Below are 57,671 nucleotides of genomic sequence, written 5' to 3'. Positions count from 1 at the left end.
GGATCAGATCATGTAGCCAATGGCGATCATTTTAAGATCATCACCGAAGCAGGCGGTACCCTAAACGGTTCAACTAACCGCGACCGTACCAACTATTATGAAACCGTACCCGCCAATCAACTGGAAAAAATGCTTTGGCTGGAGTCGGACAGGATGGGCTTCCTGCTCGATGCTGTCACCCAGCAAAAATTTGAGGTGCAGCGTGCAACCGTAAAAAACGAACGTGGGCAAAACTACGATAACCGCCCATACGGTTTAGTTAGCCAGTATGCTTCAAAAACACTTTATCCATACGGCCACCCCTATTCGTGGCTTACCATTGGCTATATTGAGGAGCTGAATAAAGTAGGCGTAAATGATCTTAAAAACTTTTTCCTGAGATGGTACGGCCCTAATAATGCCACGCTAACCATTGGCGGCGATCTTAACCCAAAACAAACCCTTGCCTGGGTGAGCAAATATTTTGGAGGGATCCCAAGAGGTCCTGTGGTAAAGAATATGTATTTACCTGCACCCGTATTAAAGGCCGACAGGTATGTATCCTACACGGATAATTACGCCAAGTTCCCCTTGTTGTCTGTAAGTTATCCCGGCGTAAAGATCTATGATAAAGACATGTCGCCTCTTGATGCTTTATCGGCCATCATCGGGCAGGGCCGTAACTCTATCTTTTACAAAAACTTTGTAAAAACCCGTAAGGCGGCACAGGCCACCATGAGTTCATCCAATACCGAACTGGCCGGTGAGATCAGCATGCGGGTTATACCTTTCCCGGGGCAAACTTTGGCTGATGCCAAGAAACTGGTAGACGAGTCATTAGCCGAGTTTGAGAAAAAAGGTGTAAGTGACGATGACTTGGCCCGCTTTAAAGCCACCGCCGAAGCCGATTACATCAACAGCTTATCGAGCGTAAGCGGTAAAGTATCTGAACTGGCACAGGCGCAAACTTTCACCGGTAACCCTAACCAGATCGGCCGCGAACTGGCTGCTATCCGGGCGGTAACCAAAGAGGATGTAATGCGCGTTTATAACCAGTACATTAAAGGTAAACCGGCGGTAATATTAAGCGTATTGCCTAAAGGCGGTAATCTGCAACCTGTAGCACCCGATAATTTTACTGTTGATACCACAGGCTACAAAGCCCCCGATTATGGTTATAATGGTTTAACCTATCACAAGCCTAAAGATAGTTTTGATCGTGCTGCAAAACCGGGCGTTGGCCCTAACCCGGCCATTAAAGTTCCGGCTATCTGGTCGGCCAATACATCAAATGGTATCAATATCATCGGCACGCAAAATAACGAGATCCCATCGGTATCCATGTCGATCTCTATTAAAGGCGGCGGCTTGTTTGCCATCAATGATCCATCAAAAGCAGGTTTGGCAGGTATTGTCGGCCGCATGATGAATGAAGAAACGCAGAAATACACTGCCGAAGATTTCAACTCCGAACTGGATAAACTGGGCAGCAGTATTACTTTTTATGCCAGTTTAGATCAGATTGATGCTGAGGTATCGTCGCTCACCAAAAACCTGGGCAAGACAATGTCCCTGCTCGAAGAAAGGTTATATCACCCTAAATTCACCCAGGATGCGCTCGACAGGATCAAGAAGCAAACTTTGGAAGGCTTTAAACAAGCTAAAACCCAACCTGCAGGCGTAGCCAGCACAGTTTACAGCAAAATCCTTTATGGTACCGATAACGTACGCACTTACGCTGCAGGCGGTAATGAAGAAACTGTTGCGGGTATAACGTTGCAGGATGTTCAGGACTATTACGATAAAAACTTTTCACCATCGTTAACCAAAATTGTTGTGGTAGGCGATGTTAGCGAGGCATCTGCAAAAAGCGCGCTCGCTTTCCTCAATACCTGGAAGGATAAAAAGGTGACCATCCCGGTTCCTGCTGAGGGTAAAACATTTGATAAAACCACTTTATACCTGGTTGATATCCCAGGCGCGGCACAGTCTGAGATCCGTATCGGGTATCTGGATAAACTAAACTATGATGCAACAGGCGATTATTATAAGCTGAACATAGCTAACTACATTTTAGGGGGCGCTTTCAACAGTCACATCAATCTTAACCTGCGTGAGAAAAAAGGCTGGACATATGGTGCCCGTTCATCTTTCAGTTCGGGTAAATATGGCGGCGACTTCACCGCTTCGGCCGGCGTATTGGCTACGGCTACCGATAGCTCGGTGGTTGAGTTTATGAAGGAGATCACCAACTACCAAAAAACCGGGATTACACCCGAAGAATTGAAGTTCACCCAAACTTCTATCGGCCAGAGTGATGCCCGCCGTTATGAAACCAACGCCCAAAAAGCGGCGTTTTTATCGCGCATCCAGGAGTACGGCCTTAAACCTACTTTTGTTGACGAGCAAAGCAAGATACTATCGACCATTACTCCCGCCGAGATCAATGGGCTTGCTTCAAAATACCTCAATCCCGACAACATGATCATTTTGGTTGTTGGCGATAAGGCAAGGATCTATCCGGGCCTGCAAAAACTGGGCTACCCGATTGTTGAGCTTGATGCTGATGGCAAGCCAAAGCAATAAATTAACTTAACAACAAGCGGATAAATCCCTTATACCCTAACCGGTATAAGGGATTTTTACTTAAAAAACCAATCCTTTACAGTTAAGCACCAACCCTGCCGGTGTTATTTATACCGCCGTTTTGCAACTGAAAAGTTACCATTCAAAACCTATTTACTAACATTGATTTAACCTAAATTGAATACACAAAGTTCAATTTTGAAAGGTTGATATAGTGCTTATGGCGACTGCCAAAGCCGGTGACAGTAATATTTAAATTTTAACTATTAGTGTGCAAACACTGCACCGGCCTTGTAAAGGCACAATAATATCCCAACAGGAGCATGTGAATGCGTATTCCTGTTTCTTTTAGTTCCCCTAAATCTTTCCGGTTTTAAAATTTACGCAGCGTAAACGCATTTGCTATGCATTGTATCTATCTATCATAAAAAACAACATTATGAAAATTAACAACCTACTTATTGGCCTGGGTTTAGCTTTAACCTTTGCCGGATGTTCCAAAGACCTTAAAAACTCGCCTACCCCGCCCAAAACCGGCGATACTACAGTAAACCCTCCTGCCCCGGTTCCTTATTCCATTACCGAAGGTTTTGAACAGGGAAGCAAAACCGCCTACGCGGCAGCCGATGTAACCCTAAGCACTGGAAGCTGGAATTTTAGCGATGCGCTGATAGGCAATCTCGCTGCCGACCTTAAAGATGGCAGTAAATCTGTAAGGCTCCGTACCGGGGATATCGCGATGAATTTTGATATCAAAGGTCTTACTACTTTATACATTAAACACGGTAAATATGGCAGCGATGCCACATCCACCTGGCAGTTGCTAATGTCGACAGACGGCGGGGCGAATTATACGCAGGTAGGTACCGATATTACTGAAACCAATACCACACTGGTAACCGACTCATTTAAAGTGAGCGTTACGGGTAAAGTTAGGTTTGAGATCAAAAAAGCAGGCACAACCCGCATCAATATTGATGATATTACCTTTAAGGGTACCGGCGATCCGGGCATTACCGTTGGCATACCAGATACGGGCGGCAGCGATACTACCGGCACATCAAATTCAGCAACACCGAGGGATGTTACTGCCGGCGCCGATGCGCCTCCTGTAAGCGGCGATAACAGCAACCTGCTTTTCGGTAACCCATCAAATGCCCTTTCAACACTGGCATCTAAGGATAACTACCTGATAGACCAGAAGTATTATGTAGAATCATACAACGCTACCAAAGGCGAACCAAACTGGGTAAGCTGGCACCTTGACGCGACCAATACCACCAATGCGACTGGCCGTTTGGATAATTTTGCCGGCTGGAGCGGGATCCCTGCCGGCTGGTACCAGGTGGAGAGCAACAGCTATTCGGGCAGCGGGTTCGACAGGGGGCATAACTGTCCCTCGGCCGATCGTACCAGTTCAGCCAACGCTAATTCCTCAACCTTCCTGATGACCAATATGATACCGCAGGCGCCTCAAAATAACCAGCAAACCTGGGCCAATCTTGAAAATTACCTGCGCGAACAAGTGGCGGCCGGCAATGAGGTTTACATAATTATGGGCAGCTATGGTACAGGGGGAACAGGCTCAAACGGGGCTGCCAGTACCATCAATAATGGCCACGTAAATGTACCGAGTAACGTTTGGAAAGTCGCCCTGATCATACCCAAAGGTGACGGCGACGTTGCGAGGGTTACCGCTTCAACCAGGGTTATCGCGATAAATACCCCTAATGTTAACACCATTAACTCCGACTGGACCAAGTACATAACAACTATCAAAGATATTGAAACAGCAACAGGTTATACCTTACTGTCGAACCTGCCAACTGCGGTTAGGACAGCGCTTGAAGTTAAGGTAGATACCGGAGCCTCGGGAACATAAGAAATTGGTAATTGAAAAAAGAAGCCGGGGGTATATAATATTTCCGGCTTTTTTATTGGCTTTTTCGCGGGTGTTCAATTTTTGAAAAAAGGGGTGTTCAACTTTCAGAAGCTCAATATCATAACACATTGACTATCAGCACCAAGATGTTCAAATTCCCTTATTGGGCGTTTCTTAATATTTATAAAACATTGATTATCAGTGGTTAAAATTTAGACAAAAACAACAAGTGTTCACACTTTTAAAAATTGAACACCTGGTGTTTGTCTTGCTAAATATTTAAATCCTGTGAACTCCAAAGGTGAAATGACAAAAGAGGCCTGTCAGTCTGAGCTTGTCGAAGACTCGCGCGCAGAAGCCGCGCCACCATGCTTCGACAAGCTACCCATGACATAATTAAATTAAGGATGCTCCCGTCAGCAGGTAAGCTTTGGGTGAAAGCGGGCAGAACAATGGTGGTCTTGAGCGCAGGAAGGGGCATAGCAAGTTTTTGCAGAAGCATTGGGAAAGCGCGAGCGTAGCGGGGCAAAATAATTGCAGCCCGTGGTTCTGCCCGTTTTGCAGGGCAAAGGCCCGCGCGACGGGCTGTGGAGTGGGTGAGCGCAAAGAAGCCTCCCTGCTGACTTGATTTTTTGGGTACTTTTGTATCAAGACAAAAGTACCTGGCCCCGCGCGGCCAAGAGCGCGACAATGCAAGTTCAATACCACTAAGCACCTTGTCTGCCGATAAAGGGATTGCTTCGTAACTCAGCAATGACGTGGAAGAGATGTCATTGCCTTCAGACTCCAGCGGATTTAAATCACTCAGGATGACCCTTACTTTATTTTGTCATGGGTATACTGATAGTACAGTGACCGGATCAATCCACTCCTTTTACATTCATTTTAAAGGTATAAACTGCCTTTGATGCGGTTATAAATAATACATCTTTGTTTTTTCCGCCAAAACAGATGTTGGCAGTCCATGGTTCATCGATATCGATGTGACCTATTTTTTCGCCTCTGGGATTAACAATGGTAACGCCTTTGCCGCACATATAAATATTGCCATGCTCATCTATCGTCATGCCATCGCAGCCCATAGCTATAAACAGGGTGCGGTTAGATAATGTACCATCTTTATTGATATCGTAACGATAGGTTTTGTTATCGCCGATATCGGCTACATACAAAGTCTTACCATCCGGTGTACCGATTATGCCATTAGGGCGTACAAACTTATCATCGACCATAACAGCCGGTGCTTTTCCTTTGGCCAGGAAGTATAATTTTTGTCCGTCAAGGTCGGGTTGTTTGCGGGTCCAGTAATCACGTTGATAGTAGGGATCGGTTATGTAGATGCCCCCGTCCGGGCGTACCCAAACATCATTGGGGCCGTTAAACTTATGCCCCTGATAATCTTTCAGCAAAATAGTAACCTTTCCTTTGGGGCTGATAGACCAAAGCTGATCATCGGCATCAGCACAGCTAATGAGGTTGCCTTTTTTATCAAAATACATCCCGTTTGAGCGGCCAGCACTATCCAGGAAAACAGAAAGCTTGCCATCGGTATGATATTTCCAGATCTTATTGTTGGGCTGATCGGTAAAAAACACATTGCCTTTTTTATCAACAGCGGGTCCTTCGGTAAAGGAGAATTGTTTGGCAACCAGTTGGGGTTTGGTATTGGGGTCGTACAAATTGGCATCGGTTTGTGCAAACACTTTAACAGAGAACGCCGATATCAATAAAATGAGGACAGAGACTTTTTTCATGGTTTACGGGATGTTATAATGGTTTTGCTAAAGTAATATGTTTTTGAGACCGATTATTTTAAAGGGGTAAAATATTTGATACAAGTGGTGGTTTTGTAGGATTGAAGAATAAACCCACCGGCTGCGCTTACCAATCACATTTTTGATTGGTGTGATAGCGTGATAACTTAAAAAACCTTACTTTTGCACCTTTATTAAAATACCGTTCATCACATGAGTATTGCATTATCCGAACAGGAGATCATTCGCCGCAAATCTTTACAGGAGCTACGTGCACTGGGTATTAACCCATACCCTGCCGAAGCTTTTAATGTTAACGCCTGGGCACAGGATATAGCCGATAATTTTAAGGATAAACCCGAGGCCTACCAGAATGTTGTAATTGCAGGCCGCATCATGACCCGCCGTATCATGGGCAGCGCTTCGTTTGCCGAATTACAGGATTCGACCGGTCGTGTACAGATCTATATAAAACGCGATGATATTTGCCCTGACGAGGATAAAACTTTATATAATACCGTATTCAAAAAACTACTGGACATTGGCGACTACGTTGGCGTAAAAGGCTATGTGTTTCTTACTCAAACAGGCGAGATCTCGGTTCACGTAAGTGAGCTGGTTGTGCTTTCAAAATCTCTGAAACCGCTACCAGTTGTTAAGCGCGAAGAAGACGGAACTATCCATGATGGTTTTACCGACCCTGAACTGCGTTACCGCCAGCGTTACGTGGATTTAACGGTTAACCCCGATTATAAACAAATTTTCATCAACCGCTCAAAAGTGATCAGCGCTATGCGCGGTTACTTTAATACCCAGGGATGGATGGAAGTGGAAACCCCTATTCTGCAGCCTGTGCATGGTGGTGCAGCGGCCCGTCCGTTTGCTACGCACCATAACACGCTGGATATGCCCTTGTTTTTACGTATTGCCAACGAGCTTTACTTAAAAAGGCTTATCGTTGCCGGCTTTGACGGTGTTTATGAGTTTGGCAAAATGTTCCGCAATGAGGGCATGGACCGCACCCACAACCCGGAGTTTACTGCCATGGAAATTTATGTAGCTTATAAAGACTATATATGGATGATGGCTATGGTTGAGGAATGCCTGGAAACTGTTGCCAAAGCAGTTCACGGAATCCCGGTTGTGCAGGTTGGCAGCAATGAGATCAACTTTGCAGGCCCGTACGAAAAATTATCGATGTATGACTCGATCCTGAAATACACCGGTATTGACGTATCTGCAATGGACGAAGCAGGCTTACGCGAGGTTTGCGAAGAACTAAAAATAGAAGTAAACCCAAGCATGGGCAAAGGCAAACTGATCGACGAGATTTTCAGCGCTAAAGTTGAGCATCACCTGATCCAGCCTACTTATATTACCGACTACCCTATCGAAATGACCCCTCTTGCCAAAAAGCACCGTACTAAAGAAGGTTTGGTTGAGCGTTTTGAGTTATTCGTAAATGGTAAAGAGATAGCAAATGCTTACTCGGAGCTGAATGACCCTATCGACCAGCGTGAGCGTTTGGAAGAGCAGCTGATCCTGGCCGGTCGCGGTGATGACGAAGCTATGGCCATGGATGACGATTTTTTACGTGCGCTTGAATATGGCATGCCGCCAACATCTGGTTTAGGTATCGGTATCGACAGGCTGGTAATGCTGATGACCAATCAAAGCACCATCCAGGAAGTATTGTTCTTCCCGCAAATGCGCCCGGAGAAAAAAGCTAAAGTAGCTACCGCCGATGATTTTATAAATATTGGCGTACGAGCCGAATGGGTACCGGTATTGAATAAAATGGGCTTTAATACCGTTGAAGAATTAAAAGCAGCTAACCCCAACAAGGTATTTAATGACCTTGGCGGGATGCGTAAAAAACTAAAACTCGATATTACCATGCCAACCAAAGAAGAGGTAATGGCTTGGTTTGAATAATTAAACCTTGATTTGTAGGATTTTCGGATTACCCTGATATTTAATAATGGCCTGCTTCGTGCAGGCCATTTTAGTTTATAATCAATCGTAAAATCTTTCAATCAAGAAAATCAACGCAATCAGCGTAATCCCTCCATTCAGCGGTTATAATTTCTTAACAAAAGCTTAAAAAAAATAATACTTTCATTTAAAAAGAGTTAGCTATTATTGTAATAAACATATATTACAAATATCATGACCAACTCAATATTAGAGATCACCGAAAACGAATACCTGATCAAACTTAACAGGAGCAATTTTAACCTGTCGTTCATCAGGAGTTTATTGAAACTTGTTGAAGTGGCCAATCCGTCTGAAGAATCTGAATATTCATCATACACAGACAGCTACGTTCAGCCTTATCAAAACCATTCAGCAACGCCTGATTATTTCAGCGCCATTGAAGAAAAATAAAAGGGACGCGGTTTTCGCGTCCCTTTTATTTTTATCCCTTTTTCTTACCTGTTCTTTTTCTTAGAACTGACGATATCCACCTCTTACTACTTGCTTATCCATTTGGGCTAATTGGCCTTTCATCATTTTAATTTGTTCGGTAAGCAATTTGTTCTTATCATCTTTTGAAGCTTCTGACAAATACATTTGCGCCTCGCGCTTGTTACGCTTAGCCATTGAAATGCCGGCCAGGCTCAACTTCGCCAAAGCTATATTGTGCGACATTTTCATACCCAGCGACAGAGCTTTCTTAAAGTATTTCTCTGATTTCATTGGCGCCTTGCGTGATTCGATCAAACCGATCAGCAAGTTGTAGTAACCGTGCTGGTTTTTGTGAAGCTGTTTTTCGTAATCGGTAATTTTCAACAACCATACTTCCGACTTTTCAGAATTTTCCTTACGTAAAAAATACTGGGCGATGATCATATTCTCGTTAAAGAAGAAGCTAAGCAGTATAACACCGCCCATTAACAGAACAAAAATACCCCATCCCCAAAAACCGAATGCACATAGCGCAACCGCCGCACCCATCACTACACAAGCAATAACTAACCGAACAATATTTGACATAATTTTGTGATACTAATATTAGCGCAAATATCTGTTTATTTGTACGCTTAATCAACTTCTATCTAAATATTTATGGCGATTGCATTACCACCATCATGGCTTGAGGTTTTACAACAGGAATTTGACAAACCTTACATGATAAAACTTAAACAATTTTTAAAAGAAGAGCAGCAATCAGGGCAAGTTGTTTATCCCAAAAACGGCGAAATTTTCAATGCTTTCAATACTACACCTTTTGATGATGTTAAAGTTGTTATATTAGGGCAGGACCCTTATCATGGCGCTCACCAGGCCCATGGTCTTTCCTTTTCAGTACAAAAGGGCATTGCTATTCCCCGATCATTGATAAACATTTACAAAGAGCTGCAAAACGATATTCCCGGATTTAAAATCCCCGCACATGGCAACCTCGAAGAATGGGCTAAACAAGGTGTATTGTTACTGAACGCTACATTAACCGTTAGGGCAGGCAATGCAGGTTCGCATCAAAAAAGAGGATGGGAAGAATTTACCGATGAGGTAATCAAAACCATTTCCGATAAAAAAGAAGGCATCGTGTTTATACTGTGGGGAGCCTTTGCCCAATCAAAAGCGGTTTTGATTGATGAGAAAAAACATTTCATTATTCGCTCTCCCCACCCCTCGCCTTTCTCAGCCGATCGCGGTTTTTTTGGCAGCAAACCATTTTCAAAAACTAACGAGATCCTGAAAAAAGAAGGTAAAAAAGAGATTGACTGGCAAATACATTAGGGGAAAGAATCAAGACGGCAAGAGTCAAGAAATCAAGATTTAAAAAAGTCTGAAACTAAAAAGAGTCAAGAAATGAAAGATATTTAATCCTTCTTCTTGACTCTTGATTCTTATAGTCTTGACTCTTATCTAATACTCCAGCGGCACTATAGGCTCTTTTTTACTGGTAGACATGATCATCATGGTTTGGAATGTTTTAACCACAGTAATGCGGCTGATCTTTTCCATGATGAGTTGCTCGTATGATTTGATGTCGCGTACGTATACCTTTAACAGAAAATCACACTGCCCGGTGACGTGATGACACTCAGTTACTTCTTTAATATTCTTGATCTCATCCAAAAAAGTTTGAATGGTATTTTTTTGATGAAAATCAAGGGAGATCTGGATAAAGGTTTTGATTCCTAATCCTAACTTCTCTTCATCTACCAGTGCATGATAACTTTTTATGTATTCGGCGTTCTCAAGTTTACGCACGCGTTCAAGAGTAGGTGCTGGCGAAAGCCCTATCTCGTTAGACAACTGGAGGTTGGTTATCCTTCCGTTTTCCTGTAAAATCTTGAGTATTTGTAGGTCTATTTTATCTAATTCGGCGGCCATAGTTGTATGCAAATATAGTATTTTCCTTGCTTCGCAAAATTTAATTTTTCGTTAAAGTACTTCAACGAAAACATATTTCCTAACGTTTATTTTTTTAGATTAGTCTAAATTTTTTATTAGATTTGTTTAAATGAACACTTTAGCCGAGGAAAACTACTTAAAATCCATCTATCATCTCTCTGTAAATGATGGAAATGCAAGTACAAATCAAATCGCATCCTCGCTAAATACCAAAGCGTCTTCGGTTACCGACATGCTAAAAAAACTTGCTGAGAAAGCGCTCATCAATTACACCCCTTACCAGGGAGTAAGCCTTACCCCTTCCGGCGAGAAAATAGCGATAAGCATTATCCGCAAACACCGGCTGTGGGAGTACTTTCTTGTAGAGAAACTCAATTTTAAATGGGACCAGGTTCATGACCTTGCCGAAGAGATGGAACATATCTCGTCTGAAGAGTTAATTGACCGCCTTGACAAGTTTATGGGTTATCCAACACATGACCCACACGGCGACCCTATACCTGACTGTAACGGCCGTTTTAACACGCACGAGTTAAAACCGGTTTCGGCAGTAACAGTTAATCAAAGCGGTATAATTTCAGGCGTACGCGACCATAGTTCATCCTTTTTACAATACCTCGATAAAAAACAGCTTACCATCGGCTGCAAAATAATGATCACTGATATTATTGAATATGACCATTCGGTAGTGGTACAAACCGGCAATAAAGAAGTGCATATCAGCCGCGAAGTAGCCAACAACTTGCTTATAGCCCTATGAACAATACACACAACGAATCTTTAGGCAATGTACACGGATCAGTAACCACCGAAAACAAAAACGGCTGGCGTAAGCTGATGGCTTTCCTGGGCCCGGCTTACCTGGTGAGCGTAGGGTATATGGATCCTGGAAATTGGGCAACGGATATCGCAGGCGGCAGTGCTTTTGGATATAAGCTGATCTGGGTGTTGTTTGTATCCAACATGATTGCCCTCCTGCTGCAATCACTGGCAGCCCGGTTGGGGATAGTGCGCGGGCTTGATCTTGCACAGGCTTCTAAAAATGCCTATCCTCGTTTTGTAAACTTTTGCCTGTATATACTGGCACAAATAGCCATTATAGCCTGTGACCTGGCCGAAATTATCGGCATGGCCATTGGTTTAAAACTACTGTTTCATCTTCCATTAATCTGGGGGGTATCGCTTACCATTACCGATACCGTGCTAATGCTCTACCTCATGAATAAGGGTATGCGCAAACTCGAAGGTTTTATTATTTCGATGATCTTTATAGTCGGGCTCTCTTTTTTGGTCGAAATGTTTATCGTTAGACCCGATGTAATAGAGGTAGCAAAAGGTTTCATTCCCGGCAACCTGTTTAAAGGTGATAAAATAAGCCAGCAAATGCTTTATATAGCTATAGGCATTATTGGCGCTACGGTAATGCCACACAACCTGTATCTGCATTCATCGCTGGTGCAAACCCGTCAAATAACACGTACCGAAGAAGGATTCAGGGCGGCGATTAAGTTTAATCTTTTTGATACGGTTATAGCCCTTAATCTTGCTTTTTTTGTAAATGCGGCTATTTTGATATTAGCAGCAAGCGCCTTTTTCAGAAACGGCTATTTTGAAGTAGCGGAGATTCAGGATGCATTCAAGCTGCTGGAGCATATTTTCGGTGCAATTGCGCCTACTTTATTTGCCATAGCGCTCATTGCCTCGGGGCAAAGCTCAACCATTACCGGTACGCTTGCCGGGCAAATCATTATGGAAGGGCACATTAACCTGCGGATAGAGCCCTGGTTACGCCGCCTGCTTACCCGTGTATTGGCTATTGTACCGGCAGTGTTCACCATACTTTTTTATGGCGAGGAAGGTTTAGGAAAACTCCTGATCTTAAGCCAGGTTGTATTAAGCCTTCAGTTGGGTTTTGCGGTAATCCCCCTCATCCATTTTACGTCCGACAGGAAAAGAATGGGCAAGTTTACTATCAATTTCCAAACAAGGGCATTGGCCTGGGCAAGCGCCGTGTTAATCGTTGCCTTAAACGCCAAACTGGTATACGAACAAATTGGTGATTGGGTAAATAGCACATCGTCACCAGTTTGGATCTATGCTATTGTGGTTCCGATTGTTATCGGCATAGCGATATTACTGATCTATGTGTTTATACGGCCATTATTATTTAAACATCACGACAGACCTGCTATTGTACCGCATGGTATAGCCAATGCCATTACCGAACTCGATGCGATAACTTACAGTCACATTGCCATAACTATAGATTTTTCAAAGAATGATACTGATTGCCTGCGCCATGCTATTATGCAGGGAGGTAAAAAGGCCGATTATACATTGATACACGTTGTTGAAACTGCCGGTGCGCGTTACTATGGCGGCCAGGTGCTGGATAATGAAACCCAAATTGATTTTAACAACCTTGACAAATACGTTTGCGCTTTAAAAAACCTTGGCTACAATGCCCAGGGACAAATTGGTTACGGCAACCCGGCCAGTGCTATTGCCGAAATTGTGAAAGACGAGAAAATTGATTTCATTGTCATGGGCTCGCACGGACACAAAGCTTTGAAAGATCTCATATTTGGCACCACTGTAAATTCTGTAAGGCACAAGGTTAACGTGCCTGTACTGGTGGTAAAGCCACAGTCAAACTAATTTTGTAAGTTTGCGGCTGAATAATTATGAGCCAGGATAACATCTATATAAAAAATAAAAAAGCCTACTTTGAGTATCACATACTTGATAAATATGTAGCAGGCATACAGTTGCTCGGTACCGAAATCAAGTCGATAAGGCAGGGTAAGGCTAACATTAATGACGCTTTTTGTACATTCATTAATAACCAGTTATATGTACGCAACCTGCATATCTCTGAATATTCATTCGGCTCGTTCTATAACCATGAGGCCAAGCGCGACCGCATCCTGCTGTTAAATAAAAAAGAACTCAAGAAACTCCAGACCCGTGGCGAAGAACGTGGATTAACTATAGTTCCGCTGGCACTATTTATCAGCGAGCGCGGCTTTGCCAAACTTGAAATTGGCCTTGCACAAGGCAAAAAGACATATGATAAACGCGAAACCATGAAGGAGCGTGATACCAAAATTGAACTGGACAGGGTGATGAAAAGATAGTCGCCCCCCAGCCCCCTAAAGGGGGAGGTTAAGTGCATAATTGATCAAATATTGAAATAATAACAAGGCCCGGGTTTAAAAATCCGGGCCTTGTTGCTAACATGCTGCTAATCAAAAGTTCCCCTTTTAGGGGGTTAGGGGGCGATTTACCAGGCTTTATCCCCTACCAATGGTACAAACCTAAAGGTGTCCAGCACAATCTTTTCATAATCGTTATCTCCCACTTTTAGTATTGTAACCATTTTTTGGGTTTCCTCATCACCAACCGGGATAACCAGGATACCGCCTATTTTTAATTGCTTTAACAGCACGTCGGGTACGGTAGGTGCTCCGGCGGTAACAATGATCTTATCATAAGGTGCGTGTTCGGATATCCCAACAGAGCCATCTCCCAGGAAAAAACGGGCATTGTAACCCATTTCATTGGGCAGCACATATTTGGTGCGGTGATAGAGCTTTTCCTGGCGTTCAATAGTGTAAACATTAGCTCCCAGTTCAAGCAGGATACAGGTTTGATACCCCGAGCCTGTGCCTATTTCAAGAACTTTATCCCCTTTACGGATATGCAGTAATTCGGTTTGATAGGCCACAGTATAGGGTTGCGATATCGTTTGCCCTTCGCCTATCGGGAACGCAATATCCCTGTAAGCCTGGTTCCAGAAAGTTTCATCAAAAAAACAATGACGTTTTACCTTACCAATAGCCTCTAAAACGTGTTCGTCGCCAATTCCCTTCTTTCTCAAAACATCCACCAGCCTTTTACGGGCACCCTGTTCGCGGTAATTATCAGTATACTTGTAAGCCATTTTCAAAGGCAAAGTTAATACGAATTTTCACACAATTTACCCAACAAGCATCATTTACGGGGTTTTGGACCCTGGTAGTTATTTATGTGCTTCATTAGTACAAATTTAAAATTCAATTTTATCAATAATGAAACGCATGGTCTAAAAACACGACACGCCGAACAGTTTGTCCGGCGTGTCATGTTTTTATGTAATTAAGAATTTATACCTCCCTGTTACTATCCCACTTCTCTAAATAATCGGCCACACGCCTTACAAACGAGCCACCCAAAGCTCCATCTACTACGCGGTGATCATATGATAATGACAGGAACATCATGTGGCGTATGGCAATCATATCGCCTTCTTTTGTTTCAATTACAGCCGGCTTTTTCTTAATAGCGCCAACAGCTAAAATGGCAACCTGCGGCTGATTAATTATAGGGGTACCCATTACGTTGCCAAATGAGCCAACGTTGGTAATAGTAAATGTACCCTCTTTCACATCATCGGGCAGTAACTTGCCGTTACGCGCCCGGTTTGCCAGGTCATTAACTGCCTTTGTTAAACCAACAAGGTTAAGCTCATCAGCTTTCTTTATTACCGGCACAATCAGGTTACCGTTAGGTAATGCTGTTGCCATACTGATATTGATCGCAGCTTTCTTTATGATCTGTGTGCCGTTAACCGATACATTGATCATCGGAAAATCCTTAATGGCTTTCGCCACCGCCTCAATAAATATAGGTGTAAAGGTTATTTTTTCGCCTTCGCGCTTTTCAAAGCTATTTTTTACTTTTTCGCGCCACAATACCAGGTTGGTTACATCGGCTTCAACAAATGAGGTAACATGTGGCGATGTTTGCTTGCTCATTACCATATGGTCGGCAATCAAACGGCGCATCCTGTCCATTTCTATGATCTCATCAGCACCAGATACCGAAGCGGCAGCAGGCTGCTGCTCAACAGGGGCAGCTTTTGGCGTTTCGGTTTTTGCAGGTTCCGGAGTTGCAGCAATTACCGGTTGCGGCGCAGGTTCAGCGGCCGGTCGTGCTTCCTTAGCAGGCTCAACTACTTTTACTGGTTGTTCGGCAGTTTGAGCAGTAAACGACTCAACCTGAGTTGACGAACGCGTATTTTGAACAGATGAAGTTTTTGCCTGCAGATAGTTCAGCAGGTCATCTTTGGTTAAACGACCATCCGAACCTGTTCCAGGGATGCTGTCCAACTCCTCAATACTGATACCTTCCTGTGTGGCAATATTTCTTACGAGAGGCGAATAAAAACGGCCTTCGGATTTAAATACCGGAGCAGCAGGCGAACTTTTTTGCTCAAGCTGATCAATACCAGGAATGCCAGATAAATTTTCCGGCTGAATTTCGCTCAGTTCCGGTTCAGGAGTTTTTTCAACTTCTTTAGACGGAACAGTTTCGTGATAAGTTGAGTCTGCTATTTTTGGTTCTTCAACAGGTTGAGAAGTTGGAGCTTCTTCCGGCTGAACGCTTACCGGGGCAGTTTCGGCTTCATCAGTTTCAATGATAGCTATAACCGCGCCTACCTGTACCACATCATTTTCCTGATACAGTTGTTCAACTAACTTACCGGCTACAGGCGAAGGCACATCAGAATCGACTTTATCGGTAGCGATTTCCATTACCGCGTCATCGGCATTTACCTTATCACCCGGATTTTTAACCCATTTGATAACGGTTGCCTCAGCAACGCTCTCCCCCATTTTTGGCAATAACAGCTGGTATCTGGCCATACAGTAGAATATAGTTTAACCCCAAAATTATGTATTTAAATCTTTACTTTTTAATTTCAGTAAGCAAAGTATTCAACATTGACAGCGCCATCACAGCACTTCGCTCAATGTTTTGCCTGCGTTTACTGCCAAATGTGTATTTCTTTATTAATGATTTCCCTTCTGCTGCAGCCGCAATCCACACAGTACCAACGGGTTTATCCTCCGTTCCTCCGCCCGGACCAGCTACACCGGTAATAGCGACAGCCAAATCCGACTTGAAATTTAACAGTGCGCCTTCTACCATTTCCGTTACCGTTTCTTCACTAACGGCTCCATGTTGCCACAAAGTTTCGTTCTTTACTCCTAAAATACTCTCCTTTAACTCATATGAGTAGGATACAGCGCCTCCTAAAAACACCTGTGATGAACCAGGATGCTGGGTAAACAAATGGGACAGATAGCCTCCGGTACAGCTCTCGGCTACTGATAAAGTGAGGCCGTTTGCTTCCATCCTGTCAAGTATGGCCTTTTCAAGCGGGATGTCCTGATCAATAACAAACGGTGAACCTATGCGTTCAATTAAACGGGAGGCAAATGCATCCACCTCTTTTTGCAAAGCAGTTTCATCATTGCCAAAAGCGCTTAAGCGTAAACGCACCTGGCCTAACTTGGGCAGGTAGGCCAGTTTAATATGCGATGGCAAGTCATTTTCGATATCCGCAATCCGTTCGGCCAAAAATGATTCACCCTCGCCAACGGTTAGCAACGTTTTATGAATGATCACCGGAAGCTTTAAGGTAGCCTTAATTTTAGGCAATACCTGCCCTTCCATCATGTACATCATCTCAAACGGCACACCCGGCATCGACATATAGATAACCCCATTATGATTAAACCACATGCCCGGAGCAGTGCCGTTTTCATTAAGCACAACTTCGCAATTGGCTGGTACAAGCGCCTGCTGTTTGTTGATCTCCAGTAACGGGCGATTATATTTGGCAAAAATGCGTTCTACATTAGCAAATGCATCCTTGTTTTCAACAAGTTCAACACCAAAGTATTCGGCTAATGTTTTTTTGGTAATATCATCTTTTGTAGGGCCAAGTCCACCGGTAATAAAAATGATACTGGCCCGGCTTGCTGCTTCGGCTAATGCCTTCAGGATATGTTCTTTATCGTCGCTTATTGATGAGATCTGCTTTACCCTTATCCCTATCTTGTTAAGTTCGGTAGCCATCCAGGCCGAATTGGTATCAACAATTTGTCCGATAAGTATCTCGTCGCCGATGGTAATTATTTCTGCCAGCATTATTATATTAATAAAAAGATGATTGTGGATTGTAATCGCTTTTCTTGCTTAGTTTCAAATCCTGCAAAATGGAAGCTTTAACCTTTAAAGTTACGTTATACATTTTGTATACACCGAAAGGAATCCATTGAAAGGCCAAATCCCAGCAATGCAAATCGCGGTATATTGAAAACGAGGTAGCACTTGCAAATTTCGCCGCCTTGATATCATACGTAGTAGAATATTGGATCTTCCACTTTTGCGTAAGGTTCACATCGCCCGAGATCTGGAGTGTATTACTGGTTGTTTTGTTGTTTAAGTAGTTTTGATAGCTAAAACTGTAATTGAGCGAGATATTCCACGGCACGTTAAAGTCAACGTATGCATTCGGATCGCTATTTACCAGGGCCAGTCTCTGAGCTTGGGTGGGATTCATGGTTGCGATAGTATTCAGGGCGGCATTTCCCGGAGTTGCTTTAGTTGAATTCAAACTCCCACCCATAGAGATGTTTAAACCTGATAAAGTTGGGAATTTGCCGTCCTGCCAGGCATACCTGTTTATATAACGGCTTGTTCTTACAATCTGATTATTAGAGATTGAATCGCTTACCTTGGTTACGTATGGGCTAAACACTCCCGAAAAACTGATACTTAATTTTTGATTGAAAATAGCGGTATGCCCCGAAAATGAAATATCAGAAAGTTTCATTGAGTCGGCTGCAAAATTATAAAAGGTGGAGAACGACAAACCTTGTAAAATCATGATTTTTCGGTCGGTGCCGGATGTGTCCGTGCTTTTAGCTTTTACCTTAGCTTCTATCGTGTTATCTACCGAAAAGTTTAAACCCGCCTGCTTACCTGCTGAGGGGCCGCCGTAAACTCCGTTCTGGAAAATAGAATATTTTTGATAGGTATACGGATAAGGAACCGTGGCTGTACTAACAGCTGTTTTGTAATAGCCAAAGCTTGGGTCGCTGAAGTCGGGACGATAGCTAAAACTTATTGACGGAGTTGCCACGTGCCTAATTGCTTTCAGGTTACCATGTTTAAAGTTTATGGTACCGTACAATTTAGTTGATATACCTGTACTGATGCTATACTCCCCGGCACGCTTAAACCCAGGTATAGTATCAATAATTAACTGATTTGAACCGGCAATGCTTCCCCTTTCAAATCTTTCATTAATGCTTTGAAAATACCAGCGTTCGGTATAGTTAACACTGTTATTAAACTGAAAGTACTTTAATACGTTTAAGCCCAAACTAACCGGGATGGTATGCTGAAAACCATTTTGTAACCGTTTTGATAAAGTTTCGCCTTTAAATAATTGGGACTCGGGTATATCGTTAAGCTTGTTGGTACCTACTAAATTATAGCTCACGGTAATTTTCTGATACCATTTTTGTTCGCCAACCCTGTTTTTAGAGTCGAATGGGTTTATCGACGACATACCGAAGGCAATAGTGGGCAACTCGATATTCACCGTTTTACGGGCTATATCCTGGCTATGCGAAATGCCTACACTTAAGTTAAACGGTGTACCTGCCCAGGTTTTACCATAAGCGATACTTGAGCGTAAACTACTTTGAGCAATGGAGTTAACATTATAGTTACTTGCCGATGGCGTGTTCCTAAAAAAACCGGAAGTACCTGCATCAACCGAAGCACTGAAAGTTGAACCGGGATTAGCATTGGCATCCTGCACGTGCGACCAATAAATATGCGCGTCTTTAGTGGCCGGGTCGCCCTCAAGGCCATAGTTATGCGAGCCGAAGCTTAGCGTAACGTTGCCTGTATATTTATAACGTTTAAGATATCGTGCCGTGCTGCTTAGTTCATACGAGCCTTTTGAGTAGATAGACCCGGTTGTAGTCAAATCTACATAATCACTTATGCCAATATAGTATCCAAGCCCTTTTAAATAGAAACCCAGGGTGTTGTCCTCACCAAAAGTTGGCAAAATAACACCTGATGTCCTGGTGTCCGGCTTAGGGAAAAAACCAAAAGGAATGGCAAGCGGTAAGGGGACCCCTTCAATCTCCAGGTAGGCGGGCCCGGATATAATGCGTTTCTTTTCGCCGATGCCACGTGTAATCACTATACCAAAGTGTGTATCTGGGTAAGGCAAATCGCAGGTACTGAAAATAACGTTACGGTATGCAACCTCATCGTCATTGAGTTTTTTTGCCTGCCCGCCCGAAATAAAGTTGCCTTCCTGCTCGGATGCAGGATTATATATCTTTACTTTTTTTGTTTGATAATTAAAAATCAGCGAATCGGATGCTACGGGCTTATCCGTTTTTTGCTTCATAATAGGCCTGCGGACATATTGGTGTGTACGCGGGTCAATGCTTCCCCGTGCAAATATGAGGTGGTTTTTATCATCAACCCTGATATAGTCTGCGTCAAGCTCAAAATCTTCATAGGTTACACGGGCCTTGCCGTAAAAATAGGTAACCTGGTGCTCCCGGTCTGAGTGGGTCGAGTCCTCGGCAGTTGCCTTTACTTCTGATTGCAGACCGCCTTTATTCTTTTTAGTGGTATCATTTGCAGGTAAAGAATTTACCGGCTTACCGTTTCTCAACGGCGTTATTGAGCCGGATTGTTTACCTTTAAGAAGTTTCTTATCACGAAGCGAATCAAGTTTGATAATAGTATCAGTTAAAGGCCTCCTGCCATGGCTGTTATTTAAAACAGTGCCGGCATTAGCAGCAAGTCCGTTTACTATTAATATAATTGCAAGCAGAAAAAAAAAGGTTATGAATTTCAAAATTGATTATGAATAGTATTTTTGCAGATATAGTTAACAGCGTTCAAAAATAATGAAAAATAAGGCATTGAAAAGATTGATTTATAGTTTGTGGGTGTTGCTGGTTCTCCTTTCATTTTTTCCCTTTAAATCATACAGTTCTATTTTAACCAATAGTCGTCCTCGTCAAACAGACACTGTTGTCAACAGTACCGGTTTTAAGATTAAAACCATTATTATCGACCCCGGGCATGGTGGTAAACCATCAGCCTCTACAGGTCATTATTCACACGGTGCATCGGGCTCTTATTCGTCAGAAAGGAATGTAACGCTGGCTATCGGCTTTAAATTGCAAGCCGCTATAGAAAAAGAATTAAGCGGTGTTAAAGCTGTAATGACCCGTACTACCGAAGATGATGTTTCGTTTGAACGCAGGGCTGAAATAGCCAATGAAAACAAAGGGCAGCTCTTCATTTCCCTGCATTGCAATTCGCTATCCGACAGAACAATTCGCGAAAAAGTTGGCACCAAACGTCATAAAGCGGTATACCGTACCGTTAGGGTTCCGGACAGGTCGGGCAAAGGCGTACTGATTTTAGTTTATGGTTTACACCGTACCCGCGAAGAGGAAAACGCCATTCAAAAAAACCAGGTTGGCGAAGAGACCGAACTCGACGGCGGCGCACTGGACCCGAACGACCCCATGACCATTATTTTAACAAACGAGTACAAAAGAAAGTTCAGGCAGCAGAGTATCAAGCTGGCTACTTTAATTAACGGCGAGTTTGTTGATACCGATGGAAGGCGTAGCGAAGGGATCAGGGAGCAGGGCATTTACGTACTTTGCCACAGCGCAATGCCATCAGTATTGGTTGAAACCGGCTACATCAATAACCCCGACGATGAAAAGTACCTTAATTCAGAAGAAGGACAAAATGAGATTGTAGCTTCAATTATCCGTGCATTAACAACCTATAAAAAAGAAATGGAACAGATTTCGCAATAATTATAAAAGCCAAACTGTTACCTTCCTTGTAAATAAAACGTACATCATAAAACATATAAGCCTGGTTGCAGGTTTATAGCCTTAAACACAATTAACGCATAAACTCTACTTAATGAAAATCTCTAACGAAACCAAAATTGGTGCACTTACGGCAATAGCAATTACCATACTCATATTAGGTTACAGTTATTTACGCGGTAATGATGTTTTTTCAGGATCAAATAAATACTATGCTATTTATAACAGCGTTGAAGGTTTAACCGTTTCAAAACCAGTATTGGTAAACGGTTACCAGATAGGCCGCATCTCTAAAATGAAGCTTCAGCCAGACGGGCGTACCGTGGTTGAATTTAAAATTGAGCCAGATGTGGTTGTGCCTAAAAACACCCTGGCCAAGCTTGAAAGTACCGATCTGCTGGGCAGTAAAGCCATTGTTTTTGAGTTAGGTAACAGTAATGTGCCCGCCGAAGACCAGGATACACTTAAAGCCGATATTCAGGGCAGCCTTGCGGAAAGCCTGCAGCCCATACAAAAAAAGGCAGAGATGCTTATGTCTAAACTCGATTCGTCACTGAGCGCTGTTAACAAGATCCTGAATCCTAACTTTCAGAAAAACATTGACCGCAGTTTCATGAGCATTGCGAACTCATTGCAAACGCTTGAAGGCACTACCAAAAAAATAGACCACCTGGTAGGTTCACAAACCGGACATATCGACGCCATACTTACCAATGCTGAGGAAGTATCAGGCAGCTTAAAGACAAGCACAGCACACCTAAACGGAATGACAGCTAACTTTGAAAAAGTAAGTAATGACGTTGCTGCTGCTAACCTGAAACAAACACTTGATAATGCAAATAAAGCTATGGCCGATTTGCAGGCAACTATTGCCAAAATCAACTCCGGCCAGGGTTCTTTGGGCCTTTTGCTTAATGACGATAAAATGTACAAAAACCTTACAGATGCATCAAACAACCTCAATAACTTGTTTATTGATCTGAAGGCACATCCAAAACGTTATGTGAGCTTCTCGGTATTTGGCGGTAAAAAGGATTAAGGAAAAGCCGAAAGCAAAACGCATAAAACCTAAAGCTATATGCTGGAGTTAATCAATAAACTTTAGATAATTTAGAAGCTTTCAGCCTTCGGCTTTAAGCTTTAAGCTCCCTACTCTAAAAAAAAGGTTTTCCCCTCAATTGCAAGTTCAGTTGAGGGGAAATTTATTTTAGCCTCATCCAGTAACTCATTCAGGGTTTTATAACGGGCCGAAAAATGGCCTATGAGCAGTTTTTTAGCATTGGTTTTCAGGGCTATCTCTCCGGCTTGCAACGCGGTGGTGTGATGGGTTATAACTGCCCTGTCAAGCATATCATTTAAAAAAGTAGCCTCGTGATAAAGCAATGTGGCGTTGGCGATTTGGCCGAAATAGTTTTCATTATACATCGTATCGGAGCAGTAGGCATAGGTTTTAGGCTCGGCCGAATCGATAGTTAGCTCTTCATTTTTGTAAACTTTGCCTTTTTCATCAGTATAATCCCCCCCTTTTTTCAATACCGAATAATAGGCAACCGGGATGTCGATACTTTCTATTTTCTCCTTAATAAGTTTACGAAGTCTTTTCTTTTCCTTAAACAGGAAGCCGGTACAGGCAATGCGGTGATCAAGCGGTATCGTTTCAACTACAACATCACTATTATTGATCACCACTTCACTTTGTTGGGCATTGGTAAATATATATTCAACAGGGAATTGCAGTTCGGTATCTGAATATCTTAATTGCAGATCAATGATTTCTTTCAACTGCACAGGGCATACCAGTTTAAGCGCCTTTTTACGACCGTTAAGGTGCATGGATGATAATAAACCAACCAGGCCTAAATAATGATCGCCGTGAAGATGACTTATAAAAATATGATCAATGCGACTGGCTTTGATATCAAAACGGAGCATTTGTTGCTGAGTGCCTTCGCCGCAGTCTATTAAATACAGGCGCTCATTGATATTGAGCACCTGTGAAGTAGGATTTCTGTTAAAGATGGGGGTTGCGGAGCTGCTGCCAAGTATTGTTACCTCAAATTTCATAATAGGTAAACAATCAAATGGTTTATCTTGCTTCCTTTTTTAATTCCTTTTCAATCTCTTCCATAAAAATAAGATCGACACCCTCCTCGGCGGTTGGGACAATGGTTAATACATTATCCAATTGTGATATGGTTATTAAACGCGCAACGGCGTCATTTAAACCCGCCAAAATAAATGAACCCGTAGCATTTTTACACAAGCGGTGACCAACCAACAAACTGCTTAAGCCTGATGAATCGGCATATTTCACCTGCGACAAGTCGAGAATGATGTTGCGCTGCCCCTCTGTATTGATCAAAATCAGTTCTGATTTTAACTGAGGCGTTACTATTGAATTTAATTTTGATTCATTAAGTTTCAATAATATATATTTCTCATGTTTATCTACGGTAAATTTCATTCTTATTAAATTTAATAAGCTAAGATAAATATTTTATGGATATTTTAAAATTACATAACGCTCAACGCGTCATTAATTGCTGTTTCAACGCGGGCTAATACATTCCCTTCGGCAGGCTTAACAAATGGCTCGCCGATAATCTTTTCGTAAAGCTCTATATAACGCTCAGATATCGAATTAACAATCTCTTCGGTCATAACCGGCACTACTTGCCCTTCTTTACCCTGGAAGCCATTTTCGATAAGCCATTTGCGTACAAATTCTTTAGAAAGCTGTTTCTGCGGCTCACCTTTTTGCTGACGTTCCTCGTACCCTTCTTTATAAAAATATCTTGAAGAATCAGGCGTGTGGATCTCGTCGATCAGGTAAATCTGACCATCAACTTTACCAAACTCATATTTGGTATCTACCAATATTAAGCCTTGTTTCGCTGCAATCTCAGTACCACGTTTAAATAGCGCCTGGGTATAGGCCTCAAGCTTTACATAATCTTCTTCCGATACAATGCCTCTTGACAGGATCTCCGCGCGTGAAATATCTTCGTCATGCCCTACTGATGCTTTAGTGGTAGGCGTAATGATAGGTTGAGGCAGTATGTCATTCTCTTTTAAGCCTTCAGGCAAAGCCACTCCACATACATGATGCCTGCCTGCAGCGTACTCGCGGGCAGCATGACCGGCCAGGTAACCACGGATCACCATCTCTACCTTAAACGGCTCGCAAATACGACCAATGGTAACACTTGGGTCCGGAACAGAAATAACCCAGTTCGGAACAATATCGGCTGTAGCCTTTAAAAAACGGGCTGCTATTTGGTTAAGCACCTGTCCTTTAAACGGAATAGCTTCAGGTAATACAACATCAAAGGCCGAAATCCGATCGGTAACAACCATGGCCAGGAATTTATTATCTATCGTATAAACATCGCGTACTTTCCCCTTGTAAAAAGCCGTTTGCCCCGGAAAGCTGAAATGTGTTTCTTTTATTGAGTTCATTATTTTTAGTTCATGGTTGATAGTTCATAGTTCATAGCCGATTTGCATTATTACCATGAACCATCAACTATGAGCTATGAACTAAACTTAATTACTGTATATCCCCGTAAGCTTCTAATATCTTACGTACTAATTTGTGCCTTACTACGTCTTCGCCGCTCAAGTATACTATCTCGATACCTTTGATATCGGTCAGGATCCTTAAAGCAGTGTGCAGGCCGGATTGTTGTTTTTTTGGTAAATCTATCTGGGTTACGTCGCCGGTTACAATAAATTTAGCTGATGGTCCCATACGTGTCAGGAACATCTTAAGCTGCATATCGGTGGCATTCTGGGCTTCGTCCAAAATAACAAAACAGTTATCAAGGGTACGGCCGCGCATAAAGGCCAGCGGTGCAATCTCAATGGTGCGGTTCTCCAGGTAAACCTTCAGTTTTTCGGCCGGGATCATATCATCAAGCGCATCATATAAAGGCCTCAGGTATGGGTCTATCTTTTCTTTAAGGTCGCCCGGTAAAAAACCAAGGTTCTCCCCTGCTTCAACCGCCGGGCGGGTTAGTATAATGCGTTTAATCTCTTTGTTTTTAAGTGCCCTTACGGCCAATGCCACCGCAGTATACGTTTTACCGGTACCCGCAGGCCCGATTGCAAAAAGGATATCGCTTTTGTTAATACTATCAACCATGCGGCGCTGATTGGTGGTACGCGCCTTAACCATTACGCCGTTAGGCCCAAACACAATCACTTCGCCACTCGCAAATTTATCGGCAGTAACAGGTTCAGATGTAGCTGCATTATTAACCTTCGAACCAAGGATCCGCTCGAGATCAGTTATGTTGAGATTTTCAAATTTCTCAACGTGATTTATCAGATGAGAAAATTTTTCCTGGAAAATATTCAGTTCGTTATCATCGCCCAAAACCTTCACTTCACTGCCGCGAGCAACTATTTTAAGCTTGGGGTATTGTTTCTTAATGATCTCAAAATGATCATTATTAGGCCCCCACAGTACTGCAGGGTTTACGTTTTCAATTGATAGCTTAAGTTCGTTCAATACTAATTTGATTTTTTAGTTACGGATTTTTATGAATTAAAAATTGAATATTTGTAGCTTCAAATGCTACTACAAGATTAGCAATAAATATTTATAAAATTAATGGCAATTATAACATTAACTACTGATTTAGGCGATAAAGATATTTACCAGGCTGCGTTAAAAGGCAGTATCTACAAATTGTTGCCTACAGTAAATATTGTTGATATTACCAACAGTGTTGCGGCCTTTAATGTACAGCAGGCCGCTTTTATACTTAAAAACAGCTTTCATTATTTCCCGGAAGATACCGTACACCTTATCGGTATTGATACCGTTTATAATGACCATACCAAATACCTCGCTGTCCGCTACAAAAAGCACTACTTTGTGGGGGCTGATAACGGTATTTTTTCGCTGATGTTTGACCAGGAACCCGAAGAGATAGTTGAGATCAACATTATGCAGGACCTTAAATTCCTTCACTTCCCCCTGGCCGATATCTTTGTTAAAACGGCCTGCCATTTAGCCAAAGGCGGCAAACTGGATGAAATAGGCCTGCCGGTGAGCGATATTGAAAACAAAATGAATTTGCAGCCTGTTATTGAAAAAAACATGATCAAAGGTGTTGTAATTTATATCGATTCATTTCAGAATGTGATAACCAATATAACTAAGGAGTTTTTTAACAGTGTGCAGCAAGGCAGGCGTTTTGTGCTCAATTTTAAGCGCAACGAAACCATAAACCATTTAAGCTGGCATTATAATGAAGTACCCGTTGGCGAAAAACTTTGTTTGTTTGGTATCAGCGACCATTTGGAAATTGCCATAAATAAAGGCAATGCAAGTGGCCTTCTAGGCCTGAACCTGAATGATAAGGTGATTATTGAATTTCAATAAGGCAATTTATATAAATGAAAAAAAAAGTACTGCTTTTTTTATTTTGCTTGATAACAACCGGTTGGGCATCGGCCCAAAGCCCTGTTAACTCCGATTCGGTAGCTTACCAGCTTCAGCGTAAAAAAATAAATAATATGCTGGCTGCCCGTAAACAAAAATTCGGGCAATATGAACAAAGCCTGGGTCAGCATACCGGCATTTTCGGCTTTCAAACCAAAGGTGATGTCCGACGTTCGGCCGGCATCCTGATGGATATCGCCAAAACAGACGATGCTATTTTTAAAGAGCTCAAGATCCTGCTTGAATATCGTGATTTTCAGCAACGGCAGATCCAAAGTCACAGCAAGGAGGCAGAAACTACAGCTGCCGGTTATATACAGGTAATTAACAGGTTAAGGCAACAAAATGCGCGTCTTAAACAACAGTTAAACAATTCAGAAGAACACTTCAAAACCCGGCAAAACATATTTGTATTAGTGATACTTTTCATGATTGCGTCAATTTTATTTCTGCTTGTTAAAAAGAACCGTGTTAAAGCGTAAATTCGCGGCTTATAACATTCAAACGCATACATGGCAAGAGGACGACTGAACAGTGGCAGCAAGGCCGAAGCAGAATTACCTAAAGCAAAAATAAACCGGAGCAGCCTGCGCAACGTAGCTAAACTGCTCACTTACTTAAAACCTTACCGGGTTAAATTCATAGCCGGATTAGTTTTCCTGTTTTTGTCAAGCCTGGTAGGCCTGGCATTCCCCGCCATTCTGGGTGCATTGATTGATGCAGCACAAGGCATTTATAAATACAAGTACCTGCCGCATGGCTTAAATGCCATTGCCATCATGGGTTTTATTATATTATTTGCACAGGCTTTTGTGTCGTTTTTCAGGGTGGTTTGGTTTGTGCAGGTGGCCGAAAAATCTTTAGCCGATATCAGGCGTGATACCTATTTTAAGCTTATTACCCTGCCCATGAACTTTTTTGCCAACCGCAGGGTTGGTGAATTGAACAGCCGTATCTCTGCCGATCTTTCCCAAATCCAGGATACGTTGACCACCACTTTTGCCGAAATGATCCGCCAGTTGGTGATCATGATAGGCAGCACTACCTTACTGGCCATCGTGTCTATCAAACTTACACTTGCGCTATTAGCTATATTGCCATTCCTGGTTGCATTCGCTGTATTCTTCGGAAGGTATATCCGTAAGCTATCACGTGAAGCGCAAGACAAATTAGCCGAATCAAATACCATAGTTGAGGAAACACTGCAAGGCATTGCCAACGTAAAAGCTTTTGTTAACGAAGCTTACGAGGCTAATCGTTACGATAAAATTCTGCGCAAGGTGGTTAACATCGCTGTTAGGGGTGCAAAATTCAGGGGTACCTTTGCTTCGTTTATCGTATTTTGCTTGTTTGGCACATTTGTAGGCGTAATTTGGTATGGCTCGGTGCTGGTAGCTAAACATGAAATATATGTAGGCGACCTAACTACTTTTATCATGTACTCGATATTTGTAGGCGCCGCCATGGGTAGCTTTCCTGATCTGTATGCCAATCTGCAAAAAGCGGTTGGCGCAAGTGAGCGTGTACTTGAGATCCTTCACGAACAGGGTGAAGATATTTCCATTATTGAAAGTAAAAACGGCATTAAACAGCCTATTAAAGGTGATCTTGCTTTTGATAATGTATTGTTCGCATATCCCTCTCGCCCTGAAATCACCGTATTAAAAGGTATTTCTTTTAATGCTGATGCAGGGCAGCGTGTTGCTATTGTTGGGCCAAGCGGTTCGGGAAAATCAACCATGGCTTCATTAATCCTGCAGTTTTATCACCCACAAAACGGCAACATCTTATTTGATGGCAAGCCAGCAGATAACTATTCTCTTACCGATATCCGTAACCAGGTAGCCATTGTTCCGCAGGATGTATTGTTGTTTGGGGGCACCATTATGGAAAACATTGCCTACGGTCGTTTAAATGCCTCAAAAGAAGATATCATCCAGGCTGCCAAACGCGCTAACGCTCATCAATTTATATCTTCCTTCCCAGAAGGCTATGAAACCGTTGTGGGTGAGCGTGGTGTTAAACTTTCAGGCGGACAAAGGCAACGGATTGCCATTGCGAGAGCATTGCTAAAAAACCCTTCGATATTGATACTTGACGAAGCTACATCATCGTTAGACTCTGAGTCGGAACGCCTTGTACAGGAGGCGCTTGAGGAATTAATGAAAGATCGTACGTCGATCATCATAGCTCACCGTCTGTCAACTATTCGCGAAGCAGATAAGATCATCGTACTTGAAAAAGGCCATATAGTAGAAAGCGGCAGCCACGTCGAACTCATTGGCAATGAACAAGGTCTTTATAAATACTTAAGCCAGCTTCAGTTTGAAAGCAACCAGGCTTAGTAACACTCCTTAAAACTTATTGGTTTCTAACTAAACTTATAAAGCATTAATACGTTTACACTCGCAATAAAGCGGGTGTAAACCGTTATATTCACAAACTGAAGATTACTTACAACGTAATATAATTATCGATACCCGCTTTAGCACAGGTATCACTTATAAAAATGAAACTAACTATACACGGGGCGGCCCGGCAGGTAACCGGGAGCATGCATTTGCTCGAGGTTGGACAATATAAAATTTTAGTGGATTGCGGACTTGATTATGAAAAGGACCGCAGTATCATATCTAACGAAAACTTTCCTTTTCGGCCCGAAGACATTGACGTGGTAGTACTTACCCACGCTCATATCGACCATTCGGGCAACCTGCCTACCCTGATCCGCTTAGGTTTTGAGGGGCAGATCTTATGCACCCCTCCCACGGCAGACCTGACTGAATTATTGCTGCTCGATTCTGTAAACATATTCATGCGCAAAGCGGCAAGCAAGGGCGGTCACCATAAACGCGGCAGAGGCAAATTTAACACCCACGCACAGCCCCTATACATGCAAAAGCATGTTATGGACACAGTAGAGCGCTTCGTTACCATAGGATTTAACAAACCGTTTAGGATTACCGGCGATATTGAGCTAACTTTTGTACCGGTAGGCCACCTGTTGGGCGCAGCAGCAGCTGTATTTAAAGTAAATGATAAAGGCGAAGAAAAATCAATAGCTTTTACAGGTGATATTGGCAGGAAGAATTACCCTGTTTTGAATGATCCGCAGCCCCTCCCTCCTGTTGATTTCCTGGTTTCGGAAGCAACTTATGGCGGCCGCTACCACAGTAAGGACAAATCCGTTGAGCAAACCCTGATAGAAGTTATTGAAAAAGCCTGTATTAAAGAGCAGGGCCGTTTAATTATCCCGGCATTCAGCATCGGGCGTACACAATCTTTGGTTTATACGTTGAACAAAATCTTTAGCACTGGTTTACTGCCGCCGGTTAAAGTTTTTGTTGATAGTCCGATGGCTACCCAGGCTACCGAAGTATTCAGGAAATTCCATAATCAGGTTAACCAGGAAGCACAGGAATTTTACCAAAAACGTGGCGATGAATTTGAGTTTGACAACCTTACCTATGTAGAGACATTGAAGGATAGCAGACAGATTTCCAATTACTGGGAACCCTGTATCATCATCTCATCCGCAGGAATGCTTGAGGGCGGCCGCATCCAGGACCATCTTTTTTACAACATCCAAAACTATTACGCCACCATTCTTTTCATAGGTTACTGCGCCAAAGGCACGTTAGGCCATCGTTTATTGAGGGGAGATTCTATAGTACACATCAAAGATCGTGAATTAGCTGTTTATGCAACTATTAAACAAACCGATGTCCTCAGCGCCCACGGTGACCATGACGACCTTATGAATACGGTAAAAGCCATTGATAAGGAAAAATTAAAACACGTATTCCTGGTACATGGCGAAGGTGAAAGCATGCAACTATTAGCCGATGATCTTGAGAAAGAGGGTTATGGCGTTACCTTGCCGGAGAAAGGTGTTTCGTATATTATATAACACGAATACTTCCGAATTAAATCGAACTGCACGAATTCGCTTACTATACAACAAGAGGCACTGATCTTACCGATCAGTGCCTCTTGAAAAGCATTCGTGTAATTCGCCCTGATTAGAGCAAATTAGTGTTAAACGTTTTTGAAATGCTCAATGATCAGGCTTGCAAGCTCTACGCCAATCCTTTCCTGAGCTTCGTTGGTAGCAGCACCAATGTGCGGGGTCAGGGAAATTTTTGGATGGGTTAATATCTCGGCACGTGGGGTTGGCTCATTGTCAAACACGTCAAGTGCAGCAAATGAAACCTGGCCGCTGTTTAGAGCGTCAACCAAAGCAAGTTCATCAATTAAACCACCGCGTGAGATGTTTACCAGGCCAACACCTTTTTTAGTTTTAGCCAATTCCTCAGCACCAAAAAGGGCTTTGTCGATAAATGGAGTATGTAGGGTAATGAAATCTGCAGTAGTGATGATTTCATCAAGAGTAGCTTTTTTAACAGATGCTTTAACAGTGATACCACCGCCTAAAACAAGATCCAGCTCGGGGTTAAAATCAAAAAGGTCATAAGCTAAAACATCCATGCCAACACCGATAGCTATTTTAGCTACTTCTCTGCCGATACGGCCAAAACCTACAATACCTAAAGTTTTGCCGCGAAGCTCAACGCCTTTAGCGTAAGCTTTTTTTAGGTCGTTAAATTTGGTACCGCCATCAACCGGCATTTTACGGTTGCTATCAGGCAAAAAGCGAACAGCTCCAAATAAGCTGGCGAATACCAATTCAGCAACTGATAATGAAGAAGATGCTGGCGTGTTGTAAACACCAATGCCTTTTTCTTTGGCATAATCAACATCAATATTATCAACACCTACACCACCGCGACCAATCAGTTTAAGATTAGGCGTAGCGTCAATTAATGCCTTACGTACTTTAGTTGCACTGCGCACGGTGATAGCATCATAGTTTTTCAATTTTTCAGGAAGCTCTTCCTGTGGGATATTGTTGGTATCTACAAAAAAGCCGGCATCTTCCAGCATTTTTTTTCCTATCGGGTCGATACCGTCATTAGCTAATATTTTGATCATCTTATTTGGTCATTGAGTCATCAGGTCATTGAGTCATTGCCATAAAAATGACATAATGACTCAGTGACCTAATGAAATAAATTATTTATTCTTTTCAGCAAATTCCTGCATTACGTCAATCAGCACGTAGATGCTGCTTATTGGTAATGCGTTGTAAATAGAGGCGCGGAAACCACCTACGCTCCTATGGCCTTTAATACCTACTATACCGCGTTCTTCGGCAAGTTTCAGGAATGGTTTCTCCAACTCCGGATTTTCCATTACGAAGCAAACGTTCATTTTTGAACGGTCTTCAACAGCTGCCACTGCTTTAAACAACGGGTTGCGGTCAATTTCTTCGTAAAGTACACGTGCTTTGGTAATGTTTTCCTGCTCAATTGCCGGTACACCGCCTTTTGCTTTTAACCATTTAAGGGTAAGCATAGATACGTAGATAGCAAATACAGGCGGGGTATTGTACATTGAACCACCTTCAATTTGAGTTTGGTAGTTGAACATCGCAGGAATTTTGCGACCGGTTTTACCCAGCAAATCGTCCTTAACAATAACCAAAGTAACACCTGCAGGGCCCATATTTTTCTGAGCACCGGCATAGATCAAACCAAAATCGGCAACATTAACCACGCGGCTGAAAATATCTGACGACATATCGCAAACCACCGGAATTGGCGATTTAAAGAACTCCTGTAACTGCGTACCGTAAATGGTATTGTTAGAAGTAATGTGGATATAAGCAGCATCGGCCGGGATTTCGAAATCCTTAGGGATGTAAGTAAAGTTGGCCTCTTTTGATGAAGCTACAATTTGTATTTCGCCAAAATATTTGGCTTCTTTCAAAGCTTTATTGGCCCAAACACCGGTTTCAACATAAGCAGCTTTGCCGCCTTCCGGTAACAGGTTGTAAGGAGCTAAAGCAAATTGGGTGCTGGCGCCGCCTTGCAGAAACAATACCGAATAACCTTCAGGAACGTTGAACAATTCTTTTACCAGGCTTACAGCTTCGTCTAAAACGGCCTCAAACTCTTTTGATCGGTGCGAAATTTCAAGCAAAGAGAGTCCAGTACCATTAAAATCAATAACTGCTTCTGAAGCTTGCTTTAAAACTTCGTGTGGTAGAATGCCAGGTCCGGCACCAAAATTATGTTTCATAATATTAACGAATTGTAGGTTCTAAATACACTATTAGGAAGTTTGTATTTTGTTGGGCCGAAGTTAATTAATTTGACAAAATATATAGACATTATTTACATTTTTTGAAAAAATATACAATTAATCAACAAACGGGCCTTTGATTGCAAATAATTAAACTAACCCTACAGGGCTGGTTTAATTATTATCATTATAATAACTTTTAGGGATGTTTGAGTTTTGAAATTGCGGCCACCTGGTTGGCCGACGAGAACACTGAAGTGCCCGCAACAAACACATTTGCTCCGGCTTCTATCAGTTTTGCGATATTGTTAGCATCTACCCCACCGTCAATCTCAATTAACAGACCGGGATTTATTTCGGCGCTTAGTGTCCTGAGTTCTTTGATCTTTTTATAGGTATTTTCAATAAAATGCTGTCCGCCAAAACCGGGGTTAACCGACATGATCAAAACCATATCCAGATCGGCAACAATATCCTCCAATAAAAAAACAGGCGTTGCCGGGTTAATAGCAACTGCGGCTTTGCAACCCAATTGTTTAATTACCTGAACAGTACGGTGCAAATGCGGACAAGCTTCCTGGTGAACAGTGATACTATCAGCACCCGCGTCTTTAAACGCTTTCAGGTAACGATCCGGGTCGACTATCATCAGGTGAACATCGAGTGGTTTAGTTGCGTGTTTTTTTACCGCACTAATAACCGGGAAGCCAAAAGAGATATTTGGAACAAACATGCCATCCATAATATCAACGTGGATCCAGTCGGCTTCGCTGTTATTGATCATTTCAATATCGCGTTGCAGGTTGGCAAAATCGGCCGCTAAGATAGATGGTGCTATGAGGTGATTCATATGCAAATATATAAAAGCAGGTAATCTATGGGACTGATAGTGTAATTATTTTTATGGGAGAATTGTAAAAAAGAGCCTGTCCCAAAATCGCCGTTCTCCATAAAAAAATGAAATCATGCAGACACCGTTTTTTAACTGTTCCATTTTTTGAGTGTAAAAACACGAAACGCCTTAAAAATGAAACAAACTGAAAATCAATGATTTAACATATCGCCCGAAACGACACTAATAACTGATAATCAATGAATAAAACTCTTAAGAATAAAAAATATGCGTTTCCAAAAGCACTTTATTTACCCTTGTTTTTTGGTGATTTTTGGGTTGTTTTTTTGATTTTTTCGCTCAAATCTAAAATTGACAGGAAGGTACTGACAGAACAGAGCCACCAAAAAATGCGGTTAATTTAGTTAAAGCCGAAAACTTTAACCATGCTTACCACGGTTATGCTGCGCTAAACCCGCGGCTATTATGCAGCTATTTTAAAATCTAAACCCAATAGATATATAAGGCAACGATCCTTCTTTTGAAAAGCCCATTACGGCTTCAATCAGCACCAATTGCGCTGGAATAATATACAAACCGCCGCCATATCCATCGTGCCACCTGTCAGATAATTCGCCGGGGACCCATACCCTGCCTACATCATTAAAGCCGATCAAACCAAATGAGCCGGGAAGCAGGTACGATGTGAAATCCATAACCTTTAAACGTAACTCGAGGTTATTATAAGCGATTGTTTTACCGGTAAACCTATTGGTATGAACTCCCCTAAAATTTTGCGAGCCGCCAAGTTTCATCTGCTGAAAATATGCTGCATTACCTACCGTAGTACCTAATCCCGTGCGGTTAGCTATTACCAATACCGAATCCCTGTCGGGATTTAGATAGAAACTAAACTCAGATAATACCTGTCCGTAAGTATTGTGACTACCTGAACCACCGCCGCTAAAGCCGCTTACAGTAGTCGTCCATAAAACACCTTGCGTAGGTATAATTAGTTTATTCCGGGTATCAATGGTTGCATTGGCCGTTAAACCTCCGTAAACTTTAGTACCAAAAACTGCCTCGTTAGGGAACGCGGTGTTATAGTCATTCAAAAACCTTTCAGTATTGTTTGATGCCTTGCTGTTATAAAACTGCCCTGCAACGCCGGCGCTTACATGCCACGTTCCAAAGTCACGGTGCAGGGAAACGTCACCGGTAACATAATCGTAGCGGTTACGATAGTACGAGATCTTCCTGTCGTCCTTATTTTCAAAAACCGTGTTATTCCCAATTCCGAAAAAATTGCTCAGGTTGCTTGGCCCGCGCGAAAGCAGGTTAACCTTCAGGTCGTTTTCACCGATTGCTTTTTTCCAGTCGGCGGTATAGGTAAACAAAAATGATTTACGCTGAAGCGAATAATTCGTCAAAAACTCTTCGCGGAAAGCGTAAGGTTCCTTACGAAACCCGTGCCGTTCGTATGAGAAGCCTCCAATCAGCAAAATACCAATATCATTACTGTAATTAGCCAGGATGATTGGCTCAAACCTATCGAACTTAAAGGCGGTTTTATCATAGCTATTTACAGTGGTATCTGTCGAGGTCCGGTTTTTAGCCAGCGATGAGGAAGGCAGTATATTTTTCTCATCCGAACGATCGTATATATAAGTTCTGCCCCTGTTATTTAAACTGCTGTCTACCGCAAAGGTATCCATTCCGTCTCCACCTACCATCCGTACAATTATAGGCGATGGCGTTGAACCTGTTACAGCAAAAAAGTCATCGCCATCAAAACCATACATCCTGATCTCTTTGGTAACATCGGGCTTAAAAGTACGCCGGTAGGTAACTTTATCAACGCTGCCATCTTTCTTTATCTTATTTACAGTAAGGGTGATATCGCCATTACTTTCGTGGGCAACAGTAAACTTATCCGTTTTATCGCTCGCCGGTACATCTACGTATATGGAGATAAATTTATAATACTCAAGCGCCTGTTTCTGCAGGATGTTACGCCGGGCAATCATTTTGCTGATGATCCCCGGGCCCGAAAGTTTGTAAATAGTATCGGGCATTAAATGCACCGCTTTTTTTATCAGGTCATCGGTCAGTGTGCTTTGCACATAGGCTATTTGCTCTTTCCAGTCATCTTCACTCAATTGGTTCAGGAAATAGCGGTCAAAGTAGCGGGCATTGAAATTCCATCCATTGATATCCCTGATCTCGTCACTGTAACCCTGAAATTTTGATTTAAGCCATTGGTGCGCTACAATCCAGGGCAACACACCCGAAGTTTTATAGTACACCTGGTCACGGTCGCGCGGAACGGGTTCGTAAACGGTTTCGTGCTTGCCGTCGATCTTTTCCCAGCGCCATTGGTCTTCATGCCTGTCCCAATCGCCCAAAAGCATATCTAATAGACGGGCGCGGAGCACAGTCTTCTGATCAACCCGGTTATCATTATCATCCTGCAGTTTGCGCTGTACCTTTTCGGTATTATCCGTTTTTTCGGCATCAAGCGGCTCGCGTTCTTCAAATAAAAATACCTGGTTGGCAAAATCTTTTTGATACTCGCCAAAAGCAGGATCATCAGGAACATAAACAATTTTAGGGTTTGAATGCGGAACGCCAAGCGCTTCGGCCAGCGGTGGTACGGTGAGCGCCGAAAAGGGATGTGCAGCCGATACCTGGTCTTGCAGGATATCTTTGGCTACCGTCGGCCTTAAATCAACAGGCAGGCCTTTTTCAGGATATTTTTGAATAGTACGCAATACCCATTGCTGGCCGGTAGGATCCTGAAGGCGTAATGATTTGGTTTGCTTCCCCCCGCCCCTTTGTAATATTTTCAGACCGCCTTTTTCTGTAGTAAGATGAAATATAGGCAGTGTGACAGGTGCAGCCCAAAGTTTACGGTAATTATCGCCCAGAAAAAACTGGTGGGTACCGCTTACCTTATTATAAGAGGGCTCGATGGCCAGTTTAATACTATCGGCATGGGTTTGAGCATATGAAATATTGCCGGCTAAACACAAGCCAGCCGTTAAAAAAAGAGATAAAGCATTGAACAGTTTTTTGCCGCTCATGAGGTTTTGTAAGTAATGCAACGTAGAATAAATGCATATTACAAAATAGTTTTAATTATACACAGGGAAATTACTTTAAAAAGCATGGTGAGCGGCTGTTTAAAAAACAGAATATTCATTGCCGTTGGTTTTAACCAACGGAATAAAAAGCTAAAAAGTCTTGGCTTTAGCCTAATTATGCAAGCGAATTTGGGCTGAAGCCCTCATATTGCTGCTCATTATTCCGTTGGTTAAAACCAACGGCAATGAAGTTTTATCTATCTGTAAACGATATTCTTCAGGCTTTGATAGTTTCTAAGAAGAATCGAACAAATAAAAATTTCCGCACTATTTTTCCGAATTAACCTAATAACACCAATTTCAAATTTACGCTATTGAAAAATCCGTGTAATTCGATTAATTGGGACAGGTATGAAAAGCAATTCGCATAGAAATTTCTGATCCTACTATTAAAACTTGATTACTATCTGCCCTGATTAATCAACGCATGCATTACCTGGTCTTTGAGCTGCCTGCTGATCGGCACCTCAAATGTGCCTATATGCAGCATATTTCCTTCTATCGATGTGATCTTATTATTTGCAACTATGTATGATTTATGCGTTTGCATGAATTTACGCGGAGGTAGTTTTTCGGCAAAGGCCCGCAGGGTACTGTGGGTTATGATCTTACGCGCCGGGGTATAAACCTCTACATAGTTTTCCATGCCTTTAATGAACAACACTTCGTCAAAAATTATCTTTTCGAGCTTACCATTACTTTTAACAAACAGATAATCAGAAACTTCCGAGCTACTTCTTAAATCAAAATAATCTTTAGCCTTAAAAGCTGCCTTCATAAAACGCTCAAACGAGATAGGTTTAAGGAGATAGTCGAGCACATCCAGGTCAAAACCATCTGTAGCATATTCTTTAAAAGCAGTAGTGAAAATCACTTTTGGCGGATTGGGCAGCGAACGAATAAATTCAACGCCGGTTAAATGCGGCATCTGGATATCCAGGAACAGCAGGTCTATAGGTTGCTGCGCTAACAAGGCGCCTAATTCCATAGCATCCTCACATTGAGCTTTCAAGTCGAAAAAGCCTGCTTTGGTAACATAGCCTTCCAGCCCCTTGCGCGCAAAGGGTTCATCATCGGTAATAATGCAGCTAATTAATGCCATCTTTTATATATTCAATTCAAGTATTGCTGTATAATGATCTTCTACGCGGCCAGCGGTTAGTTTATGTTTATCCGGATAAAGCAATTGTAATCTGCGGCTTAAGTTTTCCAAACCAATACCGCTGTAATTATCGGGGGCTTTCATATTTGCGGGTACATCGTTATAAACTTTAAAAACAAATTTATGGTCAATAATGCGCCCTTCAATGGCTATTTTATATTCACCGCCTATATACTTAAAAGCGTTTTCAACCAGTGGCAGCAAAAGCAGCGGATAGATGAGCTGATCCGTTAAACATCCTTCAAAATTAACATTGAGCTGCATTTTGCTGCTCGCCCTGATCTGCTGCAGCCGGATATAATTTTCAAGATACTCCAGCTCCTGCTTAACGGGCACTTGCTGGTGTTGGTCATAAAGCTGATAGCGCAACAGGCTCGATAATAACTCGGTACTCCTTTTGGCACCGGGCACATCTTCATCCATCTGGAAATAAATAGTATTCAGGGCATTAAATAAAAAATGCGGATGATATTGGGCTTTTAGAAACTTCAATTCGGTTTCCAGCTGATCGTTGGTGAGCTTTTCCAGTTGCATCTTATTATTTACATAGGCCTTTAGCCAGGTGCTGCTACGTGCAATTCCATAATAAACAATAGCGTACAAAGTGGGGATCATATTAATATCGGCCACATCTGCCCAGGGCATCAGCTCATCTATGCCCTGGCTTACGTGCAGGGCCATGACCATCGGAACAAATACGACGTTCACTAATATCAAATTTGCTCCCACCAATATGGCCAACTCCCTCACTACAGCCCCGTAGGATAGCTGTACCGTCCGGTGCCTGTCATAGCACTTAAAAAGCCGTTCAAAAATATAGATTGCCAAATAGCCCACCAAAATTGAACAGGCCATTTCAATGCCATTAACATAAAAATCCCTTTCCCAAAAATGCTGGCCAATGTCAGTATCATGTAACAGCCTTATGGTAAAATATACCAGTAAGCCATACGATGCCGGAAAAATGTACTTCCTGAAAAATTTCATATCAGCAAATTACAAATTTAAGGCAGAAAGGACAGGTTCGGGTTTTGTCTCCACTATCTCCGGGATCGGCACAGTTTTGAGTTTTTCCTTTGGTTTCATACCAAATAAAAACCGGGTTAAAGCGTAAGGGCGTACTAACAAATGATAGGTAAGCACCGTTACAAAAAAGGTAATGCCTACTGTATAAATATATTTTGATAGGATGCTTTCATTTTGCGTTTGCACAATATAATAGGCAATTAATACAATAACGGTTTGGTGCAATATGTAAAACGGATATACCGCCTGATTTAAATAATTGAGCGCGTTATGAGGCTTATTTAAATAATGTTTGCCATAGCCAACCAGCGCCAACACCCATCCCCAGGCAATGATTGGGCGCAATGCGGTAAAAGCATAGGAGAATGCGATATTTTGAAAAGGCCAGTGGGGATGCAAAGGTTCGATGCCGTTCCAGCGCATTACTTCCCACATCATCAGGCTTAAAAAACCGATGGTTAAGGCAAAACGGCGATTGCGCTCAAGGCTGTCCATCAGTTTAGGCTGCAGGATGCAGATAAAACCTGCCAGGAGGAACAATAGCCAGTAAACAAAGTAACTGCCATCATGGATCAGGTCATTGGTTTCGGGGAGGTCCCAGCTGGTGAAGGTAAACCACAGGATTCCGGGCAGCATCAATAAATAAACCCATTTTCCCCGGGCCAAAACGGCAAGCTTTTGTTTAAAGCCGTTGCTTTTGGGCGAGATCATCCAGGCAAATAATGGCGCGAAGATGAGGTCATAAAGAAACAGATAGGCTATAAACCAGAGGTGGTGCCAGCTGAAATTGCCTTTGGGATATGGCTGAAAGTTAAATGTACTGGGATAGAAATTCAGGAATGAGCCTTTGTAACCATTGGCTAATCGTTCCATGTAGATCTGCGGCGGCACAATGATGAACATGCCCACCAACAACGGAATAAAAAGACGGCGGAAGCGCAAGCCGATGAAACTGAGTGTAGAGCGCCGCTGCATCATGTAGTAACTCACGGTACCTGAAATAAAAAAGAGCAGCGGCATGCGAAAAAGGTGTAAAAAATGATTTGATTCCATCATCAGGTTGCTGGTTTCGTGGTTTTTGATGTGCCAGCCGTCCTCGGCAACAAAAGGCATTGCCGAATGAAAAAATAACACCCCCAATATGGATAAGATCCTCAGCCAATCGAGGTAGGTTTGACGTTGTGCGGTTTCCATGATTTCTTTTTTTATCAAAAGAAGTCACAACCCATCGCCCCATAAAATTACTTTGACCAATGGTAAAAAACCTTTGACCATTGGTTGAAAGCAAGAACATTTCCCATGGCGGCCAGAGGCCGGTTGATAGTTGCCACCCGGCTGGAGCCGAGCGGCGTTCGGAAGATTTTTAATTCCCTCCCTTGGGAGGGGTGTGGCTGGAATGTGTAGTGGCAGGGAGGGGTTTATCCGCCATTTCAAAGGAATAGGCAAAACGATGAAACCCCTCCCTACACCCTCCCAGGGGAGGGAATCGCACAATCCTGCGCCTTTTTTAAACAATTAACTCGTCACAAAACAATCAACGGTCAGCCGCGCATAAACGGATTAAAATTCCTCGTACCAATTTCCATTCCGGCAGCCCGGCAGATGGTTTTATCGCCGAACTTGAAATTGATCTGATCCATGGCCTGGTAAAGTTTGATGCGTTCTTCATTATCCTCAAACAGGTTGATCTGGTAACTTCCTGTGCAAAGATCGCTTAGCCGTACGCCTATCAGTCTGATAGGCCGGTGCTGGTCCCAGGCCATTTTAAGCAGGTTCTTCACCCCGGGGATCAGGATATGTTCTGCCGCTGTAAGGGCTATTTTTTGCTGTTGGGTATGGGTTTCAAAATTACCGTAGCGCAACTTAATAGCCAGACATGATGAAAGCTTGTTTTCCCGACGTAATTTGGACGACAGCTCTTCCGTCATGGATACTAAAGTAGTTTCAAGTGTGCGGTGATCAGACACATTGGTATGGAAAGTATGCTCGGTGCTAATAGATTTTCTGTGGGAATGGGAAACGATTTCGCTATGATCGATACCATTGGCTTTTTCCCAAAGCGAGTGCCCGTATTTACCAAAAATAGTTTCCAGGAAACGGATATTGGTGCGGTGCAGATCACCTATTTTTTCGATGCCGTATTGATATAACTTATTGCGGGTACTTTCGCCCAGGCCAGGGATTTTACCAATGTTAAGCGGGGCCAGGAACTTCAGTTCATCTCCATGCTTTACAAACATTTGCCCGTTGGGCTTGGCCTGGTTTGTAGCCATTTTTGCTATGGTTTTGCCTGATGCCATACCGAAGGATATAGGCAGGCCCGTTTCTTTGATTACCTTCTGCCTAAGCTTAGTGGCTTCATGGTAGCAATCAAAAAAGCGGTCCATCCCGGTATAATCTATATAAAACTCATCAACCGATGTTTTTTGATACAGGGGCACTGTATCATGAATGATCTGCGTAACCTCGCGTGAGGCTTCGCCATAGCGCTCGTGCGAACCGCGAATAAGAATGGCATCCGGACAAAGCTTTAAAGCCTGCCGGGTAGGCATAGCCGAATGCACACCAAAAGCCCTTGCCTCATAACTGCAGGAAGCCACAACTCCCCTTTCGGCCGAGCCTCCTATGATCACCGGCTTACCGATCAGTTCAGGATGAAACTTCCGCTCTACCGAAACGAAGAACGAATCAAGATCGATATGAACAATATAACGTTTAGCTTCCACATAACAAAAATGCTAATATTTTTTGTATTTTGCTAATTTTATTAGCATATTTGACGTATAGAAATTGTGAAGCAAATGAGTATATACGAAGATTACCTGCTGTTATTATCCCCTCCCGAAACGGTGAGGCATGAGATTTCACGCTATAAAAAAGCATCGGCAAGGCTCATCGGCAATTATAAAAGTATGGATTCGCCTGCTCATATCTCTATACAACACCTGGAAAGGCAAAAGCCTTTTATGGCCGATAAAAACCTGGAATTGATGGAACAAGCCCTGAATACCATGCCACCGGTATTGCTGCATATGGATGGTTTTTATCATTTCACCCACTTACATAGCCGCATGACCATTTACGCCAACATCCGCGCAACACCCGCTACCGACGACTGGTTTAACACCTTAAAAAAGAAGCTGCGCATTAAAAAGAATCTTATCCCACATATAACGGTTGTGCGTGATATTGCCGAAAAAGATTTCGATACACTTTGGCCGCATTTTAAGCATAAAAAATTGGTGGAGCCATTTTGGGTTAAAGAACTTACCATATTAAAACGGGATACCCTTGATACCTTTGCCAAATGGGATAAGTTTAAGGTTTTTGAATTTAAAAACATGACCGGCCCGGGTTATACCCGTGATGAACTGGAGCTGCTCAAAACCGGCGATCCCGATCAGATCAATTTATTCATTTAAAAAATAATAATCATGGACTACGCATTTTATCATTTTATCCTCCCGATACCTGATCATGTAGATGTTATGATCCGGAAATTAAAAAACGAGGCAAAACGCGTTATCGGCAATTATCCCAGCATGCATGCACGGGCACATATTACTATAAACAATTATCCGCGCAAACCGCTTGATGTAGACGTTCAGGGCTTCTCGTTCCTGAGCAGGAAACTTAGTTTGCTGCCTCTGGTTATTTTTGAAATAGATGGATTTGATTGCTTTAATGAAGGCAATAACTACAATAAAACCATTTTTGCAAAGCTTAAACTTACAGAGCAAAACCAATACTGGTTAAAATTCTTAAAGGACATAGTCGGTGATAGCAGTACCATACCTCATATTACCGTAGCAAGGGCCATCACACCCGAACAATTTAACCTGCTTTGGCCCTATTTTCAAAAAAGGGAAATGAAGGTAAAATTTGTTGTGAACCGGCTTACTATTTTGAAAAATCTGCTGCTGGATCTTGATCAACATGCCAAAACTTATCGCGAATTTGAATTTCGGGGAGATGAAAACGTGTTAACGAAGTACGATAATCTGGCTATAGCAAGGCAAATTAAAAATTATCCATCTATAAATCAACAGATAAGCCTTTTTTAACATTTTCTTAACCATAAACGCTACCTTTTTCTATATTTGCGCCGGGGTAAGTCTTTTACGGCCAGCTCCTCTTGAACTCCCCCAGGGTGGGAACACAGCAAGGGTAGAGAGTTGAGCGGCGCGATAAAAGTAGCTTACCCTTTTTTATTTTCTTATTTTTGCCGTACCGGCAAACGTGCCCCGAACCTGCACCGGTTCACAATTTCTTTAATTTCTTAACTGTATATAAATGCTCGATATATTCATTATTGGTGGTGGCCCGATAGGTTTAGCTTGCGGACTTGCCGCTCAAAAAGCTGGTTTAAGTTTTGTAATTGTTGAAAAAGGCACACTTGTAAATTCATTATACAACTACCCTGCTACCATGACTTTCTTTTCTACATCCGAGAAGCTGGAAATTGGCGGGGTTCCCTTTGTTACCGTACATAACAAACCAACCCGCAATGATGCTTTGGAGTATTATCGCCGGGTAGCACTTTCAAATAACCTGCCTATTCACCTTTTTGAAGAGGTTACCGAAGTAAAGCCGGAAGATGGCTTTTATACCATCATCACAAAAAAGGCAACATACCAGGCTAAAAAAGTGATCCTTTCAACCGGCTTTTATGATATCGCGGTAAACCTTGATATCCCCGGTGAAAACCTGCCCAAAGTAAAACACTACTACCAGGACCCCCATTATTATACCCTGCAAAAAGTAGTTGTAGTAGGCTCGAGCAATTCGGCAATCGACGTGGCGCTTGAAACTTATCGCAAAGGCGCCGAAGTAACTTTGGTGATCCGCGGCAGCGAGGTAAGCAACCGGGTTAAATATTGGGTAAGACCGGATATTATTAACCGCATCAAAGAAGGCAGCATAAAAGCCTATTTCAATTCAAACCTCGAAGCCATCCGCGAAAATGAAGTCGATATTCAAACCCCGGAAGGATTAATCACTATCCCTAATGATTTTGTAATGGCGATGACAGGCTATAAACCCAATTTTGAGTTCCTGAAAAAGCTTGGTATTATTCTTTCTGAAGATAAATTCATCCCCCAATACAACCCCGAAACCATGGAAACAAATATGCCTGGTTTATACCTTGCCGGGGTGGTTTGCGGCGGCCTTGATACCCATCTTTGGTTCATTGAAAACTCCCGCGTTCATGCTGATATGATCATCAATGATATTGTGGCTGGGAGGTGAACGGTTGATTGGGTTGATTAGGTGAATAGTTATTGCTGTAAATCTGCGAGTTACAACAACAAACCAACCACTCATTCAATAAACTTAATCAACCATTCACCAACCAACAAATAATCACATTTTTTTCTTGTATAAATAAAATTTTATAGCCTAATTTGCAGCAAATTAAAAACACAGTAATTCAACAAAAAAATGAATACACCAAGCTTAAATAAGCCCGCTACAAGAGCAAATTTTGCTCCGGTTGCTGCTGCCTTGGGTTCAACTGTTTTTTTAAACTGCCCTCTCCGACGAAGGACCTACATGCCACGGGTTTGAATTAATTTTTCTCCTGTCCACACAAAAAGAGTTTTTTAAACGTCTTTTTAAAAAAACCATCTAATTATTTAAGGCTTATAAAGCCAATTAATTTCACGGTAATTATCTATTTAAATGACAATACAAGATTTTGATATTCAGGTTGCTACTGCACAGCATGTAGATTATGCCACTATGATTTGCGATGAGATGGCCGAATCGGCCAAGGCGCGCGGAACTGGTATAGCTACACGCTCGCCCGAATACGTTGCTAATAAAATGCTGGAAGGCAAGGCGGTTATAGCCCTGCATAAAGACGGTACCTGGGCCGGTTTCTGCTATATTGAAACCTGGAGCCACGGCGACTTTGTTGCCAATTCGGGCCTTATTGTTAATCCGCAGTTCCGTAAGGCGGGATTGGCAAAAGCCATCAAACACCGAATTTTCCAGTTATCGCGTACCAAATACCCTAATGCCAAAATATTTGGGTTAACAACCGGTTTGGCGGTAATGAAGATCAACTCGGAGCTTGGTTACGAGCCGGTTACCTATTCAGAACTAACCCAGGACGAAAACTTTTGGGCCGGCTGCAAAAGCTGCGTAAACTTTGACATTTTAACCAGCAAAAACCGCAAAAACTGCATGTGCACCGCCATGCTTTTTGATCCTGCCGAAAAACAAAAAGAATACGAGGAGAAAATGCAGCGCATTACGCACAAAGCGACTTTGCTTGAGCGTATTGAGAACGCCATAAAGAAACGTATAAAACATGATGTTTAAGAATTAGGTAAAAGGTTAAAGGCGAAAGGTTAAAGGTAGCTGCACCATATGAGAGACTATAAAAAACTTGATGTTTGGAAAAAGGCGCATTTGCTTACAAAGCAAGTGTATGCGGATATACTGCCCATAATGCCCCGTGAAGAACAATTCGCCTTAACTAATCAACTACGTAGATCCACTTATTCTATCCCTTTAAATATAGTTGAAGGGTGTGGTAAAAACACTGATAAAGATTTCACTCATTATCTGGATAATGCGTTGGGGTCTGCACACGAAGTAGAATATACCGTTTATCTGATTTATGATTTGGGATTTATTCCAACTGAAATTTACGATAAAACAAACACCTCAATTAACGAAGTGAAAGCAATGTTAATTGGGTTTATAAAATTTTTGAGAAGCGATAATTAATATAAAACGTACAAGGCGAAACCTTTTAGCTTTAACCTTTCGCCTTTAACCTTAAAAAATGAAAAAAGTAGTATTAGCTTATAGCGGAGGTTTGGATACCTCATTTTGCTGTATTTATTTAACACAGGATCTTGGTTATGAGGTTCATTCGGTTATTGTAAATACCGGCGGTTTTAGCGAGGAAGAGTTAAAAGGCGTTGAGGAACGCGCTTATAAAATGGGCGTTACTTCGCACCATGTGGTTGATGAAACCGAAAACTTTTACAACACCTGCGTACGCTTTTTAATTTATGGTAACGTATTAAAAAACAACACCTATCCGCTATCTGTAAGTGCCGAACGCGTAAGCCAGGCAACTGCTATTGCTAACTACGCTAAAGAAATTGGTGCCGAATTTGTTGCCCATGGCAGCACAGGCGCAGGTAATGACCAGGTGCGTTTTGATATGATCTTCAATATCCTTGTACCTGAAGTAAAGATCATCACCCCTATCCGCGACCTGAAACTGAGCCGTGAAGAAGAAATCGAATACCTAAAAAAACATGGTGTTGATATGAACTTCGAGAAAGCTAAATACTCTATCAACAAAGGGATCTGGGGCACATCAGTAGGTGGTAAAGAAACACTTACTTCAAACCTTGGCTTACCTGAAGAAGCATGGCCTACACAAGTTACCAAGTCTGAAGTAAAAGATCTTGTGCTTACTTTTGAAAAAGGTGAATTGGTAGCTATCGGTGATGAAAAATATGATCATCCAACCAAGGCTATCCAGGCATTACAGGCTATCGCTCAGCCTTATGGCATTGGCCGGGATATTCACGTTGGTGATACCATTATCGGCATTAAAGGCCGTGTAGGCTTTGAGGCCGCTGCTCCTATGGTGATCATCAAAGCTCACCATACTTTAGAGAAACATGTGCTAACCAAATGGCAGCTTTCATGGAAAGATCAGTTATCATCTTTCTATGGCAACTGGCTGCATGAAGGTCAGTTCCATGACCCGATCATGCGCAATATCGAAGCTTTTTTAACCGATACTCAGAAAAACGTTACAGGTAAAGTATTTGTTCAGTTACACCCATATCGCTTCCAGGTAGTAGGCATTGAATCACCATACGATCTGATGTCGAACAAGTTTGGCAGCTATGGAGAAATGAACAACGCCTGGAGCGGCGAAGACGTTAAAGGGTTCTCCAAAATATTTGGCAACCAGGTAATGATCTATCATAAAGTAAATGCCGCCCCCCAGCCCCCTGAAGGGGGAGCAAATGCTCAATAAAGAAAGAATGGCTAATCCAATCAATGAATCCAACGTTCCGGTTCCCCCTTTAGGGGGCGGAGGGGGCGTATTTTCAAAAGGTGATTGCATAAAGCATTATAACTGGGGCGATGATTGCCACGGATGGACCTTCATTGATACTGAAGCCCTGTCCGTTAAGCAGGAGCTGATGCCGCCAGATACTGCAGAGCAATTGCATTACCACGAAAAAGCCACACAGGTGTTTTTTATTTTGAAAGGAAGGGCTACATTTTCGATAGACGGCGAGGTTACGGTATTGAAGCCCGAACAGGGTATCGAGATCCATCCGGGTCAAAAGCATTTCATCAGCAATAACGACCGGAGCGACCTCGAGTTTATTTTATATTCATATCCATCTACAAATAATGATCGGATAAATTTAGCCCCCTAACCCCCTAAAGGGGAATAATTGTTAAAATTATGACTGAATTTAAAGATAATAATGACGCTACTCTTGCTCCCCCTTCAGGGGGCGGGGGGGCGATACGTGCAGGCATAATTGGCGGAGCAGGGTACACCGGTGGCGAAATGCTCCGGATCCTGATCAACCATCCTAACGTGGAGATTGCTTTTGTTCATAGCAACAGCAACGCGGGTAACTATGTTTACCAGGTACATACCGACCTGTTTGGTGATACCGATCTGAAATTTGCGGCCGAATTATCTACAGATATTGATGTACTTTTCCTTTGCGTTGGCCACGGTGATGCCAAAAAGTTCCTGGAAGCAAACGCTATTCCCGATTCGGTTAAGATCATTGATTTAAGCCAGGATTTCAGGCTTAATCAAAACTCAACTTTAAACGGCAAAAGCTTTGTTTATGGCTTACCAGAATTAAATCGTGAAGCCATAAAAACGGCTGCTAATATTGCTAACCCGGGGTGTTTTGCTACCTGTTTGCAATTGGGCCTGCTTCCCTTGGCTTCAAAAGGTTTGCTAAACAACGAAGTACACGTTACTGCTACAACAGGTTCAACTGGTGCAGGTCAAAGCTTGTCACCTACCTCGCATTTTACATGGCGTAATGATAACCTTTCTGTTTACAAAGCATTTAGTCACCAGCATTTAAACGAGATCGGTCAGTCATTGAGGCAGCTACAAGCCGGTTTTGATAAGGCTATCAACTTTATTCCTTACCGTGGCGATTTTACCCGTGGCATTATCGCTTCAATTTATACTGAGAGCGATCTGAGCGAGGAAGAAGCATTAGCACTTTACCAAAGCTACTACGATGGTCATCCGTTTACGCATGTAACCAATCGAAATATTGATTTAAAGCAGATTGTGAATACTAATAAATGCTTTGTGCAGGTAAAAAAACACGACAACAAAATATTCATTATCAGCATAATGGACAATTTACTTAAGGGCGCTTCCGGTCAGGCAGTACAGAACATGAACTTATTGTTCGGGCTGGACGAGCGCGCAGGCTTACGACTTAAGGCGATCGGCTTTTAACGGAGCTGCTCGCCGAATTCTGAAAGTTCTGTTACTAATTAAGTACTAAATTTTTATACCATTTAAGAAATGAAATTATTTGACGTTTATCCTATAAACCCTATTAATATAGTTAGAGGTCAGGGCAGTTTAGTTTATGACGCTCACGATACTGAATACCTTGACATGTATGGTGGCCACGCTGTAATCTCAATTGGTCATACCCATCCGCATTACGTAAAACGTTTAGAAGATCAATTGCATAAACTTGGCTTTTACTCTAACTCTATCGAGATCCCTATTCAAAAAGAGTTAGCGCAAAAGTTAGGTAAAGTTTCGGGTAAGGAAGATTACCAATTATTTCTGTGCAACTCCGGTGCCGAGGCTAATGAGAATGCTTTAAAACTGGCTTCTTTTTATAATGGTAAAAAGAAGGTTATCGCGTTCCGCAAAGCGTTTCACGGCCGCACCTCATTGGCGGTTGCCGTTACGGATAATCCTAAGATCGTTGCGCCTATCAATGAAACTGATAACGTGATCTTTTTGCCATGGGCCGATGAGGCAGCGCTGGAAGAAGCATTCAAAAACAACGAAATCTCTTCAGTAATTATCGAAGGTATTCAGGGTGTTGGTGGTATCCAGGTTGCTCCTGAGGGCTTCCTGCAAAAGATCCGTTCATTGTGCGATGAATATAATGCCGTATTCATTGCCGATTCTGTACAATGCGGTTACGGCCGTACAGGTAAATTCTTCTCGCATGATTTTGCCGGTGTTAATGCTGATATCTACAGCATGGCTAAAGGCATGGGTAATGGTTTCCCCGTGGGAGGTATCATTATTTCGCCTAAAATACAGCCGGCATATGGCATGTTAGGTACTACTTTTGGTGGAAACCATCTGGCTTGCGCTGCAGGCTTGGCTGTTCTTGAAACTATGGAACAGGATAACCTGTTACAAAACGCCGCCGAAGTTGGCGGCTACTTAATAAAGGAGCTTAACAAGCTGGAACAGGTTAAGGAGGTTCGTGGTCGTGGGTTGATGATCGGGATTGAATTGCCTGAGGAATTGGCCCATGCGCGTAAAGAACTGCTGAACAAGCACCATATATTTACCGGCGAAGCTAAGCCAAACGTAATCAGGCTATTACCTGCTTTGAATTTAACTAAGGCCCACGCTGATAGGTTCCTGGAAGCCTTTGTTAATGTATTGAATCAATAAGACGCTCCCTCTAAATCTCCCCCTGAAGGGGGAGACTTAAAAAAATAAATAGCAGAACAACTCACCCAAAAATTGTAAGTTCATGAAACTATTCTCTTCTGTTAATGATGTTGCCGATGTTAACGCGCTTGTAAAAGAGGCATTGGCGCTTAAGCTGGATCCATTTGCCCACCAAAAGCTTGGTAAAAATAAAACACTTGCATTGGTGTTTTTAAATCCAAGTTTACGTACCCGTATGAGTACACAAAAAGCTGCTATCAATTTGGGCATGAATGTAATGGTGCTCAATATCGATAAAGAAGGCTGGGCACTTGAACTGCGCGACGGCGTCATCATGGATGGCACTACTGTTGAGCATATCCGTGAAGCCGCAGGCGTTATGGGCCAATACGCTGATATTATTGGGGTTCGTTCGTTCCCCGGCTTAAGGAACCGTGAGGAAGATTATAGTGAGATGATTTTCAACAAGTTTGTTGAGTTTTGCAAAGTGCCTGTTGTGAGCCTGGAATCAGCTACCCGCCACCCGCTGCAAAGTTTGGCCGACTTGATCACTATTGAAGAGCTGAAAACAACAGTACGCCCAAAAGTGGTATTAACCTGGGCACCGCATATCAAACCATTGCCGCAAGCTGTTCCAAACTCATTCTCGGAGTGGATGTGCAAGGCGGATGTCGACTTTACTATCGTGCAGCCTAAAGGATATGAGCTTTGTACCGATTTTACCCAGGGTGCAAATATCTCCTATGATCAGGATGAGGCTTTAGCCGGCGCGGATTTCATCTACGTAAAAAACTGGTCGGCGTATGAGCCTTATGGCAATATATTAGGTAAACACGAAGAGTGGATGCTTACTAACAAAAAGCTGGAGCAAACCAACAATGCCAAAGTAATGCATTGCTTACCGGTACGCCGTAACCTGGAGCTCTCTGACGAAATATTAGACGGGCCAAACTCAATTGTGGTACATGAAGCCGGCAACCGTGTTTGGGCCGCGCAAGCTGTGCTCAAACAGATGTTGGAACGTATGTAAGTAATTGTTGTTCATATAAAAGCAAGAATCAAAGCAAATCTGTCTTGGTTCTTGCTTCTTCTCGTCTTAAATCTTTCCTTCCCATGTATACGCCAAAACATTTCCAGTTAACGGATGAGCAGGAAGCAATCAGCTTTATGCAGCGCTATAGCTTTGCAACAATTGTAACAGCTACTGATAACGTTCCGTTTGCTACCCATCTTCCCTTCCTGGTAAGCAAACGCGATAACAAAATTGTTTTGTCGTCTCATTTCGCCAAAGCAAATCCACAGGCTACGGAGATCATTGGGAAAGATGGATTGGTGATATTTACAGAGCCTCACGCCTATATCTCACCTAAACATTACGAAAAGGAAACCAACGTACCTACCTGGAATTATATCGCTGTACACGCTTATGGCAAAGCAACCATTTTATCAGAGGGTGAACAAACTGCCGGTTTGTTAGCGCAAATGATCAGTAATTACGAGGCTGATTATCTAACCCAATGGAATAACCTGCCAGATGAATATAAACAACGAATGATGAAAGGGATTGTAGCTTTTGAGATCATCGTTGATGATCTGCAAGGCAAACAAAAACTTAGTCAAAACCGTAGCGAAACGGAACGGGAAAACATCATCAATGCATTAGGCAAAAGTACGGACACTACTGAAGCGGAGATTGGCAAATACATGTCGCTTCTTAAATAATATCCTACCGGGTTACGCTGCACCAAACCCGCGCAGCATGGTTTATTCTTCTATCTTTTTGGAAGCGCTGTTTATCATTCTGTTCAACGTCAATCCCTGAACTATTACCGAAAATATCACAATAAAATAACTGCCGGACAAAATCAGGTGCCGGTATGGCGTATTGGGTAAAGACAACGCAAGGGCTATAGATATAGCCCCGCGCAGACCGGCCCAGGTCATAATGTTGATATTGCTATAGTTCACTTTAAGAGTATGCCTTAAAAACGTTAGAGGCAGCATAATACTCAGCCAACGGGCTATTAAAACTGTAACTATAGAAAGGCTTCCTGTTACCCAGTAGTTATTTACAAAGGGCAGATTGACCAGCTGCAGGCCTATCATCACAAACAAAATCGTATTCAGTATCTCATCAACCAGTTTCCAGAATTTCTCCAGCGCCTCGTGCGACCGTTCTTTATTATCCTGGTTAATAGATTGGCTCCCGGCAAACAGTCCCGCTGTAACAACCGACAATGGAATTGAAAAATCAAGCAAAACTGCCAATACGGATAAACCCATTACTAAGGCCAGCGAGATCAATACGATAGTCTGAAAATCCTTAACCGAGCGCATCAACCGGTGAGCGACATAACCTAAAATGACGCCGGCCACTATCCCGCCAATAATTTCTTTAACAATAAGCAATATAACCTTAGCCAGTTCAATTTTCTCTTCTCCTACCCGAGCCACCTCCAGGATGATCACAAACAGGATCAGCCCAATTCCATCATTAAAAAGGGATTCGCCCGAAATAATGGTTTCAAGATTGGCAGGTAACTTTGAATTACGGATAATGGCTGCAACCGCCACCGGATCGGTGGGTGAAATCAAAGCGCCGAACAACAGACAATAGATCAGCGGCATATGGATATGAAAAAATGGGGCTACATAAAACAACAGGCATCCAAACACCGCAGTCGAAATGATAACCCCCAATGTGCTCAACACAAATACCGGTCGCATTTCTCTCTTCAACTTCCGGCCATCCAGGTTAAATGAGCTTGAAAAAAGCAGAAAACCAAGCAGCACATTCAATACCGCTTTTGAAAAGTTGATATTTTTGGCAAGTGTACCCAGGTAATCCGCTATCGACGAATCAATCTTATCTACAATAAGTATGGTGATAGAAGTAATGGTTGCCAGCAGCACAATGCCGATAGTGCCCGGCAATTTAATAAACCGCGCATTAAGGTACGAGAAAACCGCGCTGACAATAACCAATAAAGCAATTACAACAAACAGATCCATAAATACTTACAAGTAAGGATTCAAAAGGATTATTGTTTGTTTTTATCTCGATTCGGGATCCGTCATTCGGGTTTCGGTATCAAAATAGCGTACGATGAGTCGGTTGTCGCTATTTTTGGTAAAATAGTTGATGGCCCAGCTAAAAAATATGATACCCTTATTGGTAAAGCCTGCCAGCGACATGATGTGTACAAATCCCCACACCAGCCAGGCAAAAAATCCCTGGAAATGAATTTTCCCCAAGTCGGCCACGGCTTTATTTCGGCCTATGGTTGCAAGCGAACCTTTATCCCTGTATTTAAAGGGCACCAACGGCTTACGGTCGAACATTCGGTAAACGTTCTCACCCAGATTTTGTCCCTGCTGGATAGCTACCGGTGCAACACCTGGATGCCCGTTTGGATACTCCTCGGTGATCATAGCGGCAACATCACCTATGGCGTAAATATTTTCGTAGCCTTTTACCTTATTAAATTCATCAACCAGGATTCGGTTACCCCGCGCTATATTATCGGCAGAAATACCTTCAGGAAATTCCCCCTTTACTCCTGCCGCCCAAAGTACATTACGGGTTAACAGTGATGTGCCGTTATCTATCTTTAGTTCATAGCCATTATAGCTTTCCACGTGTGCGCTGTTATAAATGGTTACGTCCATATCCTGCAAAAACTTTTTGGCCTTGGCCCTCGCCCCCGGCGAAAACGCGGCCAGCAGTTCCGCTTTACCTTCAACAAGGTAAACACTCATGCTGTGTTTACGCAAACCATGGTAATCCTTCATTAATATCAACTCGCGCATTTCGGCAAGTGCACCAGATAACTCCACACCGGTTGGCCCTCCTCCTACAACCACAAAGGTCATTAGCGCCGCTTTTTCTTCCGGATCTTTAGATACGAGCGACATTTCGAGGTTTTGCAGGATCAGGCTCCTTAAGTTTAAGGCCTCCGGGATATTCTTCATCGGCATAGCAAAATGCTCTATCTCTTCGTTACCAAAAAAGTTGGTATTGGAGCCGGTAGCTATAGCAAGGTAATCGTAATAAATGGTACCGATGTCAGTATCAAGCGTATTAGTTTCGGGATTGATCTTTTGCACCTCAGCAAGCGCGAAGCGAAAATTCTTTTGCCGCGTAAAGATCCGTCGCAATGGAAAGCCAATTGAATCGGCAGCTATGGAGCCCCCCGCCACCTGGTACAACAAAGGCTGAAACGTGTGATAGTTATGCTTATCAATCATCAGTACGTCAACGGGCGCATCTTTCAATTTTTTGGCTAAATGGATTCCGCCAAATCCTCCTCCTATAATTGCCACCCGCGGTCTGGTATTCTTTTTTTGCTCCATAGATAGTTATAAGCAAGGATAATGCCTTAAAGTTTTCCAATATTACTAATTCTTTCATAATCAAATTGTAAACTTAAACTGCAAGTCCCATTATTCATTTTTAAATCAATTTTTGAAAAAACACACGATATTTTCGTAATTTTAACAGTTTTCCGCTTAAAAAAGTGGAAATTTGGCACCAAAAGAGTTATATTAACAGCTGGAATGAATAAAATTGATACAGATCATATCAAAACGGGTAAATTACCATCAAATAAGAGCCTTTATATAATCAAAATAGGTGGAAACGTTATTGATAACTCTGAAAACCTATATCATTTTTTAAAGGACTTTGAAGCGCTCGACGGCCTGAAGATCCTGGTACATGGCGGTGGAAAAGTGGCCACACAAATGGCCGAAGATTTAGGTATTGAATCGAAAATGGTTGATGGCAGGCGCATCACTGATATTGAAACGCTGAGAGTGGTCACCATGGTTTACGGAGGCCTCATCAATAAAAATATTGTAGCCCAGTTGCAGCGTTTTGGCAACAACGCCATAGGCCTCACCGGTGCCGATGGCAACTTTATTAAAGCGGTTAAACGGCCGGTAAAAACTATTGACTATGGTTTTGTGGGGGATATTGTTAAAGACTCTATCAACCCCGAAAATATCAGCCGGTTAATGGAAGCAGGCTTTACCCCCGTTTTCTGTGCTATAACGCATGATGGCGAAGGGCAGCTGCTAAATACCAATGCAGATACCATTGCTTCGGCACTGGCGGTATCGTTATCGGGATTATATGAAACCACCCTCATATACTGCTTTGAAAAAAAGGGCGTGCTAAAGGATATTAATGACGAAGAATCGCTGATTAGGGAAATTAACCCGCAGCACTACGAGGAACTAAAAGTGGAAAGGATAATACATGGTGGTATGCTACCTAAACTTGACAACGCTTTTACCGCAATTGCTTGTGGTGTAAAGGCAGTAATTATTGGCAAATCAGATGATTTGGGCCAATTGAAAGATAACAAACCATTTGGAACACGTTTAACAAAAAGCGCATGAACGCACAACAGCACATTTCAATATTAGGCTCCGGTAACATAGGGCTGTCATTAGCCAAAGGTTTAGTTAAAAAGGGTATTTGCAAACCCCAGCAAATATCATTAACCCGTCGTAACGTAGCTGCGCTGGCCCAATATGCCGAGCAGGGGTACCATGTGTCAGACAATAACCTGCGTGCCGTGCGCAAAGCCGATATTATTGTGCTGGCCGTACTGCCGCAACAACTCAATAAACTGTTAGATGAGATCAAACCTTCCTTAAAGCCAGATAAGCAATTATTGATATCTGTTATCTCTGGTGTTAGCTGTGCCGATATCCGCCAGCACCTTGACCTCAATGTACAGGTGATCAGGGCAATGCCGAACACCGCGATTGCGATAGGCCACTCCATGACCTGTATCGCTACAGATAACGGCACCAATAAAAATATCAACATGACCAAATCATTGTTTGATACGGTTGGTGTAACTATCCAGATCAATGAAGAATTGATGACCTCAGCCACAGCTCTTTGTGCCTGTGGTATCGCTTTCTTTTTAAGGTCGATCCGCGCTGCTTCACAAGGCGGAACGGAGATTGGCTTTCACGCGCATGACGCTTTAAAGATGGCAGCCCAAACCGCTAAAGGTGCGGCCGACCTGCTATTACAACTGGCATCGCACCCTGAACAGGAAATAGATAAGGTAACTTCGCCAAGCGGCTGTACCATTGCCGGCTTAAATGAAATGGAGCACCACGGTTTCAGCTCAGCCATGATCAAGGGCATTCGTTTATCTGCCGAAAAAGCAGGTGATTTGTATAAAAAGGATAGTTAATTAAGCGAAAAGCTTAAGGCCGAAGGCTCAAAGCTTTTAATCATTATATTTCAATCGTTTTGATAGCGTATATCAAAATGAGTTATTTTAAAAAAAGCAGTTCAGATACAAGCTATTTACATTCAACCAATTAATAAATAGCTACAACAATTGGTATGGTTATGGTATTTGACTGTCGATCTTTCAATATAAAATGTTAACAGTAGAAAAAATTGGCGGTACATCCATGACCGCTTTGGGTGATGTGATCAAAAACATTATCCTGTTTGAACGCAGCGGGGAACAACTTTACAACCGCATATTTGTAGTATCGGCATTTTCAGGGGTAACCAACCTCCTGCTCGAAAACAAAAAGACAGGCGCGCCGGGCGTATATCACAAGCTTGCCAATTATAAGGACTTCCATACGCCGTTAAAACAATTAATTACGCGTTTAAAGCAGATCAATAAAACTTATGAAGGCCTTGGTTTGAACATAGCCGAAGCCGATAGGTACATTGAAACAAGGATCAACGATGCTCAAACCTATCTGGAGAACCTGGCTAATATTCTGGCATCAGGGTATGTAGGTAAAGAAGGCATTTTACAGGCCGCGAGAGAGATCCTGGCCTCAATAGGTGAAAGCCACTCGGCTTTTAACTTTACCAATATCCTGCAAAATATGGGTATCAATGCTACTTTGGTGGACCTGAGCGGTTTTCATGACCACCGTGCATTAACCATTGATCAACGCATTAAGAAAGACCTTGCCCATATTGATTTTTCAAAAACCATTACCGTTGTTACCGGCTACGCCAAAGGCACGGAAGGTATTATGCGCGAGTTCGACCGCGGCTATTCGGAAGTTACCTTCAGTAAAATTGCTGTGGCTGTACAACCACAGGAAGCCATTATCCACAAAGAATACCACCTTTGCACTGCCGACCCTCAATTGGTTGGCGTTGAAAACTGTTTCCCGGTAGGTAATACCAACTATGATGTTGCCGATCAGTTAGCCGACGTGGGCATGGAAGCTATCCACCCAAAAGCATCAAAACCGCTGGAAATAAATGATATCGACCTGCGGATCAAAAACACCTTTCAACCGGAACACCCGGGTACGCTGATCACCCGCGAATATATTTGTGATAAAAAGCGTGTTGAGGTTATCACCGGTACCGATAAGGTGATCATGATTGATATTTACGATCCCTCAATGGTAGGTAACGTAGGCACCGATTTTCATATCATGCAGTTGTTTTACAAGTTTGGCGTTAGCTACAGCTTCAAGGCCACCAGCGCAAATAGCATTTCTATAGTGATATGGGAGAAGGACTACAATAAAAAACTGATTGGCGAACTGGAAGACAATTACGAAAAAGTTGCTGTTGAAAAAATGGCGATGGTTTGCCTGATAGGTTCCAACATGGATCAGCCGGGCTTACTTGCCAAATCGGCAACAGCATTGGCCCAAAAAGGGATCAATATCAAAAGCTGTGGCTTTGCACTAAGAATGGTCAATATCCAGTTTTTGATAGCCCGCGAAGATTTCGATGAGGCGATCCGCGCTTTGAACAAGGCGATGTGCTAAGGGAGGCATTCTTTGAGGTGAAAGGCGAAAGGTAAAAGGCCAAAGGTTGTTTTTGGTAATTTAACATAATGCCTTTCACCTTTCACCTTTCACCTTTCACCTTTCACCTTTCACCTTTCACCTTTCACCTTT

The 57,671-nt window shown here is 42.6% G+C and carries 49 protein-coding genes and 1 other RNA gene (1 of these 50 cut by a window edge); 29 read left to right on the top strand and 21 right to left on the bottom strand.

Features of this window, described 5'->3' with window-relative positions:
• Both BLP33_RS10245 and BLP33_RS10240 read left to right on the top strand, forming a co-directional pair.
• Positions 1-2,565 carry the 3' portion of a M16 family metallopeptidase gene (locus tag BLP33_RS10245; protein ID WP_090527175.1) on the top strand. Its footprint begins 294 nt before the window's first position, so the window shows 2,565 of its 2,859 coding nt (coding positions 295-2,859); its start codon lies off the left edge, out of view; it ends in the stop codon at positions 2,563-2,565.
• A 439-nt stretch (positions 2,566-3,004) separates the two neighbouring features.
• Positions 3,005-4,447: a DNA/RNA non-specific endonuclease gene (locus tag BLP33_RS10240; protein ID WP_090527172.1), complete on the top strand. Its 1,443-nt coding sequence runs from the start codon at positions 3,005-3,007 to the stop codon at positions 4,445-4,447.
• Positions 4,448-5,307: 860 nt separating this feature from the next.
• Here the strand turns inward: BLP33_RS10240 and BLP33_RS10230 are convergent.
• Positions 5,308-6,201 carry an SMP-30/gluconolactonase/LRE family protein gene (locus tag BLP33_RS10230; RefSeq protein WP_090527166.1) on the bottom strand — a complete coding sequence of 298 codons (894 nt, stop codon included), beginning with the start codon at positions 6,199-6,201 and terminating at the stop codon, positions 5,308-5,310.
• A gap of 213 nt (positions 6,202-6,414) precedes the next feature.
• Here BLP33_RS10230 and lysS point away from each other — a divergent pair, with 213 nt between their 5' ends.
• Together lysS and BLP33_RS10220 are read left to right on the top strand one after the other, a co-directional pair.
• Positions 6,415-8,136 carry a lysine--tRNA ligase gene (lysS, locus tag BLP33_RS10225; RefSeq protein ID WP_090527163.1) on the top strand — a complete coding sequence of 574 codons (1,722 nt, stop codon included), beginning with the start codon at positions 6,415-6,417 and terminating at the stop codon, positions 8,134-8,136.
• A 234-nt stretch (positions 8,137-8,370) separates the two neighbouring features.
• On the top strand, positions 8,371-8,589 hold the full coding sequence (locus BLP33_RS10220; RefSeq protein ID WP_090527160.1) for a hypothetical protein: 219 nt from the start codon (positions 8,371-8,373) through the stop codon (positions 8,587-8,589).
• Between the two features lie 60 nt (positions 8,590-8,649).
• Here the strand turns inward: BLP33_RS10220 and BLP33_RS10215 are convergent, their stop codons facing one another.
• The gene (locus BLP33_RS10215; protein WP_090527157.1) at positions 8,650-9,198 is read right to left on the bottom strand and encodes a hypothetical protein; all 549 of its coding nucleotides are present in this window, start codon (positions 9,196-9,198) and stop codon (positions 8,650-8,652) included.
• A gap of 72 nt (positions 9,199-9,270) precedes the next feature.
• Here BLP33_RS10215 and ung point away from each other — a divergent pair, with 72 nt between their 5' ends.
• A complete protein-coding gene (gene ung / locus BLP33_RS10210) occupies positions 9,271-9,948 on the top strand; it encodes a uracil-DNA glycosylase (RefSeq protein WP_090527151.1) in 678 nt (225 codons plus the stop codon).
• A gap of 129 nt (positions 9,949-10,077) precedes the next feature.
• Here ung and BLP33_RS10205 read toward each other — a convergent pair whose 3' ends face one another.
• A complete protein-coding gene (locus BLP33_RS10205; RefSeq protein WP_022832833.1) occupies positions 10,078-10,548 on the bottom strand; it encodes an Lrp/AsnC family transcriptional regulator in 471 nt (156 codons plus the stop codon).
• Between the two features lie 130 nt (positions 10,549-10,678).
• On the opposite strand from BLP33_RS10205, the gene BLP33_RS10200 reads away from it, so the two are divergent.
• From BLP33_RS10200 to smpB, 3 genes are read left to right on the top strand one after another with little or no spacing between them, the layout of a single operon-like run.
• Entirely contained in the window at positions 10,679-11,329 is a 651-nt protein-coding gene (locus BLP33_RS10200; RefSeq protein ID WP_090527149.1) for a metal-dependent transcriptional regulator, read from the top strand.
• Positions 11,326-13,227, top strand: coding sequence for an Nramp family divalent metal transporter (locus tag BLP33_RS10195; RefSeq protein ID WP_090527147.1), 1,902 nt, complete (start codon positions 11,326-11,328; stop codon positions 13,225-13,227). The genes BLP33_RS10200 and BLP33_RS10195 overlap by 4 nt, the downstream gene beginning before the upstream one ends.
• 26 nt (positions 13,228-13,253) lie before the next feature.
• Positions 13,254-13,706, top strand: a complete 453-nt coding sequence (gene smpB / locus BLP33_RS10190) for an SsrA-binding protein SmpB (RefSeq protein ID WP_090527145.1) — start codon at positions 13,254-13,256, stop codon at positions 13,704-13,706.
• Between the two features lie 146 nt (positions 13,707-13,852).
• On the opposite strand, the gene BLP33_RS10185 is transcribed toward smpB, so the two are convergent.
• The 4 genes from BLP33_RS10185 to BLP33_RS10170 form a co-directional block, all read right to left on the bottom strand.
• Positions 13,853-14,512 (bottom strand): protein-L-isoaspartate(D-aspartate) O-methyltransferase, encoded by a 660-nt coding sequence (locus tag BLP33_RS10185; protein ID WP_090527143.1) that lies wholly within the window; start codon positions 14,510-14,512, stop codon positions 13,853-13,855.
• A 202-nt stretch (positions 14,513-14,714) separates the two neighbouring features.
• The gene (locus tag BLP33_RS10180; protein WP_090527141.1) at positions 14,715-16,256 is read right to left on the bottom strand and encodes a 2-oxo acid dehydrogenase subunit E2; all 1,542 of its coding nucleotides are present in this window, start codon (positions 16,254-16,256) and stop codon (positions 14,715-14,717) included.
• Between the two features lie 43 nt (positions 16,257-16,299).
• Complete coding sequence (locus tag BLP33_RS10175; protein WP_090527139.1) at positions 16,300-17,547, bottom strand: competence/damage-inducible protein A; 1,248 nt, start codon at positions 17,545-17,547, stop codon at positions 16,300-16,302.
• Between the two features lie 7 nt (positions 17,548-17,554).
• On the bottom strand, positions 17,555-20,296 hold the full coding sequence (locus BLP33_RS10170; RefSeq protein WP_090527137.1) for a putative LPS assembly protein LptD: 2,742 nt from the start codon (positions 20,294-20,296) through the stop codon (positions 17,555-17,557).
• 52 nt (positions 20,297-20,348) lie between these two features.
• Between BLP33_RS10170 and BLP33_RS10165 the strand changes: the two genes are divergently transcribed.
• Positions 20,349-21,281 (top strand): N-acetylmuramoyl-L-alanine amidase family protein, encoded by a 933-nt coding sequence (locus BLP33_RS10165; RefSeq protein WP_090527135.1) that lies wholly within the window; start codon positions 20,349-20,351, stop codon positions 21,279-21,281.
• A gap of 112 nt (positions 21,282-21,393) precedes the next feature.
• The gene (locus tag BLP33_RS10160; protein ID WP_090527134.1) at positions 21,394-22,338 is read left to right on the top strand and encodes an MlaD family protein; all 945 of its coding nucleotides are present in this window, start codon (positions 21,394-21,396) and stop codon (positions 22,336-22,338) included.
• A gap of 110 nt (positions 22,339-22,448) precedes the next feature.
• Here BLP33_RS10160 and BLP33_RS10155 read toward each other — a convergent pair whose 3' ends face one another.
• The 4 genes from BLP33_RS10155 to BLP33_RS10140 all read right to left on the bottom strand — a co-directional run bounded on the left by BLP33_RS10155 (position 22,449) and on the right by BLP33_RS10140 (position 25,812).
• Positions 22,449-23,363, bottom strand: a complete 915-nt coding sequence (locus BLP33_RS10155) for a ribonuclease Z (RefSeq protein WP_090527132.1) — start codon at positions 23,361-23,363, stop codon at positions 22,449-22,451.
• 22 nt (positions 23,364-23,385) lie between these two features.
• On the bottom strand, positions 23,386-23,763 hold the full coding sequence (locus BLP33_RS10150) for an STAS domain-containing protein (protein ID WP_090527130.1): 378 nt from the start codon (positions 23,761-23,763) through the stop codon (positions 23,386-23,388).
• 50 nt (positions 23,764-23,813) lie between these two features.
• Positions 23,814-24,758 carry a phosphoribosylaminoimidazolesuccinocarboxamide synthase gene (locus BLP33_RS10145; RefSeq protein WP_090527128.1) on the bottom strand — a complete coding sequence of 315 codons (945 nt, stop codon included), beginning with the start codon at positions 24,756-24,758 and terminating at the stop codon, positions 23,814-23,816.
• 91 nt (positions 24,759-24,849) lie between these two features.
• Positions 24,850-25,812 carry a PhoH family protein gene (locus tag BLP33_RS10140; RefSeq protein WP_090527126.1) on the bottom strand — a complete coding sequence of 321 codons (963 nt, stop codon included), beginning with the start codon at positions 25,810-25,812 and terminating at the stop codon, positions 24,850-24,852.
• A gap of 102 nt (positions 25,813-25,914) precedes the next feature.
• Here BLP33_RS10140 and BLP33_RS10135 point away from each other — a divergent pair, with 102 nt between their 5' ends.
• From BLP33_RS10135 to BLP33_RS10120, 4 genes are all read left to right on the top strand, one after another.
• Positions 25,915-26,691, top strand: coding sequence for an SAM hydrolase/SAM-dependent halogenase family protein (locus BLP33_RS10135; protein WP_090527124.1), 777 nt, complete (start codon positions 25,915-25,917; stop codon positions 26,689-26,691).
• A gap of 14 nt (positions 26,692-26,705) precedes the next feature.
• Positions 26,706-27,233 (top strand): hypothetical protein, encoded by a 528-nt coding sequence (locus BLP33_RS10130; RefSeq protein WP_254780094.1) that lies wholly within the window; start codon positions 26,706-26,708, stop codon positions 27,231-27,233.
• Positions 27,234-27,263: 30 nt separating this feature from the next.
• Entirely contained in the window at positions 27,264-29,096 is a 1,833-nt protein-coding gene (locus BLP33_RS10125; RefSeq protein WP_090527122.1) for an ABC transporter ATP-binding protein, read from the top strand.
• Between the two features lie 164 nt (positions 29,097-29,260).
• Positions 29,261-30,661, top strand: coding sequence for an MBL fold metallo-hydrolase (locus BLP33_RS10120; protein ID WP_090527119.1), 1,401 nt, complete (start codon positions 29,261-29,263; stop codon positions 30,659-30,661).
• A gap of 128 nt (positions 30,662-30,789) precedes the next feature.
• Here the strand turns inward: BLP33_RS10120 and BLP33_RS10115 are convergent, their stop codons facing one another.
• The 8 genes from BLP33_RS10115 to dinB all read right to left on the bottom strand — a co-directional run bounded on the left by BLP33_RS10115 (position 30,790) and on the right by dinB (position 41,784).
• A complete protein-coding gene (locus BLP33_RS10115) occupies positions 30,790-31,743 on the bottom strand; it encodes a D-2-hydroxyacid dehydrogenase (protein WP_175489981.1) in 954 nt (317 codons plus the stop codon).
• Between the two features lie 81 nt (positions 31,744-31,824).
• Complete coding sequence (serC, locus tag BLP33_RS10110; RefSeq protein ID WP_090527117.1) at positions 31,825-32,892, bottom strand: 3-phosphoserine/phosphohydroxythreonine transaminase; 1,068 nt, start codon at positions 32,890-32,892, stop codon at positions 31,825-31,827.
• Between the two features lie 202 nt (positions 32,893-33,094).
• A complete protein-coding gene (rpe, locus tag BLP33_RS10105; protein ID WP_090527115.1) occupies positions 33,095-33,745 on the bottom strand; it encodes a ribulose-phosphate 3-epimerase in 651 nt (216 codons plus the stop codon).
• A 479-nt stretch (positions 33,746-34,224) separates the two neighbouring features.
• Complete coding sequence (locus tag BLP33_RS10100; protein ID WP_254780093.1) at positions 34,225-36,810, bottom strand: BamA/TamA family outer membrane protein; 2,586 nt, start codon at positions 36,808-36,810, stop codon at positions 34,225-34,227.
• Between the two features lie 463 nt (positions 36,811-37,273).
• Positions 37,274-37,972, bottom strand: a complete 699-nt coding sequence (locus BLP33_RS10090) for a LytR/AlgR family response regulator transcription factor (protein WP_090527111.1) — start codon at positions 37,970-37,972, stop codon at positions 37,274-37,276.
• 3 nt (positions 37,973-37,975) lie between these two features.
• The gene (locus tag BLP33_RS10085) at positions 37,976-39,019 is read right to left on the bottom strand and encodes a sensor histidine kinase (protein ID WP_090527109.1); all 1,044 of its coding nucleotides are present in this window, start codon (positions 39,017-39,019) and stop codon (positions 37,976-37,978) included.
• A gap of 9 nt (positions 39,020-39,028) precedes the next feature.
• A complete protein-coding gene (locus BLP33_RS10080; RefSeq protein ID WP_090527107.1) occupies positions 39,029-40,252 on the bottom strand; it encodes an acyltransferase family protein in 1,224 nt (407 codons plus the stop codon).
• Positions 40,253-40,599: 347 nt separating this feature from the next.
• Entirely contained in the window at positions 40,600-41,784 is a 1,185-nt protein-coding gene (gene dinB, locus BLP33_RS10070; RefSeq protein ID WP_090527104.1) for a DNA polymerase IV, read from the bottom strand.
• Positions 41,785-41,859: 75 nt separating this feature from the next.
• Between dinB and BLP33_RS10065 the strand changes: the two genes are divergently transcribed.
• The 12 genes from BLP33_RS10065 (at position 41,860) to BLP33_RS10010 (ending at position 51,473) form a co-directional block, all read left to right on the top strand.
• On the top strand, positions 41,860-42,480 hold the full coding sequence (locus BLP33_RS10065) for a 2'-5' RNA ligase family protein (protein ID WP_090527102.1): 621 nt from the start codon (positions 41,860-41,862) through the stop codon (positions 42,478-42,480).
• A gap of 12 nt (positions 42,481-42,492) precedes the next feature.
• The gene (locus tag BLP33_RS10060; RefSeq protein ID WP_090527100.1) at positions 42,493-43,122 is read left to right on the top strand and encodes a 2'-5' RNA ligase family protein; all 630 of its coding nucleotides are present in this window, start codon (positions 42,493-42,495) and stop codon (positions 43,120-43,122) included.
• Between the two features lie 44 nt (positions 43,123-43,166).
• Positions 43,167-43,265, top strand: an RNA gene (gene ffs / locus BLP33_RS10055) — signal recognition particle sRNA small type.
• Positions 43,266-43,351: 86 nt separating this feature from the next.
• Positions 43,352-44,308, top strand: coding sequence for a YpdA family putative bacillithiol disulfide reductase (locus tag BLP33_RS10050; protein ID WP_090527098.1), 957 nt, complete (start codon positions 43,352-43,354; stop codon positions 44,306-44,308).
• A 432-nt stretch (positions 44,309-44,740) separates the two neighbouring features.
• The gene (locus tag BLP33_RS10045) at positions 44,741-45,385 is read left to right on the top strand and encodes an N-acetyltransferase (RefSeq protein ID WP_090527097.1); all 645 of its coding nucleotides are present in this window, start codon (positions 44,741-44,743) and stop codon (positions 45,383-45,385) included.
• Between the two features lie 48 nt (positions 45,386-45,433).
• Positions 45,434-45,796: a four helix bundle protein gene (locus BLP33_RS10040; RefSeq protein WP_090527095.1), complete on the top strand. Its 363-nt coding sequence runs from the start codon at positions 45,434-45,436 to the stop codon at positions 45,794-45,796.
• A gap of 58 nt (positions 45,797-45,854) precedes the next feature.
• Positions 45,855-47,075 carry an argininosuccinate synthase gene (gene argG, locus BLP33_RS10035; protein WP_090527093.1) on the top strand — a complete coding sequence of 407 codons (1,221 nt, stop codon included), beginning with the start codon at positions 45,855-45,857 and terminating at the stop codon, positions 47,073-47,075.
• 7 nt (positions 47,076-47,082) lie between these two features.
• Positions 47,083-47,487 carry a cupin domain-containing protein gene (locus BLP33_RS10030; protein ID WP_090527651.1) on the top strand — a complete coding sequence of 135 codons (405 nt, stop codon included), beginning with the start codon at positions 47,083-47,085 and terminating at the stop codon, positions 47,485-47,487.
• A 137-nt stretch (positions 47,488-47,624) separates the two neighbouring features.
• Positions 47,625-48,554, top strand: coding sequence for an N-acetyl-gamma-glutamyl-phosphate reductase (gene argC, locus BLP33_RS10025; RefSeq protein ID WP_254780105.1), 930 nt, complete (start codon positions 47,625-47,627; stop codon positions 48,552-48,554).
• A 69-nt stretch (positions 48,555-48,623) separates the two neighbouring features.
• Positions 48,624-49,751 carry an aspartate aminotransferase family protein gene (locus BLP33_RS10020; protein ID WP_090527089.1) on the top strand — a complete coding sequence of 376 codons (1,128 nt, stop codon included), beginning with the start codon at positions 48,624-48,626 and terminating at the stop codon, positions 49,749-49,751.
• An 82-nt stretch (positions 49,752-49,833) separates the two neighbouring features.
• On the top strand, positions 49,834-50,781 hold the full coding sequence (locus BLP33_RS10015; RefSeq protein WP_090527087.1) for an N-acetylornithine carbamoyltransferase: 948 nt from the start codon (positions 49,834-49,836) through the stop codon (positions 50,779-50,781).
• An 83-nt stretch (positions 50,782-50,864) separates the two neighbouring features.
• On the top strand, positions 50,865-51,473 hold the full coding sequence (locus BLP33_RS10010) for an FMN-binding negative transcriptional regulator (protein WP_090527086.1): 609 nt from the start codon (positions 50,865-50,867) through the stop codon (positions 51,471-51,473).
• Between the two features lie 42 nt (positions 51,474-51,515).
• Here BLP33_RS10010 and BLP33_RS10005 read toward each other — a convergent pair whose 3' ends face one another.
• A complete protein-coding gene (locus tag BLP33_RS10005) occupies positions 51,516-52,763 on the bottom strand; it encodes a cation:proton antiporter (RefSeq protein ID WP_090527084.1) in 1,248 nt (415 codons plus the stop codon).
• Between the two features lie 42 nt (positions 52,764-52,805).
• A complete protein-coding gene (locus BLP33_RS10000; RefSeq protein WP_139159970.1) occupies positions 52,806-54,104 on the bottom strand; it encodes an NAD(P)/FAD-dependent oxidoreductase in 1,299 nt (432 codons plus the stop codon).
• 204 nt (positions 54,105-54,308) lie between these two features.
• Between BLP33_RS10000 and argB the strand changes: the two genes are divergently transcribed.
• The 3 genes from argB (at position 54,309) to BLP33_RS09985 (ending at position 57,539) form a co-directional block, all read left to right on the top strand.
• Positions 54,309-55,154, top strand: a complete 846-nt coding sequence (gene argB, locus BLP33_RS09995; protein ID WP_090527082.1) for an acetylglutamate kinase — start codon at positions 54,309-54,311, stop codon at positions 55,152-55,154.
• Positions 55,151-55,969, top strand: a complete 819-nt coding sequence (proC, locus tag BLP33_RS09990; protein WP_090527080.1) for a pyrroline-5-carboxylate reductase — start codon at positions 55,151-55,153, stop codon at positions 55,967-55,969. Before argB ends, proC begins: the two co-directional genes overlap by 4 nt.
• Before the next feature lie 193 nt (positions 55,970-56,162).
• Positions 56,163-57,539, top strand: a complete 1,377-nt coding sequence (locus BLP33_RS09985; RefSeq protein WP_090527078.1) for an aspartate kinase — start codon at positions 56,163-56,165, stop codon at positions 57,537-57,539.
• The last annotated feature ends 132 nt before the right edge of the window (positions 57,540-57,671 follow it).

Source organism: Mucilaginibacter sp. NFR10 (assembly GCF_900100445.1).
Classification (GTDB): Bacteria; Bacteroidota; Bacteroidia; order Sphingobacteriales; family Sphingobacteriaceae; genus Mucilaginibacter; species Mucilaginibacter rubeus.
The sequence above is the reverse complement of the archived record's forward strand: the minus strand, read 5'-3'. Positions and strand labels throughout refer to the sequence as shown.

Excerpts from the sequence above, each read along its gene's own strand:
- BLP33_RS10240 (WP_090527172.1), top strand. The coding sequence starts at position 3,005 with ATGAAAATTAACAACCTACTTATTGGCCTGGGTTTAGCTTTAACCTTT.
- BLP33_RS10230 (WP_090527166.1), bottom strand. The coding sequence starts at position 6,201 with ATGAAAAAAGTCTCTGTCCTCATTTTATTGATATCGGCGTTCTCTGTT.
- lysS (WP_090527163.1), top strand. The coding sequence starts at position 6,415 with ATGAGTATTGCATTATCCGAACAGGAGATCATTCGCCGCAAATCTTTA.
- BLP33_RS10220 (WP_090527160.1), top strand. The coding sequence starts at position 8,371 with ATGACCAACTCAATATTAGAGATCACCGAAAACGAATACCTGATCAAA.
- BLP33_RS10215 (WP_090527157.1), bottom strand. The coding sequence starts at position 9,198 with ATGTCAAATATTGTTCGGTTAGTTATTGCTTGTGTAGTGATGGGTGCG.
- ung (WP_090527151.1), top strand. The coding sequence starts at position 9,271 with ATGGCGATTGCATTACCACCATCATGGCTTGAGGTTTTACAACAGGAA.
- BLP33_RS10205 (WP_022832833.1), bottom strand. The coding sequence starts at position 10,548 with ATGGCCGCCGAATTAGATAAAATAGACCTACAAATACTCAAGATTTTA.
- BLP33_RS10200 (WP_090527149.1), top strand. The coding sequence starts at position 10,679 with ATGAACACTTTAGCCGAGGAAAACTACTTAAAATCCATCTATCATCTC.
- BLP33_RS10195 (WP_090527147.1), top strand. The coding sequence starts at position 11,326 with ATGAACAATACACACAACGAATCTTTAGGCAATGTACACGGATCAGTA.
- smpB (WP_090527145.1), top strand. The coding sequence starts at position 13,254 with ATGAGCCAGGATAACATCTATATAAAAAATAAAAAAGCCTACTTTGAG.
- BLP33_RS10185 (WP_090527143.1), bottom strand. The coding sequence starts at position 14,512 with ATGGCTTACAAGTATACTGATAATTACCGCGAACAGGGTGCCCGTAAA.
- BLP33_RS10180 (WP_090527141.1), bottom strand. The coding sequence starts at position 16,256 with ATGGCCAGATACCAGCTGTTATTGCCAAAAATGGGGGAGAGCGTTGCT.
- BLP33_RS10175 (WP_090527139.1), bottom strand. The coding sequence starts at position 17,547 with ATGCTGGCAGAAATAATTACCATCGGCGACGAGATACTTATCGGACAA.
- BLP33_RS10165 (WP_090527135.1), top strand. The coding sequence starts at position 20,349 with ATGAAAAATAAGGCATTGAAAAGATTGATTTATAGTTTGTGGGTGTTG.
- BLP33_RS10160 (WP_090527134.1), top strand. The coding sequence starts at position 21,394 with ATGAAAATCTCTAACGAAACCAAAATTGGTGCACTTACGGCAATAGCA.
- BLP33_RS10155 (WP_090527132.1), bottom strand. The coding sequence starts at position 23,363 with ATGAAATTTGAGGTAACAATACTTGGCAGCAGCTCCGCAACCCCCATC.
- BLP33_RS10150 (WP_090527130.1), bottom strand. The coding sequence starts at position 23,763 with ATGAAATTTACCGTAGATAAACATGAGAAATATATATTATTGAAACTT.
- BLP33_RS10145 (WP_090527128.1), bottom strand. The coding sequence starts at position 24,758 with ATGAACTCAATAAAAGAAACACATTTCAGCTTTCCGGGGCAAACGGCT.
- BLP33_RS10135 (WP_090527124.1), top strand. The coding sequence starts at position 25,915 with ATGGCAATTATAACATTAACTACTGATTTAGGCGATAAAGATATTTAC.
- BLP33_RS10130 (WP_254780094.1), top strand. The coding sequence starts at position 26,706 with ATGAAAAAAAAAGTACTGCTTTTTTTATTTTGCTTGATAACAACCGGT.
- BLP33_RS10125 (WP_090527122.1), top strand. The coding sequence starts at position 27,264 with ATGGCAAGAGGACGACTGAACAGTGGCAGCAAGGCCGAAGCAGAATTA.
- BLP33_RS10120 (WP_090527119.1), top strand. The coding sequence starts at position 29,261 with ATGAAACTAACTATACACGGGGCGGCCCGGCAGGTAACCGGGAGCATG.
- BLP33_RS10115 (WP_175489981.1), bottom strand. The coding sequence starts at position 31,743 with ATGATCAAAATATTAGCTAATGACGGTATCGACCCGATAGGAAAAAAA.
- serC (WP_090527117.1), bottom strand. The coding sequence starts at position 32,892 with ATGAAACATAATTTTGGTGCCGGACCTGGCATTCTACCACACGAAGTT.
- rpe (WP_090527115.1), bottom strand. The coding sequence starts at position 33,745 with ATGAATCACCTCATAGCACCATCTATCTTAGCGGCCGATTTTGCCAAC.
- BLP33_RS10100 (WP_254780093.1), bottom strand. The coding sequence starts at position 36,810 with ATGAGCGGCAAAAAACTGTTCAATGCTTTATCTCTTTTTTTAACGGCT.
- BLP33_RS10090 (WP_090527111.1), bottom strand. The coding sequence starts at position 37,972 with ATGGCATTAATTAGCTGCATTATTACCGATGATGAACCCTTTGCGCGC.
- BLP33_RS10085 (WP_090527109.1), bottom strand. The coding sequence starts at position 39,019 with ATGAAATTTTTCAGGAAGTACATTTTTCCGGCATCGTATGGCTTACTG.
- BLP33_RS10080 (WP_090527107.1), bottom strand. The coding sequence starts at position 40,252 with ATGGAAACCGCACAACGTCAAACCTACCTCGATTGGCTGAGGATCTTA.
- BLP33_RS10065 (WP_090527102.1), top strand. The coding sequence starts at position 41,860 with ATGAGTATATACGAAGATTACCTGCTGTTATTATCCCCTCCCGAAACG.
- BLP33_RS10060 (WP_090527100.1), top strand. The coding sequence starts at position 42,493 with ATGGACTACGCATTTTATCATTTTATCCTCCCGATACCTGATCATGTA.
- BLP33_RS10050 (WP_090527098.1), top strand. The coding sequence starts at position 43,352 with ATGCTCGATATATTCATTATTGGTGGTGGCCCGATAGGTTTAGCTTGC.
- BLP33_RS10045 (WP_090527097.1), top strand. The coding sequence starts at position 44,741 with ATGACAATACAAGATTTTGATATTCAGGTTGCTACTGCACAGCATGTA.
- BLP33_RS10040 (WP_090527095.1), top strand. The coding sequence starts at position 45,434 with ATGAGAGACTATAAAAAACTTGATGTTTGGAAAAAGGCGCATTTGCTT.
- argG (WP_090527093.1), top strand. The coding sequence starts at position 45,855 with ATGAAAAAAGTAGTATTAGCTTATAGCGGAGGTTTGGATACCTCATTT.
- BLP33_RS10030 (WP_090527651.1), top strand. The coding sequence starts at position 47,083 with ATGGCTAATCCAATCAATGAATCCAACGTTCCGGTTCCCCCTTTAGGG.
- argC (WP_254780105.1), top strand. The coding sequence starts at position 47,625 with ATGCTCCGGATCCTGATCAACCATCCTAACGTGGAGATTGCTTTTGTT.
- BLP33_RS10020 (WP_090527089.1), top strand. The coding sequence starts at position 48,624 with ATGAAATTATTTGACGTTTATCCTATAAACCCTATTAATATAGTTAGA.
- BLP33_RS10015 (WP_090527087.1), top strand. The coding sequence starts at position 49,834 with ATGAAACTATTCTCTTCTGTTAATGATGTTGCCGATGTTAACGCGCTT.
- BLP33_RS10010 (WP_090527086.1), top strand. The coding sequence starts at position 50,865 with ATGTATACGCCAAAACATTTCCAGTTAACGGATGAGCAGGAAGCAATC.
- BLP33_RS10005 (WP_090527084.1), bottom strand. The coding sequence starts at position 52,763 with ATGGATCTGTTTGTTGTAATTGCTTTATTGGTTATTGTCAGCGCGGTT.
- BLP33_RS10000 (WP_139159970.1), bottom strand. The coding sequence starts at position 54,104 with ATGGAGCAAAAAAAGAATACCAGACCGCGGGTGGCAATTATAGGAGGA.
- argB (WP_090527082.1), top strand. The coding sequence starts at position 54,309 with ATGAATAAAATTGATACAGATCATATCAAAACGGGTAAATTACCATCA.
- proC (WP_090527080.1), top strand. The coding sequence starts at position 55,151 with ATGAACGCACAACAGCACATTTCAATATTAGGCTCCGGTAACATAGGG.
- BLP33_RS09985 (WP_090527078.1), top strand. The coding sequence starts at position 56,163 with ATGTTAACAGTAGAAAAAATTGGCGGTACATCCATGACCGCTTTGGGT.